The following is a 57,118-nucleotide window of genomic DNA, read 5'->3' on the forward strand; positions in this document are numbered from 1 at the left end:
GGCTTCGTAGCCCCTTCTGTGCCAGCGATCGTCCGAAAGGCCTCCGTGTAGACCCAGAGGCACCCGCCACCGCTATTCCGCAATGAATCTTATTTGGCGCCGCTCAACTGCAACATATGAATCACGGTGGCGCGAATTTCCTCGTCGCTGCAATCCACGCACCCGCCCCGGGGCGGCATCGCGTTCACACCATTGATGGCCTCGCGCACGATAGCGTCAAAGCCTTCCTCCTCCACTTCGTGAGACCAGTGCAAACGGTTTTCCTTGGCCACTATCGGCGCTCCGCCGGCCCCACTGGAATGACAAACCACACAGTATTGTTGATAGAGGGACGCACCGTCGCGAACCGCCTTTTCTCCGGAAGAAGAAGCACTGTCGGCATCCGTGCACGCCGCCAGCACCAACGGCAATGTCATGATAAAAAAAGATCGCATCAACATGATCAACTCTTGGCGGTATGTTCCCGGACTCACCCCAAACGAGGGAAAGGATTATGGCTTTTTTAAGTAACGCGTGGGTCGCGTACCGAAAAGTATAGCGTTGCTGTCCGGCACAAACATGACAATCGGATGGGCGCCGGGCGACGTTTGGGTCAAAAGGGGGGAAGAGTTCCGGATCAGCCGGATCGGCTATCGGATTTCAAGTCCAGGGACAGCCCGGCCACCACCAGCCGTACATTCTGGCAACGTTGCGCCAGCGCCTGGTTGAGCCAGCCGAGTTCATCGCCGAAGCGACGGGTGAGCGGGTCCATGCCGATAATGCCAAGCCCCACTTCATTGCTGACGATCACCAGCGGGCCGGGATACTCGACCAGGGCCTCAAGGAAATCGTCGCGCTCCTTCTCGCAGCGTTGCTCTCCGGCGTGCAGCAGGTTGCTCAGCCAAAGGCTCATGCAATCGATCAGCAGACACGGCGACAACAGCGCCTGCTCGCGCAGTACCCGGCCAAGCGCCAGCGGCTCTTCCACCAGCCTCCAATGGTCCGGGCGGCGGTGGCGATGCCGCTCGATACGATCGAGCATCTCCCCGTCTCCGGCGGTGGCGGTGGCCACGTAGGTCACCGGGCGGCCGCTGTTCGCCGCCGCCCGCTCCGCTTCCGCGCTTTTGCCGGAACGGATACCACCGAGGATCAGGGTATGCGTCATCGGGATCAGCCAGCGGCGCGCAGCGCCGGAGAGGCGACCTTGCCGTTGAGCTCGGCCTTGGCGGCCTCGTATTCCCGCGCCAGACGGTCCACGTGGTCGGCCGCGGAGACCACCTTGTCCACCGCGCCAATACCCTGGCCGCAGCCCCAGATGTCTTTCCAGGCCTTGGCCTTGCTGTTACCGCCGGAACCGAAGTTCATCTTCGACGGATCGCTTTCCGGCAGGTCCTCCGGATCAAGGCCGGCGTTGCGGATGGACGGCGCCAGGTAGTTGCCGTGCACACCGGTGAACAGGTTGCTGTAGACGATATCGTTGGCGGAGCTGTCGACGATCATCTGCTTGTAGCCTTCCGCCGCGTTGGCTTCCTCGCTGGCGATGAACATGGAGCCGATGTAGGCCAGGTCCGCGCCCATGGCCTGGGCGGCGAGAACCGAGCGGCCATTGGCGATGGAACCGGACAGCCCGATCGGACCATCGAACCACTGGCGTAATTCCTGAACCAGGGCGAACGGCGACAACTTGCCAGCGTGACCACCGGCACCGGCGGCCACCGCGATGAGGCCGTCCGCGCCCTTCTCGATGGCCTTGCGACCGAAGCGGTCATTGATAACGTCATGCAGGGTGATGCCGCCCCAGCTGTGCACGTGCTGGTTGAGGTCCTCGCGGGCGCCCAGGGAGGTGATCACCAGCGGCACCTTGTACTTCTCGCACAGCTCCAGATCCTGCTCCAGACGGTCATTGGTCTTGTGCACGATCTGGTTGACCGCGAAGGGCGCGGCGGGCTGATCCGGATGATCGCGATCCCAGGCCGCCAGCTCCTCGGTGATCCGGTGCAACCATTCGTCCAGTTGCGACAGCGGACGGGCGTTCAGGGAGGGGAAGGAACCGATCACACCGGATTTGCACTGGGCAATGACCAGATCCGGATTGGAGATGATGAACAGCGGCGAACACAGCACCGGCAAACGCAGCCGGCTGGCGATGGAATCAGGAAGTGCCATGGGAAATCCTCTTCATTCCGGCGCCCTGTCGGCGGCCGGTCTCATATTGACATTGAAAATTTGTTTACACTGTAAATTCAATGGTCTGCTCGGAGGCGCATCGCTCCGCGATGGCGATAAGATTTACACCGTATATCTTTAAAGATCAAGTCTGATCTTCATGCGCCGGGGGCCCCGGCTCCAGTGAGGGCGGCGATGCCAGCATGCCCGCGTACAGCGTGCGCATGCACTTTTCGCGCAGGGTATCGGCGTCGATTTCCCGGTCCAGACGGCCGGCCATCTCCAGCACCACGATGCCGTGCATGGTGGCCCAGAACATATACCCGATCAGATCCGCGTCCCCTTGCAGCAGGCCGGCATCAATCATTAATTGCACATAGCCGATCATGGTTTCATGGGCACGGGCATTGGCTTTGACCAGTTCCGGATAGCGCTCCTCGTCCTGCATGGAGAAGTCGAACATCATCTGGTACGCGGCGGGATAGCGTTTGGCGAAACGGACATAGGCATCGCCCACGGCGCGGGCCTTGGCACGGACATCCGGGGCCCGGTTCACCGCCCGTGACAACGACGAGGCGAACTTGTTATAGGCGGCGGCGCGCACGGCGGCGAGGATTTCATCCTTGTCCCGGAAGTAGCGATACGGCGTCATCGCGCTGACGCCCAGTTCGGCGGCGATCTGCCGCATGGTCACGTTCTCCGGCCCATGCTCGATGAACAAACGGGTGGCGACATCGCACACCCGTTTACGGAACACCGCCACTTCCTGATTGGTCTTCGGTTTCTTCGGCACCCGGTTCTCCCCAACCACGCCATTGGCGCGGACCTCGGTTATGGGCTTATATTGGTTTATTGATACAGTGTAAATCATAACAAAGACAGACATCGGGAGAGATCATGAGTACAACAACACCGCCCGCTGGCGGCAATGCGGGACCGCTGACCGGTGTCCGTGTTCTGGATTTCGGCCGTTTCATTGCCGGCCCTTTTTGCGCGGCGCTGTTGGCGGAGTTCGGCGCCGATGTGATCCGGGTGGAACGTCCGGAAGGCGCGGAAGACCGCTTCCTGATGCCGGTGACCGACGACGGCACCGGTGCCTTGTATCTGCAAATGAACCGCAATAAACGCTCGCTGGCCCTGGACGTGACCAGCGATGAGGGCCGCGCCATCGTGCGCCGGCTGCTGGCCAACACCGATGTGGTAGTGGCCAATCTGCCCCCCACCACCCTGCGCAAGATGGGCCTGGACTACGCCACGCTCAGCGCCATCAAGCCGGATATTATTCTGGTCAACCTCAGTGCCTACGGCCAGCAAGGTCCGTGGAGCACCCGCCCCGGCTTCGACAGCATCGGCCAGGTGATGTGCGGTGGGGTGTATCTGAGTGGCGAGGATGGCAAACCCCGCCGCACCCAGGTGAACTGGGTGGACCACGCCACCGCCACCCACGCGGCTTTCGGCACCCTGCTGGCGCTCATGGAACGCAATCTCAGCGGACGCGGCCAGGAAGTTACCGGGGCCCTGCTGAATACCGCGCTGTCCGCCCATGCCCAGCCCCTGGTGGAACAGCATCTGGTTGCCAGCAACCGCCAGCCGGCGGGTAACCGGGGTATCTTCACCAACCCCGGCGATCTGTTCGAGACCCGTGACGGCTGGCTGGTGTTGCAGGCGGTGGGCAATCCCCTGTTCCGCCGGCTGGCGACATTGATCGATGAGCCGCAATGGCTGGAAGATCCCCGCTTCCAGGACGATGAGGGGCGCGGCGCCCACGGCGAGGAACTGTGTGAGCGCATCGCGGCCTGGTGCGCGGAACGCACCCTCGACGAGGCGCTGGACGCGCTGGCGGAGGCGCGCATCCCCTCGGCGCCGGTGCTCTCCCCGGCGCAGTCCCTGGCTCACCCTCAGGTTCAGGCCAGCGGCATGCTGCAGCCCATGACCATTCCCGGACTGGACAAGGAAGCGTTACTGGCCACGGCTCCGGTGAATCTGTCCCGCACCCCGGGCAGCCTGCGCCGGCCGCCACCGCGGCTCGGCGAACATAACGAGGAAATCCTCGCCGAACTGGAGCGGGCGGAACAGGCCGGCTAGGGTCAACCCCGCCCGACAAACGGCATGTTGGTGGCCATGATGGTCATGAACTGCACATTGGCGTCCAGCGGCAGTCGCGCCATGTGCACCACCGCATCGGCCACATGGGCCACGTCCATCATCGGTTCCACCAGGATATCGCCGTTGGCCTGGGGGATGCCGCGCCGCATCGGCTCGGTCATTTCGGTGGCGGCGTTGCCGATGTCAATCTGACCGCAGGCGATGTTGTAAGCACGGCCATCCAGCGAGGTGGATTTGGTCAGCCCAGTCATGGCGTGCTTGGTGGCGGTGTAGGGGGCCGAACGCGGTCGCGGCGAGGTGGCGGAGATCGAGCCGTTATTAATGATACGCCCGCCCTGCGGGTCCTGCTCCTTCATGATGCGGAACGCTTCCTGAGTGCACAGGAAAGCCCCGGTCAGATTGGTGTCCACCACCGCCCGCCAGTGCTTCACCGACAGCTCTTCCAGCGGCACCGGCGGAGCGCCGATACCGGCGTTGTTGAACAACAGATCGAGCCGTCCGTAGCGTTCCTCCACCTCGGCGAACAGGGCCTTCACCGAATCCGGGTCGGTGATATCGGTGGCGATGGCCAGCGCCTGATCCGGCCCCAGCCCGGCGTCCGCCAGCACCTGTTGCAGACGCTCGCCATTACGGCCGGCGGCACCCACGCGATAACCTGCGCTCACCAGCGCCAGCATCACCGCGCGTCCGATGCCGGTACCGGCTCCGGTCACAATGGCTACGGGAGATGAACCCATCACTGCTCTCCTTTCTGTTCGGGTTATACTGTCGGCCCCGTTTTTCAAAGCCGATCCGCCATGAAATACGCCATTCTGCCCGTTACCCCCTATGAACAGAACTGTTCTTTCCTGATTTGCGAGGACACCGGCAAGGTCGCCATCGTCGACCCCGGCGGCGATTTGCCCCGCATCCACCAGGCTCTGGAGCAGCTTGGCGGCGAGGTGGAAAAGATCCTGGTGACCCACGCTCATCTGGACCATGTAGGCGGTGTCGCGGACCTGGCGGAGGAACTGGGCGTACCGATCGAAGGGCCGCATCGTGACGACCAGTTCTGGATCGACATGCTGCCGCAACAGTCTCAGATGATGGGTTTTCCGCCCGCTCGCCCCTTCGCTCCCGCCCGCTGGCTGGAACACGGCGATACCGTCACTGTCGGCGCGACGGAACTCAAGGTATTGCACTGTCCCGGCCATACTCCCGGGCACGTAGTGTTCTTCCAGCCAGAAGCCGGACTGGCGGTGGTCGGCGATGTGCTGTTCAACGGCTCCATCGGCCGCACCGACTTCCCCCGGGGCGACTACCAGACCCTGATCGACGCCATCCAGACCAAGCTGTTCACCCTGGGCGACGACGTGGCGTTCATCCCCGGGCACGGACCAATGTCCACCATCGGCCACGAGCGCCAGCACAATCCTTTCGTTGCCGATCATCGCGGCTAATGCTTCATTTGCAGCGGAGGCCGGGGTAAGGTGCTGTTCGGTTCCCGCCCGGCCGCTCAGGAGACCCTCAATGCCGGATAATCATACCCAGCTGTGTAAACTGGCCTATGTTTTGCTTCTTCTCGGCATTCTTACCGGCGGCCTTACCGCGCTGGTGGCGGTGGTGATCGCGCACCTGTATGCGCCGCAGACCGACGATCCGGTCCGCGCCCATTTCCGCTTCCAGTACCGGACATTCTGGATCGGCCTGTTGTATTACTTCATCTCCGGGCTGACCACGCTGGCGCTGATCGGCTGGGTATTGTTGACCATCACGGTGGTGTGGTGGGTAATACGAGGTCTGCGCGGCCTGGACAAGCTGAACCGCGGCCAGCCACCGGCCAATCTGGAAACCTGGGGCTTTTGACCCGCCCCGCTGTTGCCGTCGTGGCACACACTGCCATGAATATTGTCATAAAACCTTCACCGGCCATCGGCACACTGTCGGGCCTGTTTTATCGGGAGTTCACCATGCCTTCTCCGCGTTCCCTTCTGATCCTGATCTTCGCCACCCTGGCACTCACCGCTTGTGCCCGCAATCCGGTGGTGCAGCTTTATGATGGCCCGAAAAAGCCGGACACCCAGGTATTGACGGTGCGGGTCCCGACCCAGATGGAAGTCGTCACCATCAATGGCCAGGAAGTAAAAGGTGCCAACACCTTCTTCAACACTTCCCACAAGGATCTGAAGCTGGCCCCCGGCACCTATGAAATTGTGGCCTATTACAAGGAACTGTGGGACCTGAACTCGGAAAGCCACGAAGTGATGAAATCCGATCCGGTGGTGTTTCCGGTCAGCGGCAAGGCCGGCCAGTACTACGCCATGAACTATGACCAACCGGAAAACGCCCGCGAGGCCCGGGAACTGGCGGACAACTTCTCCGGCTGGGTGGAAAACACCGCCACCGGTGAAAAGACCCCGACCCAACCCAGCGGCCTGGTGCTCAAGCGCAGCATTCTGGCGCCGCTCACCGGCACCGAGGTGGAATCCTCCACCAGCGAGGCGGTAGCACCAAAACCCGCCGCCGTGATTGCTCCCAAGGAAGCGGCCTCCGCGCCGGCTCCCGCGCCGTCTTCCTCCGCGGCACCAGCGGCGGCACCGGCCGGCAGCTACGTGGAGACCTTGAAAGCCCAATGGAATCAGGCCACGCCGGAAGAGCGTCGCGAGTTCCTGCAGTGGATTTCCAAGTAAGCTTTAACCGCCGGCAGCCCGCACTCACGCGGCGCTGGCGCTGATTCGCGGCCAGGGCCGCTCCCACAGTGTTCTTCGAAGTTGCTGTGGAAGTGGCCCGGGCGGCGTATTAGCAACGTCTTCCCCTATCCCGCTTCGCCCTGCAAGGTCGCCACTATTCTGCGCGCGCCGCCATGATCGCGGTGCTCACACAGATAAATCCCCTGCCAGGTACCCAGGGCCAGGGTCCCATCATGGAGCGGCAATGACAGGGACGGGCCGATCAGCACGCTCTTGATGTGCGCGGGCATGTCGTCTGGCCCTTCCAGAGTGTGCTCATAGTGGGGCGCGTTCTGCGGCACCATCACATTGAAATGGCGCTCCAGATCACCGCGCACATCCGGGTCCGCGTTTTCGTTGACGGCCAGGGACGCGGAAGTGTGCTGGATGAACAAATGCAGCAACCCCACCCGATAACGCCCCAACTCCGGCAGCACCTCGACCACTTCACGGGTGATCAGGTGAAAGCCCCGGGCCCGAGGCTTCAGGGTGATCGTCTGCTGGTGCCACATGGCTCATCCCCCCTGGTTGACGACATTGACCGGCTGTCCGCTCCGCCAAGCCTGGATGTTCTTCACTACCTGGTCGACCATTCGCTGACGGCATTCGGTGCTGACCCAGGCGCTGTGCGGGGTGACGATCAGGTTCGGTACATCGCCTCTGAGCAGAGGGTGATCCGCCGGTGGCGGCTCCTGGCTGAGCACATCCAGAGCGGCGCCGCCCAGATGCCCGGCCCGCAATGACCGCTCCAGTGCCGCCTCGTCCACCAACGGCCCGCGGGCGGTATTGATCAGGAAAGCGCCGGGGCGCATGGCGGCCAGGAAATCATCATTAATCAGTCCCTGGGTGTCTTCGGTGAGCGGACAATGCAGACTGATAACATCGGCGCGACGGAGAAACTCCGGCAGCGGCACCCGGTCCGGCGCCGGGCTCGCGCCGGGGCGCAGTGACGCGGCCACCAGCACTTCCATTCCCATTGCCCGGGCGATGGCCGCCACCTGCTGTCCCAGAGCGCCGTAGCCGATAATGCCGAGGGTACGGCCAGCCAGGTCCACCACCGGGTAGTCCATGCGACAGAACATGGTGGATTCGCTCCAGCGGCCCTGTTGGACATCCCGGTCGTATCGATGCCATTGCGTGGCGAGGCCCAGCATCAGTGCCACCGCATGCTGTGCCACGGTGGCAGTGGAGTAGCCCACCACATTGCTGACCACGATGCCTTTTTCCCGCGCGGCGTCCAGATCCACGTTATTGGTGCCGGTGGCGGAGATACCGATAAACTTGAGGTCCGGACAAGCGTCCATGGTGGCCCGGTCGATGACCACCTTATTGGTCACCGCCACGGCGGCGCCGGCGAGACGTTCGGCCACCTGCTCCGGGGCAGTGCGGTCATGGAAGGTCCAGCCGGACAGCGCGGCCCGCAGCGCCGACAAATCCAGCTCGGAGGGCTTGATGGTTTCGATGTCGAGAAATACGCCTTGCATGGGAGATCCTTCGTTGTGAAACCGGACAGGCCCACTATGCTAACGGAATTGCTCAGGGAAATGGGCTTCGAGCCTTCCCTGGAACACCCGGAGCGGCCCCGGGTGGCGGCCAGCGCCTGCCTGCTGGGCCAGCCGGTGCGCTACGACGGCGGCCACAAGTACCATGCTGGCGTGGCCAGCACCCTGGCGGCCCGGGTTACCCTGGTGCCGCTATGCCCGGAAACCGCCATCGGCCTGCCAGTGCCTCGCCCCCCGATCCAGGTGGTGCTTGTGGGCGAGGCGCAGCGCGTGCGCGGCCTGGCCGCGCCGAACGAAGATTTCAGTGATGCCCTGGCGGATTACGCCGACAGCCTGGCGCCAACACTGGACGGCGTGGTGCTGAAGTCGCGTTCACCCAGTTGCGGCTTTGGCACCACACCGCTGCATGACGAGAGCGGCCGGGAACTCGGCTTCACCAGCGGCGCTTTCGCCGCCCGGCTCCATGCCCGTCTGCCGTTCTTGCCACTGTGCAACGACAGCGATCTGGATGAGGATGGCGTGCTCACTGATTTCCTGCTGCAAGTCCACTGCCATCGCCACTGGCGGCTGGGCGGCTCCCTTGCCGATCTGCGACAGCGGGCACAACACCTTGCTCCGGGCCCGCGGCAGTTGCTATTGAGGTATTTGCAGCGTTTTGAACGCCATCACCGTCCCTTTACCAAATCCACATCACTACAGCAGTGATTACCGCAAACAACACGCACAGCCCAATGAAAGGCCACCAGGGAAACCGTTGCTTCGGTTCTTCTTCCAACTGCTCGTAAAGGTACTCACGCAGCAATCGGGTATTGCGCGTATTCGCTTTGAACACCGCGTCGAAGGCATCGCCCACCACCGGCAGCAGGCCACCGATAAAGTCCACCAGGATGTTGCGCACCATGCGCCGTTTGACCTTGCCGCTGGCCCCCACTTTCTGCGCTTGCAGCAGCACGTAGCCGGACAGAAGCAAACCCACCACATCGCCGATACCAGGAATCAGGCCGATAATGGCTTCCAGGCCAATACGAAAACGGGTGAAGGGAATACCGATACTGGAGTCGGTCCAGGTGCTGAATCGGTCGAGCCGCTCCAGCACCGCCTGATAGCGCTGACGTTCCTGTTCATCCATGCACTGATCTCCTTTCCAGTCTGCGGAATCGGTTATTCCAGATAGGTGTAGCCAGCCAGGCCGTCGCGAATGTCGTTCAGAAATGCCTGCCGGCGTGATTCGTCCAGATGGGCGTCCCGGCACCGGTTTTCCAGAGTTTCCAGCAACCGTTGCGGATCGAAATTAACGTAGCGCAGCACGGTACTGACGGTGTCCCCCTGAATCGCGTGGGCCAGTTCAATATCGCCATTCTCCGTGACAGTGACGTCCACCGAATCGGTGTCACCGAAGAGGTTGTGCATGTCACCAAGAATCTCCTGATAAGCGCCAACCATGAAGATACCAAGATGGCCATTCAGGGTCTCCGGCAGCGGCAGGCTGCTTTCCACGCCCTCACCATCCACATACTGATCAATACGGCCATCCGAGTCGCAGGTGATGTCCTGCAAGACACCCCGGCGGGTGGCCGGCTGATCGAGCCCGGACAAAGGCAGCACCGGAAACACCTGATCGATACCCCAAACGTCCGGTACCGACTGAAACACGGAGAAGTTCACGAACAACTTGTCCGCCAGACGTTCATTGAGCTGATCCAGCAACTCCCGCTGCTGCCGGCGGCGCGGATCCAGGCGCTGGCGCAAGCGCAGCAGTGCATTCACGTACAACTGCTCGGCGCGGGCACGTTCGACGATGCCGAGGTCCCCGTTAAGGTAACGCAGCTGCAGATCCTGCCAAGCGCCCATCAGTTCCGGATACAGCTCCAGCAGGTTGCCCTCGCCGCGTTCCAGTTGCCCGTTCAACCGCCACAACTCATGCAATTCCACACTGTCGTCGGCACCGGGCGGGGCCACCTCCGCCAGAGTCTGGCGCTCCTCGTCGGTAATATTGAGCAACAGCACCGCGTGATGGGCGGTGAGCGCGCGGCCGGACTCTGAAATCACATCGGGGTGAGGCAAGTTATGGGTGGCGCACTGTTCGGCCAGGGTATGGACGATGTGCCAGGCGTAATCGGCCACGCCATAGTTCATCGAGCAGTAGGAGCGCGAGTGCGTGCCTTCGTAGTCCACGCCGAGGCCGCCACCCACGTCCACGGTATCCACCGGCGCGCCCAGGCCACGCAGTTCCACGTAGTAGCGGGCCGCCTCACGCATGCCGGCCTTGATGTCCTGGATGTTGGCCACCTGGGAGCCCAGGTGAAAATGGAGCATGCGCACACAGGACAACTTGCCGGCGTCCCGGCAGTGCGCCACCGCCTCGATCAGTTGCGGCGCGCTCAGGCCGAATTTGGATTTCTCGCCCCCGGTGTTCTGCCAGTTGCCCTTGCCGATGTTCATCAGTCGCACGCGCAGGCCAATGATCGGCTCCACCCCGATCCGGTCCGCCTCTTCCAGCAACAGCGGCAGTTCCGAGAGCTTTTCCACCACGATATGCACCTTGAATCCCAGGGTCTGGCCCATCAGCGCCAGGCGCAGGTATTCACGATCCTTGTAGCCGTTGCAGACCACTGTATCGCCGGGATTGGACAGCGCCAGCACCGCCAGCAGCTCGGGCTTGGAGCCGGCTTCCAGGCCGACCCGGTCACCGTCTTCACGGGCGCGGATGATCTCATGCACCACCCGGCGCTGCTGGTTCACCTTGATCGGATATACCGGCGTGTACTCTCCCCGGTATCGCAGATCTTCGATGGCGGCTGCGAAGGCGCCGGACAAACGCCGCACCCGGTCCTTGAGAATGCCGGAAAACCGGGCCAGCACCGGAGGCCGCAACCCGGCCTGCCGACAGGCTTCCAGCACCGTTTCCAACGGCGCTTCGGCGCCTTCGCCGCCCTGCGGCCGCACGCACAGGCGCCCCCGGTCATCGATACGGAAATAGCCATCCCCCCAGCGATCCACATTGTAGATGGCGTCAAAGGGGCGTTCCGGGGTGGTGCTCATAGGCTGGTGATCCTTGCTGAAGAGGATGAGGGCAGCCCCAATTATGGGCCATCATGGAGGGGTGGCAAATCCTTGCTTCGGTGTGATTTGGCGGGCAGCGGCTTCGCGCCCCCCGTGGGAAGCCGCCCTGGCAGCGATTGAATGATTTCCCGTAGGCGCGAGGGCCGAGGGCCAGTACAATCGGCGCCGTTCCCATTTACTGTTTTTCTCCACCATCCATCAGCGGGAAGAGTCCTATGAGTGCCCAAGACGACAATTGGTTCATCGAGCATTTCGACTCCGCCGGCGTGGCCTTCGGCCTGCGCCTCAAACAAAAGCTGGAAGCGGTGCAAACCCCCTACCAGCACATCGAAATGTGGGAAACCGATACCTTTGGCTATCTGATGACCATCGACGGCGCCACCATGCTGAGCAGCCGCGATAACTTCCTCTATCACGAAATGATGGCGCACCCGGCCCTGTTCGCGCACGCGGCACCGCGCCGGGTCTTGATCATCGGCGGCGGCGATTGCGGCACCTTGCGCGAGGTACTGCGCCACGGCGGTGTGGAAAAAGCGGTGCAGATCGACATCGACGAACAGGTCACTCGCTTCTCCGAGAAGTACTTCCCGGAATTGTGCGAGTCCAACGACGATCCCCGCGCCGAGCTGCGCTTCGAGGACGGCGTCAAATTCATGCAGGAATGCGAACCCGGCCAGTTCGATGTCATCGTCGTCGATTCCACCGATCCGGTGGGCCCGGCGGAAGGGCTGTTCAAGGCGGAGTTCTTCCGTCACTGCCACCGTGTGCTCGCCGATGGCGGGGTCTTGGTACAGCAGTCGGAGTCACCGCTGCTGCACAGCGACACCATCATCCGCGACCTGCACGTGAACATGCGCGAGGCCGGCTTTGATCACACCCAGACCCTGCCGTTCCCGCAGCCGGTCTATCCCAGCGGCTGGTGGAGCTGCACTCTGGCCGGCAAGGGCTGTGACGTCGGTGCCTTCCGCGAGGCGGACGCCGCCGGCAAGGACTTCGACACCCGCTATTACAGCAACGCCATCCATCGTGGCGCCCTGACCCTGCCACCATTCATGAGCGCCGCCATCGGCGACCCGCTGAAGCAGTGAATAGTGAAAAGTGAAAAGTGAAAAGTGAAAAGTGAAAAGCATCAAAATCGGGCCGCCTGCTGATCCGCAAGCGGTATTTGCGGATCAGCAGGCGCTGTTTTGCTGTTAGCTATTCACTGTTCACTCTTACTTAGCCTTTCCTCGATCCAATCCAGACGGTCCTGGCCGAAGAACATTTCCTCGCCGACAAACATTGTCGGGGCGCCGAAGATGCCGCGGGACACGGCTTCTTCCGTGGTCTTTTTCAGCGCGTCCTTAACCTCCGGCTGCTGGGCCCGGGCCGCCCATTCCGCCGGATCAAGACCGGCTTCCTGGAGGGTCGCGCCAAGCACTTCCAGCTCATCCAGTTTGCGTTCCCGCAGCCACATCCCTTCGAACAGCGCGCGCAGCATGGTGTCCCATTGCGGCGTGTTCAAGGCGGCGGTGAGCAGACGCATGCAGTTCAGCGTATTCACCGGGAAATGCGGGTTCTGCTTGAGGGGCACACCATAACGCCGGGCATAGCGCTGCATATCCTTTCGGGTATACAGGCCCTTGAGCGGAACCGCCGCCGGAGAGGCGTTACCGGTGGCCTTGAATACCCCACCAAGCAACATCGGGCGGTACACCAGTTCGGCGCCATGACGTTCGGCGATTCCGGGTAATTGGGTCCAGGCCAGATAGGTGGTGGGGCTGCCCACGTCGAAGAAGAATTCCACGGTTTTGCTCATCTCAAAAGGTCTCCATCCAGGGTCTCAGATCCAGCTCATGGGTCCAGGTATCACGGGGCTGTTGATGCAGCGTCCAGTAAGCATCGGCAATGTGCTCGGGGTTGAGGATACCGTCCTGCTCCTTGAGCGCGTAACGCTGGGGAAAGTTGTCACGGATAAAGGCGGTATCGATGGCGCCATCGATGATGCTGTGCGCCACATGGATGCCCTCCGGTCCCAGCTCCCGCGCCATGCTTTGGGCCAGTGCGCGCAGCGCGAACTTGGCGCCGGCAAAAGCGGAGAAGCCTCGACCACCGCGCAGCGAAGCGGTGGCACCGGTAAAGATGATGGTCCCGCGCCCTCGGGGCACCATCACCCGCGCCGCCTCACGCCCGGCCAGGAAACCGGCGAACGCCGCCATCTCCCAGACCTTGCGATAGACCCGGGCGGTGGTGTCACGGATCGGGAAGTTGACGTTGGCGCCAATGTTGAACACCAATACCTCCAGAGGTCCCACCTCCTGTTCGATGGTATCCACCAGAGCCACCGCCTGTTCCTCATCTCGGGCATCGGAGCCAAAGGCGCGGGCCTCTCCGCCCTCCGCTTCGATCTCAGCCACCAGATCCGCCAGGGCTTCCTTCTTGCGGCGGCTGACACAGGCCACATAACCCTCGCGGGCGAAGCGCCGGGCGATGGCGCCGCCGGTGGCATCACCGGCCCCCACCACCAATATCGCGGGTTTGCTCATGGTTCTCTCCCAATTGCGCCACGGTCGGCCCACTGCACCGCGATCAACATATGCACCACGATCAACATAACGGCGCCGACTATCGACATTTAAGGTTCCAAAAAGGAACTCAATAGTCCATTCTTTTTCAGAACCTGTCAAACCCCTATACTGCGGCGTCATTAGGGAGAAACTTATGCGCTGGCAAGATCTGGATCAGGAGCCCTGCTCCATGGCCCGCACCCTGGCGGTGATCGGCGACCGCTGGACGCTGTTGATATTGCGGGATTGTTTTCTCGGTGTGCGCCGGTTCGAGCGCTTCCAGGAACGGCTGGGCGTCACCCGGCATGTGCTCAGCGACCGGCTGCGCAAGCTGGTGGCAGCCGGTGTACTGGAGAAGCGGGCTTACCAGGAACGGCCCCCGCGGGAAGAATATCGCCTCACTGCCATGGGGCTGGAACTGCACCCGGCGATCATTCACCTGGTGCAATGGGGCGACCGCTGGCTGTCCGATGACCATGGCGCCCCGCTGCAGCATATTCACCGCGGCCGCGGACACCGTTTCCAGGCTCAGCTCACCTGCGCCGATTGCGGCGAAGTGGTGGGACCGCGGGATGTCACCGTGGCGGCCAACCCGGCCCTGGCGCAACGGCTGGAACTGCCCGACGAAGGCCGGTCACCGGACACCGCCTGGCAGCAGGGTGGATGACCGGGGGACCGGGCGGAGGTCATAAAAAAGGGAGCCCGAGGCTCCCTTTTCCTGAGTGGCCACAACCCGAAATCAGCCACCCACCTGTACCGCTACGGCCCAAGCCACGACTCCCAGAATGACGATGAGCAGCACCCGTCGTCGCACCAGGGGCCAGTTGACGTGCCACATGGTCGAATCCCCCTTCATTTTTGGTCTCCCCGCGACAGCGGGGAGCTAAAAAGGTACAAGTGGGATATAGGTCACACAATACGAACAAAGGAGGAACAGTAAGCACCGCATTAAGAATGAGTGGACAACTGTTCCATAACCGCCATGACCTTCTGCCGCAACCAGCTATGGCCGGGATCGGCGCTTTGATCCCGGTGCCAGTACAGATGTAACTCCAGCCCGGGAATGTCCACCGGCAGGAACTCGGTGTGTGCCCCTTTCGGCGCCAGGCGGCGGGCCAGCAGTTCCGGCAAGGTCAGCAGCAGATCGGATCCCATCACCGTGGACAACGCGGCCTGGTGATGCTGGCAGCGTAGCCGGATGTGTCGCCGGTAGCCCAGCCGGGACAACCCGAAATCCTCCATCCCCGGGCCCTCGCGGCGGGACGACACCAGCACGTGCTGGGCGGCCAGATAGGCGGGCAGGTCGAGATTCCCGGCCAACGGATGACCTTCGCGCATCAGCACCACCAAAGGCCCCTGCATGACCTGCCGGTGCTGCACCGACTCCGGCAATGGCAGCAGGATATCGGTGGCCAGATCAAGGCGGCCGCTGGCCAGCTCCGTGGCCAATTGCCGGCGCGGCACCGTCATCGACTGCAGGCGTATGCCCGGGGCCTCGTCCACCAACGCGGAGATCAGCGGCGGTAACAGGCACCCTTCCAGACCATCCCGCAGCCCGAGCACGAAAGTACGCTCCGCCTCGCCAAGATCGAAGCCCCCTTCATGACTGAGGCAGCGCTGCAAGCCTCCCAGCGCGTGACGCACCGGCGTCACCATGGCCCGGGCCCGGCTGGTGGGCACCATGCGCGCCCCCTGCCGCACGAACAACGGATCCTCCAGACGCTCCCGCAAACGCGCCAGGGCGTGACTCACCGCCGGCTGGGTGAGGTTGAGTACCCGCGCCGCCCGGGTCAGGGACCCTTCCGTGTAGATGGCATCGAAGACCACGAACAGGTTCAGATCGAAGCGCGAAACATGCATGAGTCTTATCCGGAATTATTTCAAATATTCATTCGATTTATTGAAAACCGATACCTAGCATGAGGTCAATGGTTGCTGCGTTCGCTGGCACCGGCGCCAGCGGACTCCGGGAGAGTACGCAATGCCTGTGATTTATCTGATCCGCCACGGCCAGGCGAGCTTTGGCGCGGAGAACTATGACGCCCTGTCCGACACCGGCTGGGAACAGAGCCGGATCCTCGGCCGCCATCTGAGTGAGCAGGACCTGGGTGCCCCCCAGGCGGTATGCGGTTCGTTGCGCCGGCATCGGGAAACCGCCGAAGCGACACTGGAACAAATGGCTCTGCCGAAGGAATGGCAGACCGATCATGGTTTCGACGAGTACGACCATAAGAGCCTGCTCCATATGCACTGGCCGGAGTCCGCCGATCATCAGGCACTGTCCGCCTGGCTGGCCGAGCAGCCCAATCCCCGACGCGCCTTCCAGGCCCGCTTCGAGGAGGCCCTGCAACGCTGGCAGCGCAACGAAGACGACTACCAGGAAACCTGGCCGGCATTCCGTGAGCGGGTTCTGGCGTCGCTTTACAGCCTGGCCAATGGCCTGGAGCGCGGCGATTCCGCTTTGGTGTTCACCTCCGGCGGCGCCATCAGCGTGGCCATACAGCACCTGCTTGAACTGGCCGACGACGCCTTGATCACCTTCAATCGCGGCCTGGTCAACACCAGCGTCACTCGTCTATTGGTCAACGCCGGCCGCCTGCGCCTGGCCACGCTCAACGAACACCTGCATCTGCGCGGCGAGCTGCTTACTTATCGCTGATCCTGACGAAAGGCCCGTCGGGACTGGCGGGCCGCCCCGGTTAGCGGCACCATCCTCATTCGCTGCTCCGCAATCGCAGTGTCACTTGCAGGCGATTCGCTGCTGAAGCAGCTTCCCACAGAGGGCTACAGCGATTTCGCAAGCCACCACCGGCACATCAGGCGTATAAGGACTCCCAATGCCGCACCGTAAAACCATTCTGATTACCGGCGCCAGCTCCGGACTGGGCATGGGCATGGCACGGCGTTTCGCCGCCATGGGCCGCGACCTGGCTCTCTGCGCCCGGCGCCTGGATAAACTGGAAACCCTGAAAAACGAGCTGGAACAGGCACACCCGACCATCACCGTGGCGATCCGGCCACTGGACGTGAACGACTACGAGCAGGTCTTTGACGTATTCCGCGCCTTCAAGGCGGAGCTGGGTCAGTTGGACCGGATCATTGTCAACGCCGGCATCGGCAAGGGACAACCGCTGGGCACCGGTCACTTCCACGCCAATCGTCAGACCGCCGAGACCAACTTCGTCGCCGCCCTGGCTCAGTGCGAGGCGGCCATGGAAATCTTCCGCGAACAGAACAGCGGCCATCTGGTGGTGGTGTCTTCCATGAGTGCCTTGCGCGGCCTGCGTAAAAACATCAACACCTACTCCGCCACCAAGGCCGGCGTGGCCGCGTTGGCCGAGGGCCTGCGCATGGAGATGCTCGGCAAGCCGATCAAGGTGAGCACGATCTATCCCGGCTACATCCGCACCGACATCAATGCCCAGGTGAAAAACGCGCCGTTTATCGTCGATCTGGAAACCGGCTGCCGGCAACTAGTGGACGCGATCGAAAAAGAACCGGCCAAAGCCTACGTACCACGCTGGCCCTGGGCACCGCTGGGTTTTGCCATGAAGGTGCTGCCGTTGTCTCTGGTCAAACGGATGACATAAGACAACAGGATGGTGGTCATAAAAAAAGGGCGCCCATGGGCGCCCTTTTTCATCCGGAAGGTGATCGATCAGCTTTTGACGAACTCCGGGTAAGCTTCCATACCGCAGTCCACCAGATCCATGCCTTCGTACTCTTCTTCCTCGGTGACACGAACCCCCATCACCGCCTTGAGGATGCCCCAGACGATCAGGCTGGCCACGAACACCCAGATGAAGATGGTCAGGGCGCCAATGATCTGGCCAGAGAAGCTCACATCACCGTTGGTGACCGGCACCAGCAGCAGGCCCAGCAGACCCACCACGCCGTGCACCGAGATGGCGCCCACCGGGTCATCGATTTTCAGCTTGTCCAGGGTGACGATGCTGAACACCACCAGCACACCACCGAGCGCACCAAACAGGGTCGCCAACAGCGGTGTCGGCGTGGACGGCTCGGCGGTGATCGCCACCAGACCGGCCAGGGCACCGTTGAGCAACATGGTCAGGTCGGACTTGCCGAACAGGATACGGGCCACGATCAGGGCGGCGATGGCGCCACCGGCGGCGGCGGCGTTGGTGTTCATGAACACCACGGCCACGGAGTGCGCGTTGGCGGCGTCACCCAGTTTCAGCACGGAACCGCCGTTGAAGCCGAACCAGCCCATCCACAGGATGAAGGTCCCCAGGGTCGCCAGCGGCAGGTTGGCACCGGGAATGGCGTTGATCTGCCCGTTGGCGCCGTACTTGCCTTTACGCGGGCCGAGCAGCAGCACCCCGGCCAGAGCGGCGGCGGCGCCGGCCATGTGCACGATGCCGGAACCAGCGAAGTCGGAGAAGCCCAGGTCGCCCAGGTTGTACATACCGAAGACGTCGGCACTACCCCAGGTCCAGGACCCTTCCAGCGGGTAGATCACGCCGGTCATGACCACGGCGAACAGCAGGAACGCCCACAACTTCATTCGTTCGGCCACGGCACCGGAGACAATGGACATGGCGGTGGCCACGAACACCACCTGGAAGAAGAAGTCGGACGCGCCGGAGTAAACGGAATCACCGTCGAAGCCGTTCTCCGCGGAAGCGGACAACACGCCACCCAGATCGAAGTCGGTGATCCCTTTCAGGAAAATACCGCCGTCGTACATGATGGCGTAGCCGCAGACCATGTACATGGTGCAGGCAATGGCGAACAGCGCCACGTTCTTGGTCAGAATTTCAGTGGTGTTCTTGGCGCGTACCAGGCCCGCCTCAAGCATGGCGAAGCCCGCGGCCATCCACATCACCAGTGCGCCACAGATCACGAAATAAAAAGTGTCGATGGCGTACTGCAATTCAAAGATTTGGTTTTCCACGTTGCAACCCTCCGAGAAATAAAAACGTGTCCAAAAGCCTTGGCATGGGTCGATTCAGCACACGTTCTAAAACTTCTTAAATGGCATCCTCACCGGTTTCGCCGGTACGAATGCGAATGGCCTGCTCGAGATTGGTGACGAAGATCTTGCCGTCACCGATCTTGCCGGTGTTGGCGGCCTTGGTGACTGCTTCGATCACCTGGTCCAGGCTGCCATCGGCAATGGCCACTTCGATCTTCACCTTGGGAAGGAAGTCGACGACGTATTCCGCACCACGATAGAGCTCGGTGTGCCCCTTTTGGCGACCGAAACCCTTGACCTCGGTAACGGTGATGCCCTGAACGCCGATCTCGGACAGTGCTTCACGCACATCATCCAATTTGAACGGCTTGATAATGGCTGTAACCAGTTTCATTGCTATCTCCTCAACGCTCTTAACGCGTCCGGTAACGTCCGTTTCGTTTCAGGCCCCTCTTTGGTTCCCGATCCATCCACTTGCGCGAACGCTCTGACCCATCTTGTGCACGACCCATGCCAGTTTTAAAAAGTCACGCTTTCTCAAAGGGTTACATCGCCGACGCGGGCCACGCTCCAACTCCGCTGCGGTATAATAGTGCACCGACTTGGAGCGCGTTCCATTTTGGGGCACGGCAGTCAGTGCCGCACAACCCCGACCTGGAGTGATACCATCACGCCGACTGAACGCATAGTGGAGCCTACGGCCATGCAAAGCCAACCCTTTATCGACCGACTAATGGCCGACATTCAGCGGCGCCTGCCCGGAGATCCGGGGCAGCTGCGCGACGATGTGGAGCACAGTATAAGGGCAGTGCTGGGCGAAGCGCTGGCGCGGCTGGACCTGATCAGCCGGGAGGAATTCGATGTGCAGCAGCGGGTGCTGGAACGCACCCGCGAGAAGCTGGAAGCGCTGGAAAAGCAGGTGGCGGCGCTGGAGCGCGCCGCGCAATCAGATCAGCAATAGCGGTTACCCCAGCGTCGCCGGGGTAACGATGTTGAAGGAAGACTGGAACTGATCGAGCATGCCGAACAGAGCCGCCACCTTGGCCTGATCCCCGGCCACCGCCAGCCGACCGTCCTGCATGCACTGCGGCAATGTCAGTTTACCCAGACCGACCTGATCCAGGTCGGCCTTGCCCATGGTGACGCTGGCGTCAGCGTTATCATGACGGTGCCCTTCCAGATAGGTGAGCACGCCATTGCGCACGGTCAAGGCGAAGTCCTGGTCCAGATCCGGGAAGTGCCAATTCAGCGTCATCGGTTGTGACGCGGCCTTTTCGCTGTCCAGCCGGATCGCCAGCAAGGAAAAGAAAAACGCCGGAGTCAGCGCCCGCACCAGATCCGGCGCCTGCCCGCCCGGCACCCGCTTGACGCCCTTGCGCAGCTCCTGGGCACCGGTGAGGTAGGCGTTGCGCCAGGTGGTGTTCTCGCACTGATAACCCAGTTGCTCCAGGGTATCGGCCTGCAATTCCCGGGCGGCGGCGTTGTCCGGATCGGCGAACACCACCTGGTTGACGATCTCCGCCACCCAGCGATATTCACCGCGCTCGAACTCCGCTCTGGCTTTTTCCAATACCGCTTCGGCACCGCCCATCCATTCGATGGTACGGCGGGCGCTTGCCACCGGCGGCAGCGGATTCAGGTGCGCCGGATTGGCGTCGTAGAACCCCATGTAGCGCTGGTAAACAGCGCGCACGTTATGACTCACCGAGCCGTAATAATCACGGGCATGCCAGCGTTGCGCCAACGGTTGCGGCAGGCTCTTGATGTGCTCGGCGATGTCCATCGGCGTCAGGCCGTGGTTGAGCAGGCGCAGGGTTTCGTCGTTGAGGAAAGCGTACATATCCCGCTGATCCGCCAGGTACTCACGGATGTTGTCCGCGCCCCAGGTGGGCCAATGGTGCTGGGCGAACAGCACATCACTGCGCTCCCCGTAGCGGGCCAGGGTCTGGCCAAGATAGTAGGACCAGATGCGCGGATCACGGACCAGCGCGCCACGGATGGTGAGAATGTTGTGCATGCACTGGCAGGCGTTCTCGGCCACGCACAGTGCCCGCCATTGCGGAAAATACAGGTTCATTTCGGCCGGGGCTTCGGTGCCCGGGGTCAGTTGGAATTCGATTTCCACACCGTCAATGGTGTGGGTTTCGAACGCCTCGCTGATTTCATCGGTGGGCGCGATCAGGGTCACGGTACCCCGGGACGTGCCCTTGCCCAGACCCGCGTCCACCTGACCGCGCGGCCCCTTCGGCAGCAAGCCGCCATACATGTACTGTGCCCGGCGGCGCATGGCCGGGCCGGCGTAGACGTTTTCGCTGACGGTCTCTTCCATGAACCCTTCCGGGGCGTACACCCGCACCTTGCCGGAACGCACCTCTTCTTCGCTGATCACCCCTTTCACGCCACCGAAGTGATCCACGTGGCTATGGGTGTAAATCACCGCCACCACCGGGCGGTGCGGGCGGTGCTGGTAATACAGTTCCAGTCCCGCCTTGGCGACCTCGGCGCTGACCAGCGGATCCATGATGATCAAGCCGCTGTCGCCTTCGATGATGTTCATGTTGGAAAGATCGAAACCACGCACCTGGTAGATGCGTTCGCACACCTGGAACAGACCGGTGTGGTTATTCAGACGCGCCAGCCGCCACAGGCTGGGGTTTACCGTATCCGGCGCTTCCTCGCTTTCCTGGAAATCATAGGCGCGGAAATCCCATACCACCCGGCCATCCTCGCGACGCACCTCGTCGCCATCGAAAGTGGCGATAAAACCACGCCGGGCATTCTCGAAATCGGTTCTGTCCTCGAACGGCAGGCGATCCCGCCAACCATGATTGCAGGCGATGGTAGCGGGCTGGGCGGGCTTGGATTGATCACACATGGGATTCTCCGGGCTGGGCAGGGGTGCGCCCTGTTGTACGCCGGCGCCCGCAATGTTACAAATGCATAACATTCATTAAATCAATGCATTTATCGCATTTATGAATCTGCGCCGGCTGGAACAACTGGTGGCCCTGGCCGAGGAGCGCTCCTTCGTCAAAGCCGCGGAACGCACCCACCTGAGCCAACCCGCCCTGACCCGTGGCATCCAGAACCTGGAACACGAGCTGGGTATCCGCCTGTTCGACCGCACCTCCCAGGGCGTGGTCCCCACCGCTGCCGGCCAGCAGTTGATCAACCGTGCCCGGCGGGTGCTGTTCGAAGCCCGCGGTCTGCGCCGGGACGCCGACCTGATCCGCAATCACGAGATGGGCGAGGTCCGCTTCGGCGCCGGCTCCTACCCTTCCGCCATCCTGCTGCCGGACGTGCTCGGCACCCTGATGAGCGAATACCCGCATTTGCAGATCAAAGTGGAAGTGAACGACTGGGCCACCCTGCTGCGTAAAGTGGAAACGGAAGAGCTGGATTTCGCCGTGGTGGAACGCCGCACCGTGCCCCACGACTCCGCCCTGGAAAGCCAGCCCCTGTCGAAGGAGGCCGCCGGCTGGTATGTGCGCCGGGGGCATCCCCTGGCGGATGGAAGAGCGGTGGCCACCCGGGATCTCGGCGACTATCCGCTGGTGTCCGTGCCCTTGCCGGAAACCGCCCGCAACCGTCTGAAACGGCGGCTGGGCCAGTCCCCCGGAGAAGCCCTGGCCCTCAGCCTCGAATGCAACGACCTGGTGACCCTGCGCGAGGTGGTGACCCGTACCGATGCCGTGCTCAGCGCCACGCCCTCGGTCTGCCGCACCCAGGTGGCGGCGGGCCGGCTGGTACGGCTGAACATTCAGGACAGCCATCAGGAAGTGGAACTGGCGGTGGCGCGCCTGGCCAACCGCACCCTGTCACCGGCGGCGCACAAGGCGTTGTCACTGATCCAGGCCTGGGCGGACCAGCACTGACCCGCTCCGGGTGAACTGCCGCGTTCCGGACGACCACTGGCACAGAAAGGGGCTACGAAGCCGCCGTGGGAGCTTGCCTGCAGGCGAATGTTGGGGCCCGGAAGCCCATTCGCTTGCAGGCAAGCTCCCACAGCGGCGCTGTAGCGGCCACCGAATTTGTGTCTCCAAGGCCAGAAGGACACCATGCTTGCCGATCACCTCGAAGCGGAGCCGCGTTACGCCTTTGCGAGACCCTGCTTCACGGCGTTCCCGCAAAGGCGTAACGCGGCTCCGCTGTCCATGATGGAGGGGAAGGAGTTCCCGCCAAACCGCGAGGAAGCTTTTTTCATGGCCGCCGTCCGTGGCGGTCACCCTCCGGGCCGTCACCGACATGAGGTTAAAAATCGTTCCCGGCGATTTTTTGCGGCTTGCCGTCCATGGCCGCCGCCCTTCGGGCCGTCGCTGGCGCGACGTCAAAAATCGTTCCCGACGATTTTTTCCTACATGCGCCGGCGGCAATATCGCACTCACCGTCACCGCCCTGGCTGACAGTCATCCCGGCCCCATTGCCCTACCCTGAACCGCATGAACATTACCAGCCTGCTCAGCCGCGCCAGCCGAGGCATCGATGCCGTTCCGGTAACGGTGGAAACCCATCTGGCACCGGGATTGCCCGGTTTCACCATCGTTGGCCTGCCGGACACCGCGGTCCGCGAGAGCCGCGACCGGGTCCGCTCGGCGCTGGTCACCAGCGGCTTCGAGTTTCCGCAACGGCGCATCACCGTCAATCTGGCACCGGCGGACCTGCCCAAGGACGGCGGCCGTTTCGACTTGCCCATCGCCCTGGGCATCCTGCTGGCCAGCGGCCAGTTGGGACGGGTGGACATCAATGGCCACGAATTCATTGGCGAGCTGGCGCTGTCCGGCCGTCTCAATCCGGTGCCGGCGCTGTTGCCCGCCGCGCTGGCCTGCGCCGACGCCGGCCATACCCTGGTGGTGCCGGCGGAGAATGCCGACGAGGCGGCACTGGCTGGCGCCCGCACCCTGGCGGTGACCAGCCTCAATGATCTCTGTGCCCATCTGCGCGGCGCGGCGCCCTTGCCTTGCCACCCCGCCCCGGACATCGACCGGCAACCGGCCCCGCATCATCCCTGCCTGGCCGATGTGCGGGGTCAGATCAGCGGCAAACGCGTGCTGGAAATCGCCGCCGCCGGCGGCCATTCCCTGTTGTTGTGCGGCCCTCCGGGGGCCGGTAAAAGTCTGCTGGCGTCACGGCTGCCGGGCCTGCTGCCACCACTGGACCAGGCCCAGGCTCTGGAAGTGGCGGCCGTTTACTCGCTGCGCGCCAGCCGGCCGGCGGCGCACTTTCTGCAACGCCCCTACCGCAGCCCCCATCACACCACCTCCGCCGTCGCCCTGGTGGGCGGCGGCGGCCGCCCACGGCCGGGAGAAATTTCCCTGGCCCATCATGGCGTGCTGTTCCTTGATGAGTTGCCGGAATTCGAACGGCGCGTGCTGGAAGTCTTGCGGGAACCTCTGGAAACCGGCGAGGTGCACATCGCCCGCACCGCCCAGCAATTGACGTTCCCGGCCCGCTTTCAGCTAGTGGCGGCGATGAACCCCTGCCCTTGCGGCTATCTTGGCGATCCCGAACGCGGCTGCGGCTACCGCTGTGAAAAGGCCCGCCGCTATCAGGCGCGCCTGTCCGGACCGCTGCTGGATCGTATTGATCTGCACCTGGATCTGCCGCCGCTGCCAGCGGCGGAACTGCTGGAAGGGAAGCCCGGGGAGAGCAGTGAACGGGTACGCCAGCGCGTGATCGCCGCCCGCCAGCGGCAACAGCAACGCCAGGGCCGGCTCAACCGGGATCTGCCCACCGACACGCTGGAAGCGATACTGGCGCCGCACCGCGCCTGGTTGATCGAGACCATGGAGCGGCTTGGCCTGTCCGCCCGCGCTCTGCATCGTAGTCTGCGGGTGGCGCGCACCATTGCCGATCTGGCGGGCACGGACCGGGTGGACCGCGCCCATCTGAGCGAGGCGCTCAGCTATCGGCGGAACCAGGAAGGCTGACGCCGGCGGCGCGGCGCAACGGCCGCCGCCAGGTTTCCGCCAGGATCACGCCGGCCAGTGTCAGCCCGCCGCCGATCAGGTGCGCCCAGGTCAGCTGTTCGCGCAACAACACTGAAGCGATCACCGCGGTGAGCAGAGGCATCAGGTTGAAGAACAGGCTCATGCGGCTGGGATCGAGCCGGGCGATCCCCTGCATCCACAACAAGGGCGCCACCATCGAGGCCAGAACCCCGGCATAGATCACCAGCGGCACCGCCTCGACACTGGCGCCCCGTTGGGGTGAGAGCAACAGCAGCGGGAACAGAGCCACCAGCGCCACCAGCACCTGCAGGTACAACAGCAGCATGGCGGGCAGAGGCGGCTGCCAGCGTTTCAGCAACACGCCATAGACCGCGTAGGCGAAGGTCGCCAGCACCATCAGGGCGTCGCCCTGATTAATGCCCCGGGCAACCAGAGCGGCGAGGTCGCCGGAAGAGACCACCAGCACCACGCCACCCAGGGAGATCACCGCGCCCACCAGTGCCCCCAGGGTCAGGGGCAGACCCAGCAATGCCGAGGATAAACCCAATGCCATCAGTGGCATCAGCGACAGGATGATGCCCATGTTGGTGGCGCTGGTCATGGTGGCGGCGTAGTAGGCCAGGGTCTGGTACACCGCCATGCCCAGCAAACCGAGCACGATGATACGGGGAATCAGCGGCTTCACCTGGTGACGGAAACGCCACAGGCGCGGCGCCATCAGCGGCGTCAGCAACGCCCCCGCCAATACCCAGCGGTAAAAGCCGATTTCCGCCGGAAACAGCACGCCCACCGCCAACTTGTTGACCACGTTATTGCCGGACCAGATCAGTACCGCCGCCAACGGGAGCAAATACGCCATACCACGGGCCTCCCTTTCTCGAGGCGCCATTATGACGCTGTCTGAAATAAGCCTTATACTCTCATCCAGACAACCCACAGGGGATTTCGGACATGACAGCGCCCCATTATCTGCCACTGCCGGATTTCACCACACTGCCGTCGCCGGTGTACTTCCGTTACGACGAGTTCCCAGCCGGCAGTGAGTCGCTGGAGCACCGCCATGACTGGGGCCAGCTCAACTACACCACCCAGGGCATCATGCATTTGTGGGTGGAGGGAAAGCGGTTTCTGTCACCGCCGCAGTATGCGGTATGGATTCCGCCGGGGGCGGCCCATGGCGGCTATAATCCGAATGCCGTGATCTACCGCTCGGTGTATATCGACGTGTCCCTATGCGGGGACCTGCCGATGCAGGCCTGCACGGTGGCGATCACCGATATCCTCAAAGCCATCCTGGTGGATTTTGCCCGGCGCGGCGTGCACGAACCGGAGCACGAGAGCGACCAGAGGCTGGCGCGGGTGATGCTGGACCAGCTCAGCCTCAGTGCTCAGGGTGTCCCCTACTTCCTGCCCTACACTGATCACCCGGTGCTCAGTAGTGTCCTGGAGGCACTGCGGAACAACCCCGCGGACAATCGCACCCAGGTACAATGGGCGCGACAGGCCAACATGACCGAACGCACCCTGGCCCGCCTGTGCCACAGGGAATTGGGCATGCCGCTGGGGGAGTGGCGCCAGCGGCTGCGTTACCTGCTGGCGCTGGAGGCCCTGGAGGAGGAACACAGCGTCCATGCCATCGCCTATGATCTGGGCTACAGCAACCCGTCCGCGTTCATCGCCATGTTCCGGCGTCTGGCCGGCACCACCCCGGAGCAATACCGGCGGCAAGCAGGGTGCGGATAACAGGACACCGCGGTCGACCCACCGCGGCTTGCCTCAAAGCGTATTACACAGGTGCCCGCCGTCCACCGGAATCGCCGCGCCGCTCATGTAGGAAGAGGCGTCGGAGGCCAGCAGCAGCAACGGACCGGCCAGCTCGTCGATCTGGCCCAGGCGATGGTAGGGGATGCGCTTGATCAGCTTGCCGCCATGGGGCCCCTGGAAAAACTCCCGGTTGATGTCGGTTTCAATGTAACCCGGGCAGATGGCGTTGCAGCGAATGTTGTAGCGGGCGTAATCCAGAGCAATGGACTTGGTCAGTTGCACCACGCCGGCCTTGGACACGGTGTACGGTGACAGCAAGGCGCCCACCCGCAAGCCGAGGATGGAAGCGATATTGATGATGTTGCCTGGGCGCTCGTCCCGGCGCCATTGCTGAATGGCGAACTTGCTCACCGCCCAGACACCGTTGAGGTTAGTGTTCACCACCGCGTTCCAGTCTTCCTCGGACAGGGTGTCGGTGGCACCTTCCCGGGTGATCCCGGCGTTGTTCACCACCACATCCAGGGCTGGCATGTTCTTGAAAGCCCGCTCCACGTTGGCGTGATCGGACACGTCCATTTCCACCACCCGGGCGTCACGCCCCAGAGCGCGGACTTTTTCCGCGGTGGCTTCGAGTTTGTCCACCCGCCGTGCCGCCAGCACCAGATCGGCACCGTGCTCGGCCAGCACTTCGGCGAAACGGGCGCCAAAGCCGCTGGAAGCGCCGGTGATAAGAATGCGTTTGTTGGTGATATCGAACATGGCTGTCTCCCAAACCTGTCTATAAAAAACCAAGCAAAAACGGACCGCGGGACCCCGGTCGCGGAGGACGGAGTAAGGCCCGAAAGAGGGCATTGATTGTGCCGGTTTCCAGCGTCCGGAGTGAAGTCTGTCGCGGCCTGTTACATCTTGGCCGGTGATCGGGGTGATGGCGCAAACAGACTCTTACAGATTGCCCAGATAGTCGCTGGGCGGACGGCCGGTCCAGCGGCGGAAAGCCCGGGTGAAGTTGCTGGGTTCGGCGTAGCCCAGCTTCTGTGCTACTTGCTGCACGGTGAGATTGGCCTGGAGATAACGTACCGCGCGGGCCATGCGCACTTCTTCCAGCAGATAGCGGTAGCTGACGCCCAGCGCGGCGAGATAGCGACGCAGGGTCCGTGAGGTCAGGTGGAAACCGGTGGCCAGTTGCTCGAGGCTCGGCAAGGCGCCTTCCGCCTGCATCAGACGGGCGCGCACCCGCGAGGCCCAGTCCTGATCCGCTTCCAGCCGTTGCAGTTCCTCCTCGCACCGCTGGGCGGCCATCTGCCGGGAGGACGCATCCGCCATCGGCAGAGCCTCCCTCAACAGGGCCGCCGGAAAGCTGAGCACGGCGGTATCGGCGCCGAAGCGAACGGTCATGCCGAGCAATTCCTGATACCGCTCTGCGTAGTCCGGCGAAGCATACGGCAGGGTCAGAACCGCGCCCTGAAAACGATCACCAAGCAAATAACGCAGTCCGGCCACCAGCGCGGCGGTGACCACTTCCAGATAGGGGCGGCGAATGTCACCCAGGTCGTAGCTTTCCATCAAGGCGAAACGCACCCACGGCTCTTCCACATCGAGACGCGGCAGACACAGGCGGGTACGGGTACGGAAATAGCGCTCCAACAACTGCAGCGCATCCCCCAGATCACGACTGCTGATGGCGGCGTAACCCAACAAGCCATGAGCGGTCACGGTAAGTTGCTGACCCAGGCTCAGAGCGATGGCGGGATCGCCGGACAGCTCCCGGGCGCTGGCCATGACGCGGCGGAACTGATCGAATCTCAACGCCGGCTCGGCACTGTACACCTGGGGCTCCGACAAGCCGGCGTGCGCCAATAAACGGGACGGGTCGAGCCCGGCTTCACGGGCCAGTTCCACCAGATTGCGCACATAGTTGACCGGGATCGGCGAACGATCACTGGCCAGTGCGGGGTCGTTATGTGGCGTCCTGTTCATAACCTCAAGCATACACCTGTGCTCAACCGTGTCCGAAAATGACAAGTGGCAGCCCAGACCGTCCCACCGACGGCAATCGTGATCCGGACCCTTCTGGCACTATGCACTGTTCTTGCGGAGAACCCAAACCGGCCTCGGCGGGGACACATCAAGCCTCGGCACACGGGATCCCGCTGGTACCGGCGCGGGTGGCGGATAGGGCACGATTGCAGCGGTGGTCCGCGATGGCGGGCGGCACCGTGGTCAATCCGGCGGGCCCAGTCGCCTCTGCTCCGCTTCGGTGAGCGGGCGCCATTCTCCCGGCGCCAGCGCCGGGTCCAATACCACGTCGCCGACCGCCTCCCGATGCAGCGCCACCACCCGGTTGCCCACCGCCGCCAGCATCCGTTTGACCTGGTGATAACGCCCTTCACTGATGGTCAGGCGCAGACACAGAGCGTCCACCACTTCCACTTGCGCCTCGCGGGTGGGGCGGGGGGCGTCGCGTAACACCACGCCCGCGGACAGGGTATCAACCTGGGTCTGAGTCACCGGCTCGGCGGTGGTGACCCGATAACGCTTGGCGCAATGGTGTTGCGGCGAGGTGATGCGGTGGGACCAGTGGCCATCACTGGTGAGCAACACCAGTCCGGTGGTGTCCAGATCCAGCCGGCCGGCGGCATGCAACCCGGCGCGCTGGGCACCGGACAGCAGATCCAGAACGGTGCGATGACCCGGATCGTCGGTGGAACACACCACGCCCACCGGCTTGTGCAGCATCAAATAACGGTGCCCTTCCAGTCTCAGCGGCCGCCCTTCCCAGAGCACCCGCATGTCCGTTTCCAGGCGCCGCTCCGGCTTGGCGGGCACCATGTCGCCGGCACCGTCGAACACCTGGATGGCGCCGGAGCGGATCAGGGTTTTGACTTGTTTGCGGGTGAGCCCGGTGGCGTGGGCAACGAAGTAATCGAGACGCATGGCGGGCAGTATAGCGCCTTCGTCACCAGGCGTCGGCGGACACTGTTTCATGCCGCCGTGGCTGCTATGATACGCGCCTTCGTTTACCCCTGGAGCCCTCATGACCTCGTTGAACCCTCGCCAACGGGAAGCGGTCCATTACGCCGACGGCCCACTACTGGTGCTGGCCGGGGCGGGGTCTGGCAAGACCAGTGTGATCACCCGCAAGATCGCCTGGCTGATCCAGGAGCGGGGCGTGCCGGCCCGGCGCATCGCCGCCGTGACCTTCACCAACAAGGCGGCGCGGGAAATGAAGGAGCGAGTGCAAAGCCTGGTCCAGGGCGGCCAGAGCCGGGGCCTGATTGTCTCCACTTTCCACAACCTGGGTCTGCGCATTCTCAAGAGCGAACTCAAGGCCTGCGGCCTGCGTTCCGGGTTCTCCATTCTCGACCAGACCGATAGCCGTGAAATCCTCAAGGAAATCCTGCTTCAAGGGGAATCCGAGCGGGACCTGAACGCGGTGGAGGCGGTGCACAAATGCCTGTCGGACTGGAAGAACGAACTGGTGTCCCCCGAGGAGGCGGTGAGCCAGGCCCAGACCGAGGAAGAAGTGCGCGCGGCCATGGCCTACAGCGGCTACAACCGCATGCTGCGCGCCTGCAACGCGGTGGATTTCGATGACCTGATCATGATGCCGGTGCTGTTGTTCCGCGAACAACCACGAATCCTGGAGAAGTGGCGTCATCGGCTGCAATACCTGTTGGTGGACGAATACCAGGACACCAACGGCGCCCAGTACGAACTGGTGCGCATGCTGACCCTGCCGGAAGGCCGCTTCACCGTGGTTGGCGATGACGACCAGTCGATCTACGCCTGGCGCGGCGCCCGCCCGGAAAACCTGGATCAGCTGCAGCAGGACTGGCCGGCCCTGAAAGTGGTGAAACTGGAACAGAATTACCGCTCCACCGGCCGCATCCTCAAGGCCGCCAACACGGTGATCGCCAACAATCCCCATGTGTTCGAGAAGAGCCTGTGGTCGGACTACGGTTATGGCGAACCGGTGCGGGTGGCGGCGCTGCGCGACGAGGACGGGGAAACCGACTGGATCGCCGGCGATCTGTTTCACCGCCGCCTGCAACGGGGGCTGCACTGGAAGGACTTCGCCATTCTCTACCGCGGCAACTTCCAGTCCCGCATCCTGGAAATGAAGCTGCAATCGCTGTCGATTCCCTACAAGGTCTCCGGCGGCACCAGTTTCTTCTCGCGCAGCGAGATCAAGGACCTGATGTGCTATTTGCGTTTGCTGGTGAATCCGGACGACGACAACGCCTTTCTGCGCATCATCAACACGCCGCGCCGGGAAGTGGGCCCCGCCACCCTGGAAAAGCTGGCGGCCTGGGCGGGCCGGCGCGATCAGGGCCTGTATCACGTCTGCGGCGACCTCGGTCTGAGCGAGGCCATGCCGCCAAAGGCGGCGGAGAAACTGCGGGAGTTCAAACAGTGGCTGGATGGCAAACGTGAACACTGCTTCCGCCACAACAGCCTGCAGGCGGTGAAGGAACTGATCACCGAAATGGACTACGAAGGCTGGGTGATGCAAAACGCCTCCAGCCCGCGCATCGGCGAGAAGCGCATCGAAAACGTCTGGCAATTGGTGCGCAACATTCAGCGCATGCTGGAAAAGCAGGAAGAAGACGACGACGGCTCCAGCGACCTGGAAGCGGTGATCGGCAAACTGGTGCTGATGGACATGCTGGAGCAGCAGGACGAGGAAGACGACTCCGACCGGGTCCAGCTGATGACCCTGCACGCCTCAAAAGGGCTGGAATTTCCCCACGTTTACATGATGGGCGTGGAGGAAGAGCTGCTTCCGCACCGTACCAGCATCGAGGAAGACAATATCGTCGAGGAGCGCCGCCTGATGTATGTAGGCATCACCCGGGCGCGGGAAACGCTCACCCTGACCCAGGCGCGCACCCGCAAACAATACGGTGAGAAGGTGGATACCACACCGAGCCGTTTCATCGACGAACTGCCGCCGGACGATCTGGAATATATCGGTGAAGGCGCCCCCCGCAACGAGGAACGGGACAGCGAAATGGCCGAAGCCAGCCTGGCCAATCTCAAGGCGTTGCTGGAGTAAGCGGGTTCCGGACAACGTCCCGGTCCACGAAGCCATTGTGGGAGCTTGCTGGCAAGCTCCCACAATGGCTTCGTAGCAACCTCTGAATGCAGGGCGTGTATGCGGGCTTCCATGCCCGCGACAATTACTGGCTGTTCTCGACGATGTATTCCACCGCGTTGCGGATTTCTTCTTCGGAACAATCCATGCACATGCCCTTGGGTGGCATGGCGTTGAAGCCTTCGAAAGCGTGCTTGACCAGGGTGTCCATGCCCTTTTCGATATGGCTGGCCCACTGACCGGCATCACCGAACTTGGGTGCGCCGGCGGCACCGGTGGCGTGACAGGCGGCACAGCCGGTATCGTATACGGCCTGGCCGGAACGCGGTTCACCGCTCCCCTCCGCGGCGGCTACCGCGCTGCCGCACTCTTCGCCTTCCACGCACACGGACCCCACCGGTTTGATCCGCTCGGCGGTGGCGCGGTCACCCAGAACCGAGCGCTCGCCCAGAGGATACGGGGAAATGTCCTTGGTGCTGGCGGCCATTACGGCGCCGGCGAACAGGGTGGCCAGTACAATCAGGCCAGCAGTCAGCATTTTTTTCACGGTTCCACCTCGGTTATTGGTATGTCCCGAAACACAGCTTTGAATAACGCCCGGCTGCCCCTCGGGGCCGGGACTCATTCAGAGACGTGCCGGCTCTGTTTGTTATTGCGGGCGCGATTATACCCTCAGAAATCGCGGGGATAAAATCAGTACCTTGGGAGTAGCTCAGGATAGCTGGACTCGCGGCAATAACAGGGTAAAACGGCTACCTTCTCCAGGCGCGCTGACCACCTTGATATCGCCACCATGGCGCTCCGTCACCACCTTGACGAAGCGCAGCCCCAGGCCGGCCCCGCGAGTACGGGCCCCGCCGCTGGTGCTGGCACGGCTGAAACGGTCGAACAGCTTATCCTGGAACGCCTCCGGAATGCCCACGCCGCGATCCCGCACCTCACAGGTCACCTGGCCACCCTGGGTAAACAGGCGCACATCCACCGAATTGCCTTCGTAGCTGTATTTGACCGCGTTGGTGAGCAGATTCACTATCAGCCGTTCCAGTAACTCGTTATTGCCCTTTACCCAGACCTCCTCGGTCTCGTCGTAGGCGAACCGCAGGGTGATATCCCGGGCCTGGGCCTGGATCTGCACCTGATCGATGGCGGATTCCACCACATCGAGCATGTCCAGTTCCATCATTTCCACCGAATCCACCCCCTCGACCCTGGCCAGTTGCAGGAATTGCTCGGCGATGTTCAGGTTACGTTCGGCGTAGTGCTCCACGTTATCCAGGAAGTCCGACAACCGCTCGCCATCCGGGCCATGCCGCATCTTGCCCACCAGCGCCAGCACCGACACCATCGGCGAACGCAGATCATGGGACAGGAAATCCAGCATCTCGGTACGGGTGCGCATGGCCTGCTTGACGTCGGAAATGTCCTTGAGGCTGATGATCAGCATGCGCCCCGGCTGGTCGCCGGCGTGTACCAGAATCATGTCCAGATAAAGATCCATGCCACGGCGGTTGCGGCATTCTTTCTGCACCCGGCCGTCCGCCAACGCTTCCTGAAGCAGCGTGCGCCAACCGCGATCGCCGCTGAACTCCAGTTCACGGCCAATATCCGCCAGCCCCAGGGTGTCCTGGGCCACGCCCTCAATACTGAGCAGATAGGACGCCTGCGGATTCATGAACACCGCACCACCACAGGCGTCGGTGATCAGAACCCCTTCACTCATCTGCGCCAGACCGACCTGGAAGAAGCGGGTCAACGCCTGCTGGCGGTGCTCCTCCCGGCGCAATCGCTCAATATGCTTCTCCAGCACCTCGTAGCGGGGCCCGATACCAGCCTGATGGGTTTCGGTACGCGCCAGCATGGCGCGAATCCAGTAATCATAGGTGTCCGCATCCACAGCCTGGCGCCAAACCACGGTCAGTTCATAACGCTTGCCGTCATGACGGAACGGATAACGACGGGACAACTGCCCCCGCCAGGCGGTGGCTTCCAGTTGCTCGCCGCCGGACACCGGAGCACCGGCCTGGGCCTGCAACCGCCAGGACCGCACTGGCAGCACCTGATCCAGCATGCGCAGCATCCGCGACAGCGGCGCCGGCTCGGTGAGGCGGCGGTTCAGATCACTGTATTCCGCCAGGCGCTCCAGAGCGTTGCGCATATACGCCATGGAGTACTCCAGGCGCCGCCAGGTCCATAGCGGGTAAGCCACCACGGCGGCGATGGCCGCGGCCGCCGGCGGGAACCAGATCTGCCAGACCGCCAAAAGCGCGTAACAGATTCCCAGCGTGAACAGCAGAGAGCCCAGAATCAGCGGAATACTCCAGCGCGGCAGGAAGAACGGCAGCAGCAGCGGTGCCAGCAAGGCCAGCACCACACCAAGGGCTATGGCCCAGGGCCGACTCATGCCTGAAATCATGCGCTCATGGCGCAGACCATCGAAGATATTGGCGTTGATTTCGACCCCCGCCATCAGGTCCCCCTGACCGGCCATTGGCGTCGGCAGCATATCGCCCAGACCCGCGGCCGTGGCGCCGATGAACACGAACTGGTCCTTGATCAATTGGTCCGGAACCCGTCCCTCCAGCACATCCACCGCGGAGACGTGCGGATAGGTTCCCGCGCCGCCGGCGAACGGGATGAAACGGGGGTATTTGCGAACGTTGGCCAAGCCGACGAAATCGTCGTTTTCGCCAGCGGGGAAGCGGTCCTCGGGGATCAGCCCCTCGCCTTCCAGCATCGCCTGGGTAATGTGCGGCCACCAGGGTTGTCCGATCCCGGAGCGCAGATAGACCGAACGGGCCACCCCGTCGCCATCCAGTTCCAGATCCACATGGCCGAGCCCCCGGGCGGCGCGGGCGAAGGGCCCCGCCGGCAACACCTCGATCAGTTGCCCGCCTGCGCGCAGTTGCTCCACGTGCACCGGCAGATAGACATTGCCATTTTCGGACAACGCCCTGACCAGCGCCTGGTCCGCCGCCGGACGAGACCGATCCGGTTCCGACAGGATCAGATCCATCAGCACCCCACGGGCACCCTGTTTGGAGAGTTGATCAATCAGACGGGCATGGATGCTGCGATCCCAGGGCCAACGCCCCACTTCCCGCAGGCTGTACTCATCAATGCCGACAATAAGGATGTCGCCGGAGGGTTCCATCGGCAGCCGCGGCAGCAGGGTGTCGTAGACGTAACGGTTGAGGAAAGACAAACCGCCACTGATGGACAGCAGGGTGCACAGGCTCGCCACCACCAACAGCACGGACATGTGCTCAACCAGATAACGGCGCTGGTGGCTATCGAACCCTCTACTCATGAACCCCGAACCTCTTCCCTTGGATACCGCCGGGCGCCTTTGTTATGGCATCAAACCGGAGTTCTCACTATCCCGATCTATGCCCTTCATTTCCAATGTTTTTTTACGCCACGAAGGTGGCAAAAAGAAGAAGCGCATGACGAACGAAGGTGGCCGCCATGGACGGTGGCCACCGGGGCATGGAGGGTCAAAGCGCGAGCAGCAAGCCAGCGCCGCCAATGAACAGAAGGGCATCCCAGGGCCAGGCGCCTTTGGATACCGTGGCGTCCAGCAAACGCTCCTGCCCACGCAGTCCTCGCGCATCAATCGCCCTTACCAGTAGCTGATACTCGCCGGCCTGGGGTTTGGCTCGCCATTGCGGTTCGCTGATCTGCTCACTCTGTCGCAGAACGCCATCGGCATCGAACAATTCCACTGAATAGGCTTCGGCGCCTTCCACCGGCGGCCATTCCGCGCGCAGGCTGCGACCGCCAGCCTTCAATGTCACCTCCGGAGCCGGCAGCAATTTGACCGGTTGGGCCGGCGCCTGGCCATCCCGCGCCAGAGTGCCATAGCCGGCGGGCACAGGCGTGGCACTGCGGGCGGCGGCGACTTCCACTTCGCCTTTCACCACCTCGCTGAGAGTGACGGCGTCATCGGTGACGCGAACGTGATACTCGGTACCGCGAACCGCGGTCATCACACCGGGAGTGTAGACACGAAACACCCGGGCATCGGTATCGCGGGGCGTAACGGTGTTGCGGATGGCGCCCCGCTCCAGTTGCAGCTCCGTGGGCTCGTTGCCGACATCGACGAAACGCCGGTAATGATTCACCTTGAGCACGGTGTCGGGCTTCACCGCCACCTCGGAATTGTCGGCGAAACGCACCACCACGCTGCCGGCCTCGCCAGTCTCGATGGTGTCGCCGAAGGCGATCTCCGCGCCGTTTTCCACCGGCTCGGGGTCGTTATTGCCAACCAGCAGCCAGACCTGGCCATTAACCCGTTCGGCACGGGCGGGCATCGGTTGTTCCTTGAGCCAGGCAAGCGGGATCAGAATGACCTTGCCCGGAGACATGCGATAGGGATCATCCACCGCGCTGTTCGCCGCCAGTTGGCGCCAGCAAAACACCGGGTCCTGAGCGAAGCGTTCACACAGATTCCACAGAGTGTCGCCAGGACGAACGGTGTATTGCCAGTGATCGGCATTGGCATCGGCTTGCGCCGTGGCGGCCATCAGGCACAGCACCACGGCGGTCAACCAGCGGGAAAGCATAGGCGTTTATTCTTCCATTGGTTCCAGCCGGTAACCGTGCTGATACACCGTCTTGATGCGATAGCCACGTTCGGGACGGATTTGCAGGCTGCGGCGGATGCGGCTGATATGGACGTCCACCGTACGGGACTCAATCGGCGTCATGATGCCCCACACCTTTTCCAACAGGTGCGCCCGGGACATCAATTTGCCCACGTTCTGGAACAGGTAACACGCCAGTTCGTAGTCCTTGTCGGTGAGTTTGACGGCTTCGTCGTCGAGAAAGATCTGTCGCCGGGCCCGGTCGATGGTCCAGGGTCCAACGTTGAGGGTTCCTTGATCGTCCATGTCGGCAACACCCGCTCGCCGCCCCAGGGCGGTGAGTCGGGCCAGCAGCTCCGCTTGTTTAACTGGCTTAACCATATAGTCGTCGGCTCCCTGGGTCAGCGCGCCCACGATGGAAGACTCGTCATCGCGTTGAGTGGCGAACAGGACAGGCGTGCGATTGCCACTGGCACGCACTTCCTCGAGAACGGCGTAACCACTCATATCAGGCACTTCCCAATCGAGTACCAGGAGGTCGAAGGTGTCCCGTCGCAGCAAGCTCATGAACTCGCGGCCGCTGGACAGGTGCATACACGTGTGGCCTGCTTCGCGCAGCCAGTGTGTCACCAGCTCGGCCTGGGCCTGGTCGTCTTCTAGGTAGGCGATACGCACCGTTTTTTCTCCATCCTAATGTCGCAAGAGGTTACCGAATCCACTCCGGTATCGCGGGAAAAGATTGTAAAATGCCGACCCGCCGAGCCTCGCTGAAACCCAGGAAAAACGTGCTGTTCACGCCTCTCCCCCCGGGCATAGCCGATGTCCGCATCACCCCCTGACGCGGAACCCTGAAGGGACGGGATCGCGGCCCCGTCCACAAGCCGGATGATTATACGCGCCTTGTCGTTCATTCCCAATCGTGGACTCACCGACGCTGAACCGCTATCATGCGCGTCCGCGCCCCCAGGGTGCCATCGAAAGTGCCATGAAAATCGTTTTCCGCCCGTAGCTCAGCTGGATAGAGCGCTGCCCTCCGGAGGCAGAGGTCAGAGGTTCGAATCCTCTCGGGCGGGCCATATAAAACACAAAAGCCCGCCTTGCGCGGGCTTTTGTGTTTTATCGGGTCTGCTCGAAGGCTCTGATTCGAACCCCCGTTCGACACTCGACAGCCTCACCGTCGAGTGGACGCCCAACAGGCGCCCGAAGGGGACGCTCCAGCGGAGCGTATCAATCCTCTCGGGCCAGCCTATCCAGTACGCGTGATCCCTTCGGTTTATCGGGTCTGCTCGAGGGCCATTCGCTGCCAAGACAGCTTCCCACAGACCGAACTACGAAGCCGCTGTAGGAGCTAGCCTTGCTGGCGAAAGAGCACAAGGCCAAACAGATTCGCCAGCAGGGCTAGCTCCTACAGCGACCTTGTAGCAACCTCCAAACGGAGCGTATCACTCCTCCCCCAGCAACCGCAGCGGGTGCTTGCCATCCACCATGCCCATGAACGGCGGCATGATGGAATAGCCGATCAGCGACCGAAGCTCCGGCGACAACTCACGCACCACCTCCCTGGACAGCTCCAGCAGGAAGTTCTCCTGTTGCCGCAAATAGGCCTCGCAATACTGGCAGGTCACCGCCAGACGGGGTTTGTCGGATCGGTTCTCTCCACCGCCGTGCCAGGTGGTCCCCAGGAAAAACAGCACCGAGCCAGCCGGCATGACCGCGGGTATCGCTTCTTCCCACCGCCCCCTGCGGTCCTGTCCCCAGGCATGGCTGCCCGGGATCACCACGGTGGCGCCATTATCCTCGGTGAAGTCGTCGATCGCCCAGATCGTCGCCGCGCCCAACGGCGGCCGTGGCCGCGGCACTTTGTAGAAACTGTCATCCGCATGCAGAAGCTGCGGCGCCTCCCCGGGCAGAATGTTGATGATCTGGGCCTGACTGATGAGGTAGTTGGGCAGGAACAGCTTGTCCATCAAACCCAGGATACGCGGGTGATCCGCCAGATGATCCAGAACCCGGGTCTTGGAGAAAACGTCATAGACCCGTTGTGTAAGGGCCCCTTCGAAGGTATTCCTGCCGGTCTTGTCCAATAACGGGGTTATCCGCGAACGGATATCGCTTAATGTGTCCCGGTCCAGCACGCCCTCGATGATGACATAGCCATCACGCATCAGGGTGTCGAAGTCCCGATCGATCTCCGGCGAGCTGCGCTCGGCGGATGGCCGCAAGGCCTTGTGGCGAGCGGCCAGATCGCTGTCCAGCACGCTCAGATTGGCGATCTTGCGTGGCATGAGCACCTCCCTTTTGTCATTGTGATGGGTCTTTCGGCATTGATTTGAATTCAATTCAATGCCGATTCAGGGCAGCCGTCAACCGGAAATTGAATTGGATTCAATACCACCTCATCCCTACAACCCTGATTGATCTTTACCCCTGAATCCCATTGAATGCCCTGGTCAGGCGCCAGTAACCGCCGCCGGCAGCAGAATTGGGAGAAGGGACAGGTGGCAGAGAAAAAGACCTCACCGGATCGGCTGATCGCCGCGGCAACCCGGGCCTTGCAAAAAGGGGACGGGGATTTCGAAATGAGCACCATTGCCCGCACCGCCGGCGTCTCGGTGGGGCTGGCCTATCATTATTTCGGCTCCAAGGCCGGATTGATCGCCGCCGTCGTCGAACACTTCTACGAAGCCCTCGACAACGAGGTCATGATGGCCCGCTTGCCGGTTTCCGACTGGCTCGACCGGGAACGGTTGCGCATCCAGTACAGCGTGGCGTTCCATTATCGTCATCCGCTGGCCGCCATTATCCTGCAACGTCTGCGCCGCGAACCGTCGGTGATGGCGATCGAGCAACAACGGCTCGAACGGCAAATCGAAGCCGGTGTCGGCAACATGCTTCAGGGACAAAAACAAGGGAGCGTCTCAGCGGACCTGGATCCCGCCGCCGCCGCCACCTTTACTCTGGCGGGCTCGCGGGCGCTGATTGCCCGGGCGCTGGCCTTACCGCCCGGCCAGCGCCCCACGGAGCAGGCCCTGAGCGAACAGATTTGGAATCTGATCCGCCAGGCAACCCGCAGCGAGGGCTCATAGCCGCGATTTACAGCGCCGCCCAGGCCCGCTTGAGGTGATAGTTTTCATCGCCAAACAGCAGCCCGAGCGCGGTCAACCGCTTGAAATAGTGGCCAACATCCAGCTCGTCGGTCATGCCGATCCCACCGTGCAGCTGCACCGCCTGCTGCCCCACGTAACGACCGGACTGGCATAACTGCGCTTTCAGTAGCGCACTGTCCCGGGCGTGCGACGGGGCCTGCTCCCAGCGGCCCGCGACGGCATCCAGAAGATGCTCCAGATTCTTCATGGCGATGTACATATCGACCATACGGTGTTGCAGCACCTGGAAAGAGGCGATCGGCACGCCGAACTGCCGGCGCGTCCGGGTATAGTCCAGGGTACGGCGCAACAGCGCCTGCATCCCCCCCACCGCTTCGGCCGCCATCATCATGATCCCCTGCTCCAGCACCTGACGCAGCACTTCAGCGCCACGCCCATTCCGGGTCAAACGCCGGGTTTCATCGACGTCCACGGCCGCCAGGGTCAGACGGGCGCCGCGATGCCCATCCATGGTGGGAAAGCCGGTCACCTGAAGCTCATCGGCATGGACCAGAAACAGCTCCACCGCCGGCCCGGCGTCGTCTTCGAAGGCTTGCGCCGACACCACGAAATGGGAGGCCAGATCACCGCCGATCACCGCCACCTTTTCGCCTTCCAGACGCCAGCCACCATCGATACGGCGGGCACTGGTAGCCAGATGCTCAGAATTGCCACGGCTGATACTTTCCTCCCAGGCCAGCACCGGCATGGCTTTGCCGGCGACCAGTTCGGGCAGCAGGCTATCGGCGACATCGTGATTATCCGCCTGAGCAATGGCCTGACCTCCCAGCCCCACCACGCTCAGATAAGGCTCCACCACCAGCGCGCCGCCGAAGCGCCGCATCAGGCCGAGCGTATCGGTGATATCCCCGCCGAGACCGCCATGGCGCTCGGCGAAGGGCAGGCCGAGCCAGCCCAGTTCGGCGAACTGTTGCCAGTGCTCCCGGTTGTATCCCGGTTCCTGTTCCACCCAGGTGCGGCGCTGGTGAAAGTCGTAATGGGCACTGAGAAATTTATCAACGCTGTCTTCCAGCATGACGCGGGTTTCGTCGTTAAGAAAAGCCATGGTGCGCCCCTCAGCCCAACAACATCTTGGCAATGATGTTGCGTTGAATTTCGTTACTGCCGCCAAAGATAGTGGCGGCCCGGTTGTTGAGATATTTGGGCATCACGGTGAGTGCCTGTTCCGGCCCTTCAGGCGCCGCCCCGGCGCCGACAGTCAGTGCCGCCAATTGCAAAGTCAGTGTTGGGCTTCCTTCCACTTCCACCGCCAGTTCGGTAATGCGCTGCAGCGTTTCCATGGCGGTGATCTTGATCATCGAGCTCATTGGCCCCGACTCAGGCGAGCCTTTTTCCATCGCGGCGAAGCGGCTCTCGGTGGCATCAAGAGCAGCGACTTCCAGATAAAGGCGGGTAAAACGCTGCTGAAATACCGGGTCGTCACACAGAATACCGCCAAAGCCGTCGCCGAGTTCGGCGGCCCGCTCCCGGATCCGATTCAATTCCATGCCAAAGGTGGCGGCAAAAGACGCGCTGCCACCTCGTTCGTGCTCAAGCAGATATTTGGCCACCGTCCAGCCCTGGTTCTCCTCTCCCAGACAGCAATCCAGCGGCACCTCGACGTTATCGAAGAACACGTCGCACTGTTCGGGAAAACCGTCCAGACCAATGATCGGCCGAATGTCCAGGCCCGGACGATCGAGACGGTCAATCAGGAAGAAACTGATGCCCTGCTGTGGCTTCCCTTCATTGCTGGTGCGCACCAACAGAAACATGCGATTGGCATGGTGGGCGTAGGTGGTCCAGGTCTTGCTGCCGTTGATGACATAGTGGTCGCCACGGTGCTCTGCACGACAAGCAAGCGAGGCCAGATCGGAGCCGGCATTGGGCTCGGAATAACCCTGGGCCCAGAAGTCCTCACCGGAGGCGATGCCCGGCAGAAAACGGCTTTTCTGTTCATCGGTGCCGAACTTCATGATCGCCGGGCCGACCATGCCCAGACCTTGAGGCAACAGCCGCGGCACACCGGCGATCCGGCATTCCTCCTCGAAGATACGCTTCTGTTCGCGGCTCCATCCGGGCCCGCCGTACTGCTCTGGCCAGGACGCCGCTGACCAGCCGCGCGCGTGCAGTTTGCGATGCCAGCGCATGCACTGTTCGAACGGCGGAAAGAAACTGGTCATCTTGCGTCCGGCTTCCCGAATCGATTCATCCGCCTCCTGTTCTATGAAGGCACGAACCTCCCGACGAAAGGCCTGAAGATCCACTGACTTGGTTTCCATGGTTTGCTCCGGCAAGGGGCGCCACCCGCGGGCGCGCCCCGGCTTGATCAAAGGCCGTAGGTGCTGACGTCCACCTTGGAGAACGTTTCCCGCCAATACAGATCAGCCAGTGCCTCGGCGTTATCCACGCCGTCCACCAGTTTGACCCACTTGGCCAGCAGCGGCCGGAACTCATCGACCATTTCCTGAGCGTTGTCGATGTTGTGGCGTTCCACGTAGTTCTTGACGATGGTATCGACGTCCTTGCGCACGAAGGCACGGGTGGCGGCCACCAGCGCCTCGCTCGGCTGGTGCACGGTGATACCGTTGTCACTCGCGTCCCGCACTTCCTTCGCCGCGCCAAGCTGGTAGTCCCAGCTGCCCTTGGCGGAAATAACCGTGGACGCTTTCAGAACCTGGGCACGCTCCTCTTCGCTGAGTGATTTCCAAACCGACTTATTGACGTTGTTTACGCCCACCGCCGCGTACATCCCACCAGGCACACCCACGGTGACATCTTTCACCACCTCGCGCAGGTTGAAGATATCCAGTTCCACGGTGGAACTCATGGTGCAATCGATCACCCCTTGACTGAGTCCTTCGTAAGCGTCGCTGATGGACAGCGTCACGGGGGTGGCGTTCATGGTCTCCGCCCAACGCGCCCACAAGGCACCGGCACTGCGCAGGCGCGCGCCCTTCAGCTGTTCCTCGGTGGCGATCGGCTTGGTGCACAGCAGGGCATAAGGCGGTGTCGACATGCTGCCATTGAAGACCTGATTCTGGTCCGCCATTTCCTTCTGACAGCCGTCACAATGATGGAACACATACTCGGACATGGCCCCCACGTAAGCAGGCCCCACGTGGCTGTCGGGAACGCCCTGCAGCTCATCCACCATGGTCAGTTCGGTAACCAGATTGGTATAGGGAAATTCGGAGGGAAAATAGGAAATCAGCAGGAATCCCGAATCCGCCATGCCATCGCGCACCCCTGCGGAAGTTTCCTTGAAACTGAGCAGGGACATGGGAAACACGCGCGCCTTGAGGTCACCGCCGGACAGTTCCTCGAGCCGCTTGGCGTAGGCTTCACCGGCGTTGGCGCCAATCGATTTAGGGGGATAGCCCATGGCATAGGTCAGGGTTCGGGCTTCGGCGACGCCGAAGGTAATGGCTCCCGCGCACAGAGTCAGCGCGGCGATGACCGCGCGTCGTGGCTGTATCGTCATTATTATTCTCCTAGCATTTTCAAATCCGAAGCAGGCCAGCTCCGGTCATGGCGGCCCGGTTAACAGACCAGACCGATGCGGCTTGTAGCCTGTTTAAACAGGTTCTCACAAGCCGTATTCGCTCACGTCCACTTTGGAATAGGTCTCCCGCCAGTAGATCTCCGCCAGTTCCTCCGGGCTGCTGACGTCTTTTACCAGCTTGACCCATTTCGACAGGATCGGCTGGAACGCCTTGATGCTCTGTTCAGCGTTATCTACTCCTGAACGGGACTGATAATTGCGGGCGATGGTTTTCATGTCCTCGACGATGAAGCTGTGGGATGCCTGTTGCAGATCCTCGGCCGGTTCATGCACTTTGATCTCTTGCTTCGGCGCGGCCTCGAGTTCCCGAGTGGCTCCTACCTGGTAGTCCCAGCTGATGATCGCTCCGAAAGTGGCCGAAGCGCGAAGTACCTGCTCGCGTTGCGCTTCACTCAAATCCTGCCAGACTTTCTGATTGAAGTTGTTGACGCCAGTGCCTCCAAAAACGCCACCGGGGACTCCGGCGGTAACATCACTTACCACTTCGGAAAGACGAAAGATATCCAGGTCCACACTGGAGCTGATGGAACAATCCAGAACACCCTGATTGAGCGCTTCATAGGCGTCGCTGACGGAGATGGTCACCGGTGTTCCACCCACCGCTTGTGCCCAACGCGCCCATTGAGGGCCGGCACTGCGTAACCGCTTGCCCTTGATATCGGCAAGACTGGTCACTTCCTTGTTGCATAACATCATGTAGGGCGCGCTGGCGGAGGCGCCAGTGAACACCTGGTTTTGCGCGGCGAATTCCTCGACACATTCCGGGCAGTGGTGGAACAGATACTCGGACATGGCACCCACATAGGCCAGACCGGCATGGCTCGGCGCCACATCGTCCAGCTCCAGCAACATGGTCAGTTCCGCGATCAGATTGGTGTTGGGAAATTCCGAGGGAAAATAGGAAAACAACACGAATCCAGAGTCCGCCATACCATCGCGGATACCGGGTGAGGCTTCACTGAAACTCAGCAAGGACATCGGAAAGACCTTGACGCCGAGATCACCGCCAGAAAGCTCTTTAAGTGCGTCGGCATAGGCCAGCGCCGAGTCGGAGCCGATGGAGTTGGGTGGATAGCCGGTGGCGTAACTGATAGTGCGGGCGAACGCCGACGTGCCAGCAAGCACACCAACCATGAAGAGCGTGGCAATAACAATACGTTGCAGTAAAGCGCATGGTGCCATGATGTAGTTCTCCGTATGGCGGCGGGCCTGAAGTCGCCCTCCCCCGGTTGCTTGTATCCTGCCGTCCACGGCGGGTTCCCTTTGGGCCGCCGTCAAGGCGCCGTCAGCCGATACGACGCCCCTGGCCACCCCAGTGAGCCTCCTTGAGTTTGTACTTCAGGATCTTGCCGGCGCCGGACAGCGGCATCTGATCCACCAATTCGAAACTGCGAGGGCACTTATAGTTGGCGATCAGTGTCTTGCAGTGAGCCACGATATCCGCTTCGGCGACCTCCGCTCCCGCGGCCAGAACGATGACCGCGTGAACCCGCTCGCCCCACCTCTCATCCGGCACACCGATCACCGCGCATTGGGCAATGGCGGGCATGCGCAGCAGGGCGTCTTCCACCTCCACCGAATAAACGTTCTCACCGCCGGTCACCACCATGTCCTTGATTCGGTCCACCAGGAAGATGTAGCCGGCGTCATCCATGTAACCGGCGTCGCCGGTGTGCATCCACCCTCGACGCAATGCTTCCTCGGTTTGCTCCGGTTTATTCCAGTAACCCTGCATCACCATCGGGCCACGGGCGACGATCTCACCCACCTGGCCGCGCGACACCTCGTTATCCTCGCTGTCGACCACGCGAACCTCCGCCATATGCGCTGGCAGGCCGGCCGCCATTAGCTTATCGGCGTAGGCATCATCGCTATGGCAATAATCCGGGAGGATGCAGACCACGGGTGAAAGTTCAGTCATGCCATAGAGCTGCAGAAAGGAGGCCTCCGGCCAGGCGGTCATGGCCTTCTTCAACAAAGTGCTGTCGATGGGCGACGCACCGTACATCATGCAGCGCAAGGACGAGAGATCGAATTCCGGGAATCGCGGATGAGCAAGCACGGCGCGCATCATGGTCGGCACCAGGAAGGTTTCCACCACCCGTTCCCGCTGAATGGCACTCATGACCGCCACCTCTTCGAACCGGGGCACGATCACGTGAGTACCCAGCCGCAGTGTCAGCTGCAGAATCAGACCCACTCCGGCCACATGAAAAAAGGGCGCCGAATGCAGCCCCACCACACCGTCACCACGGCAAGCGGGCATCACCGCCCCGATGGAGCAGGTGTACAGATTGGCGTGACTGAGCATTACCCCTTTCGGCGCCCCGGTGGTGCCGCCGGTATAAAGAATGCAAGCCAATTGGTCGCCGCTACGTCCGGCATCGTCCATCGGCTCCGCTCCGGCCATCAGTTCGGCAAGATTCAACATGCCATCGGGGCAGGCCTTCTCGCCGATGTACACGACAGTCTCAAGTGATTTTGACAGAGCACGCACTTCCTTGATCAATGGCACGAACTCATCATCAACGAACAGAACCCGGGTATCGCAATCATCCAGCGAATAGGCGATTTCGACAGGGCTCCAGCGAATATTGACGGTGTTGAAAACACCGCCTGCCCAAAGCACGCCGAACACGAATGTCACGTAACGGTCCGAGTTCAGAGCCAGGATGCCGGCCCGTTCCCCTTCTTCCAGACCCAGCCCTTTCAATACCGACGCCAGCGTCGCTACCTGGCGCACCAGATCCCGATACGTTGAGCGGCGATCGGCGAATACCAGGGCCTCCCGCTCGGGGCATTCGCGCAGAGCCTTGTGTAACGGCTGTGTCAGATACATGGCGTCTCCACTTCAGCTTGCGTACTGTTCACGAAGCGTGCGTTTGAGTAATTTCCCCGCGGTGTTCTTCGGCAAAGCCTCGACAAAGTGCACCGCCTTGGGCACCTTGAACGGCGCCAGATGCTGACGCGCATGATCAATCAGGGCGGCGGCATCGGCGGCTTTGCCTTCCTTCAGCACGACCACGGCGACAATCGATTCGATCCATTTTTCGTGGGGCACACCGATCACCGCCACCTCCGCCACCGATTCGTGACCGTACAAGGCTTCTTCAACGTCGCGGCTGGCCACCAATACGCCGCCGGTATTCACCACGTCCTTGATACGATCGACGATATACAGATAGCCCTGCTCGTCCTGGTAGGCGAGATCGCCGGAATGGAACCAACCGCCCTTGAAGGCTTCCGCGGTTTCCCCGGGCTTGTCCCAGTAGGCCACCATCAAATGGGGCGAACGATGCACGATCTCGCCTTGTTCGCCTGGCTGGCAGTCCTCCAGGGTGCCGGGCTTGACCACCCGGGTCTCCACCGAGGTCAGGGGGCGGCCGCAGGAACTGGGCCGATCGGCATGCTCATCGGGTCCCAGCACCGTCGCCATGGGGGCGATTTCGCTTTGTCCGTAACAGTTGAACAGGCGCCCTTGAGGCAACCGTTCGGCCAACTCATGGACGATCGGCTCCGGCATAATGGAGGCGCCGTAGTACAGGTTTTCCAGCGTGCTCAGGTCCCGGCGGTCGAAATCCGCGTGGCGCAACAGACCGATCCACACCGTTGGCGGCGAGAAGAAAGAAGTAATCTTCTGCTCTTCGATCAGTGCCAGAACCTGGTCCGCCACCGGCGCGTCAATGAGGTAGTTGAACGCTCCGCACAACAGACCGGGCATCAAAAACACGTGCATCTGTGCCGAGTGATACAGAGGCAGCGCCGCCAGACTTCGGTCCTTTCCACTGATATCCAGATGTAACAGGCAGGATTGGTACTCCGCCATAAGAGACCGGTGTGTATGCATGGCCCCTTTGGGATCGGAGGTGGTGCCGGAGGTATAAAGAATCTGCGCTACATCGTCATCGTTGAGCGCTATGTCCGGCGCCTCCGCGCTGCCGTCGCCCTGAGCCAGTGCCAGAATATCCGTCTCTCCACCGGCTTCGCCAAGGCGCAGGGAGCCGTGCAATTCAACGCCGAGCTCTCCGCGCACCGCCTCCACATTGGCCGTCAGGCTTTGATCGCAAAACAGGGCACGAGCGCCGGACTGATTACAGATGTAGGTCAATTCACGCTGGACCAGCCCGTAGCTCACCGGCACATGAATCAGGCCGGCGCGGGCGCAAGCCAGCCAGAGCAGGACATAGGCGTCGGAGTTCTTGCCGTAGGCGGCGACCCGATCCCCTTTTTGCAATCCCAACGCCAGCAAGCCATTGGCCACCCGGTTGGCGGCGAGATCCAGTTCCTGATAGGACCAAAGGCGATCCTCGAACTGCAAGGCAGGCGCCGTGGGCTGGCGGCTGGCGGAGCGGCGCAGGGCATCGCCGATGGTATTGCGAATGGCCACCTGAACCGAGTCGGCAAGGTCGTATTGTTTTGTCATCGGGTTCTTCCCTGTTGTTATCCGTTTTCAATGAACAGCGGCGCGCCCATGCAGGCACGCCGCGCGCAGGCTTACCCCATCATACGAGGCAGAAACAAAATAAAGTCCGGCACGGTCATCAGGAAGATCAGTACGAACAAGTCCATGACCAGGAACCAGAAGATGCCTTTGAAAATCGAGGTAGTGGAGGCCAGATTACCCACCACCCCTTTTATCACGAACACGTTCATGCCAATCGGTGGTGTGATCATGCCGATCTCCAACAGTTTGGTGAGCACCACGCCAAACCACAGCAGACTCAGATCGGCGGCGCCGATGATCGGCAACACGATGGGCAAGGTCAGCAGCATGGCGCCAATCGGCTCGAGAAACATGCCCAGCAACAGGTAGATCAACACGATCATCACCAACACCATGAAGGTGCTGGCACCGCCACCAATAACCAGGGACGACAGATAATCACCGGCGCCGGACAACGCCAGGAAGCGCGTCAGCAGGCTCGCGCCAACAGCGATCACCATCAAGGCGCCAGTGGTAAGCAGGGTTTCCAGAATAGCGTTACGGAATCGTTCCCATGTCAAAGCCTTGCGCATCCAGGCAACGATGCAGGCCAGGAACGCACCGACGGCGCCCGCCTCCGTGGGCGTGAAAATACCGCCGAACAGACCGCCGAAAATACCGATCATAATCAGGATCACCGGCCAGGTTTCCTTGAGCGCCGAGATCTTTTCCCGTCTGGAAACCTCCTCCTTGACGTCCGGGGCCAGAGACGGGTTCAGCTTCACTCTTATCATCACGACCAGGATGTAGCCCACCGTGGTCAGGATGCCGGCACTGATGCCGCCCAGAAACAACCCGGTAATCGGTACCTGGGCAATAATGCCGTACAGGATCATGATGATGGACGGCGGAATCAGCGCACCGATGGTGCCGGCCACCGCCACCGTGCCGGTGGCCAGCTCCGGGTGATACTTATGGCGAATCATCTCCGGCACCGCGATGCGCCCCATGGCCGCGGAGCATGCCACGGAAGAACCGGATACCGCAGCAAAGCCGGCGGAACCGAAGATCGATGCCACGGCCAGACCGCCAGGAATCGACGCCAGCCATAGCCTAGCCGCACGGAACAGCCCCTGGGTCAACTGAGCATGAAAGCAGATGAACCCCAGCAGCAGGAACATGGGAACGGAGCTGAGCACCCAGTTGGCGGCGAATTGATAGGGAATCAGACCCAGAGAGCCCCAAGCCACACCCCAGCCCATCAAATACCAGAGGCCACCGAAGGATACGCCGATCAGCGCCATGCCGATGGGCACCCGCAATCCGATCAGCACCAGCAGCATTGCCAGACCGGTCAAACCAATTTGTACGTCACTCATCGCCGGTCTCCTAGTTCGCGTCCGAATGGTGGCTCGAGGCAATCGGCATCTCATCCGGCTGCGCGCGCTCGTCATCCAAACCGGATTTCAAACCGAATAAATAAACAATGAACTTATAAAAAAGAACCAGGGTCATCAGACCGATGCCCACCGGCAGGACAAAATAGGTTTGCCAGACGGCGATACTGGCGTCCCCCTGCACCACCGAGGCGTTAATCGCGTGTTTGGACAGGGCTTCGCCCCAGGTACGCACCGCCAGGAAAGAGAACACCACGCCGGAAAAAGCCAGCGCCCACCCTTCCAGATGTTTCTGAACGATCTGGGGCAACCGTTCAGTCACCACTTCCACGGTAATGTGAGCGTTCTTCTGCTCGGCATAGGCCAGGGGCACGAAGGCCGCGACGATCATGTAGTAGTGCGAAACGATGGTGATGGTTCCCGGTATCGGGGTACCGAAGACATAGCGACCGATAACGTCGAAGGTGACGTGGAGCATCATCAACGCGATGGCGAGGCCACCGATGACGGTCATGAGATTGGTGATCTTGGATAGCCAACGACCCAATGCATACATAAATAAAGCTCCTTATCGGAAAAGCAGGTCGATTTTTGCTGTTGTTGTTATCCAGGCCATATTGCGACTCCCGTGCGTTACCGCGCCGTTATCAACGGACACGGCGTTATTGTTTTAAGTCTTTTCCATGACGAACCAGAGGGCTCTGAAACAGGGACCTATTTAAGTAAAGCCAATTGATTCATTGCCATTTCAGATTTGGAGGGAATAAACGGCAACGCTTCATCCATCGGCGCTTCGAGTGTAAGAGGCGGTTTGTCCGGGTATCATCGTCGGTTCCGACGAAGTCTCCCTTCCCGGAACAGAGAGTCGGAAGGAGAGCCAGAGGAAGAGCGGGAACAAGCACCAGGGGGAACCAAAGGGAAGAAATTAAAAAGGAACTCCGCGCCCGGTCTCCGGAGAGACGCCGATGGGACGGTTGGCCTGCAATACAGACGCGGAATTCAAGGTAAACGTTAAGACCGTACCGCTTCACGCCGGGGGCGGTAACCGGCGAATTGCTCACGCAATTTGGTCTTCAGCAGCTTGCCGGTGGCGGTATGCGGCAGTTCGTCCACGAACACGATGTCGTCCGGCAGCCACCACTTCACCACCCGCTCCGCCAGATGCGCCATGATCTCGTCTTCATCAACCTGCGCGCCCGCGCGCTTCACCACCACCATCAGCGGGCGTTCCTGCCATTTTTCGTGGGGAATGGCGATTACCGCGGCCTCCGCCACGCCGGGATGGGAAAAGGCGGCATTTTCCAGATCCATGGAGGAAATCCACTCCCCTCCGGACTTGATCACGTCCTTGGCCCGATCCACCAACTGCAAATAGCCGTCCGGGTCCAGGGTGGCGATGTCACCGGTGGGGAAATACCCCTCGTCATCGAGCACGCCACCACCTTCGGCCCGGAAGTAGCCGCTGGCAATCCAGGGGCCACGAATATAGAGATGGCCAGAGTGCACGCCATCCCAGGGCTGCGGCTCGCCTTCATCGTTGACGATCTTGATGTGCACGCCCCAGATGCCGCGCCCCTGCTTCACCTTGAGCTCATCCAGGCCGTCGCGATCCAGGTCATCGTGTTTCGGCAGAGGCCGGTTGACCACACCCAACGGACTGGTCTCGGTCATACCCCAGCCCTGAATCACCTGAGCTCCCAGCTGAGTCTCCAGCCGTCGCACCATGGCCCGCGGCGGCGCGCTGCCACCGATACCGATGGTGTCGATACACAGTTCCTTATCCAGATCCAGTTCCGGATGGGCATCCAGGTACTGGAAGAACATCAGCCACACCGTGGGCACCGCCTGGGAAAACGTTACCCGCTCGTCACGCATCAGCGGATAGAGATGCTCACCGTCCAGATGTTCGCCGGGCAGAACCATTTTCGCGCCGACCATGGCCGCCACGTAGGGCATGCCCCAGGCATTGGCATGGAACATCGGTACCACCAGTAATAAGGTGGAACGGACACTGACATTGAACGCGTCCGGCGCCATCGCCATCAGCGAGTGCAATACGGTGGAACGATGGGAGTACAGCACCCCTTTCGGGTTGCCGGTGGTACCGGAGGTGTAGCACAGACTGGAAGCGGTACGCTCGTCGAATTCCGGCCAGTCATATTCGACGCTAGCGCCTTCCACCAGGTCCTCGTAGCAAAGCAGACCGGGAATATCGACCTCGGGCATGTGGGCGCGATCGGTCAGCGCCACGAAATGCTCGATACTTTTCAGTTTTGGTACCAGCTTCTCCACCAGCGACGCGAAGCTGATGTCAAAAAACAGTACCTTGTCCTCGGCGTGATTGAGGATGTACTCCACTTGTTCGGGGAACAAACGGGGGTTCACCGTATGCAGCACCGCACCGGACCCGGAAACCCCGAAATAAAGCTCCATGTGACGCCAGGTATTCCATGCCAGGGTGCCAACCCGATCACCAAATTCGACGCCCAGTTCGTTCAGGACGTTGGCGACTTGTTTGGCGCGATGGGCGATCCGCCGGTAATTGGTACGATGAATAGGCCCTTCAATGCTGCGCGAGACAATTTCCTGTTCAGGGTGGAAAGTGGCCGCGTGCTCGATGAGCGAAGAGATCAACAGCGGCTTGTCTTGCATCAGACCCTGCATGGACACCTCCTTTTGTTATTCGTTATGCCGTCCGTTCACCGAACGGACCCCGCAAGCCGATATCCACGACCCGCGAGGTGATCAGGACGCCCGGGATCAGAGGCGTTCGACAATGGTCACGTTGGCCAGACCGCCACCTTCACACATGGTCTGCAGACCATAGCGTTTGTTGCGCTTTTTCAGAGCATGCAACAGCGTGGTCATCAGCTTGGTGCCGGAGCCGCCCAGCGGGTGCCCCAGGGAAATGGCGCCGCCGTTCACGTTCAGACGATCGGCGTCGGCGCCCAGCGTTTTCAGCCAGGCCAGCGGTACCGGCGCGAAAGCTTCGTTGACTTCAAAAAGGTCAATGTCATCGATACTCATGCCCGCTTTCTTCAGTGCCCGCTCGGTGGCCGGAATCGGCGCTTCCAGCATGATCACCGGATCGTGGCCGATCACGGTCAAATGGTGGATGCGAGCCATGGGCTCCAGCCCCAGGGCTTTCAGACCGCGTTCGTTGACCACCATGACGCCGGACGCGCCATCACAGATCTGGCTGGCGGTGGCGGCGGTGATACGTCCCCCTTCCTTCAGCAATTTGACGTTCTGAATGCCTTCCAGGGTGGCGTCGAAACGAATGCCTTCATCCACATCGTGGGTTTCGCCGTCACCGGCACCATCGATACCGCGAACCGGCAGCGGCACGATTTCGTCCTTGAAGTCACCCGCTTCGGTAGCACGTTTGGCGCGTTCATGACTGAGCAGGGCAAAACGATCCAGCTCGTCCTTGGTCAGGTCGTACTTCTCCGCCATCATCTCGGCGCCCATGAACTGGCTGAAATCCGGTATATCCGGGTAGCGTTCCTTCATCGCCGGGCTGAAGTAGTGCCCCAACCCCTGCTGACGCGCCAGGGAGGACGGCGACCCCATGGGTACCCGGCTCATGGATTCCACGCCGGCGGCGATAACGATGTCCTGGGTGCCGGACATCACCGCCTGGGCGGCAAAATGCAATGCCTGCTGGGATGACCCGCACTGACGATCCACCGAGGTGGCCGGCACCGATTCCGGCAGGCGCGAGGCCAGTACCGCGTTGCGGGCCACGTTATTGGACTGCTCACCGGCCTGGCCGACGCAGCCCATGATCACATCCTCGATCAGAGCCGGGTCCGCATCGGCGCGATCCAGCAGGGCATTGAGTACCTGGCCGGCCAGGTCGGCGGGGTGCCAGCCGGAGAGACGGCCGCCCCGGCGGCCACCCGCGGTGCGGGCCGCGGCAACGATATAGGCTTCACTCATGTTTCGATCCTTCCTGCGGCGTGCCGCCCGACACGGACGGCACCGATTGATTGAATTCTCAAAGCGTGACAGGGCGGGAGCACCGTCCGAAGCGACGATTTTCCCGCCACTGCCGGATCACCGCGGTGCCATGCGGATGGCACCGTCCAGGCGCACACTCTCACCGTTGAAGTAGCCATTGACGATCATGGTTTCCGCCAGCTGGGCGAATTCATCGGGGCTGCCCAACCGCTTCGGAAACGGCACCGAGGCCGACAGGGACTGTTTCACGTTTTCCGGCAAACGGGCCAGCAATGGGGTCTCAAAGATACCCGGCATGATGGTGTTGACACGGATGCCCTCGCTCATCAGGTCACGGGCCATGGGCAGTGTCATGCCCACCAGGGCGGCCTTCGAGGCGGAGTAGGCGGTCTGCCCGATCTGGCCATCCTGAGCGGCCACCGAGGCGGTGTTGATCATCACCCCACGCTCGCCGTGCTCGAGCGGATCCAGGGACAACATGCCCTTGGCCGCCTTGGCGGAGCAACGGAAGGAGCCAACCAGGTTGATCTGGACAATGCGATTGAACTGATCGATCGGATAATGATTGGTGGTGCCGTCCTTCTTGTCCCGGCCGGCGGTCTTGGCGGAGCCTCCGATGCCCGCGCAGTTCACCAGGATGCGCTCCTGGCCGATGGCGGCACGGGCCTTTTCGAAGCCTTGATCCACGGACGCATCATCGGTGACGTCCACTTTGCAGAACACGCCGCCCAGTTCAGCCGCCAGGGCTTCACCCTGCTCTTCATTGACATCGAACAGCGCCACTCGCACCCCGTGGGCGGCCAGCCGCCGGGCGGTGGCCGCTCCCAGACCGGAAGCCCCACCGGTAATCACTGCGCTCACGGAAGAATCCAGTTTCATAGGAAATCCTTCAATTAACTTATAAAGGGATGGCAGCAGCGCTGGGCGGCTCCGAGAACACTGCATCGCAATGAGCACTGAAATTCCAGGAAGTATCCAGGTTCTGACGGTGTACGTTCGTTCTCTTTTAATGCCACGGCGAAACCGCGCCGCTGCCTGCCTGCTTAGGCTCTAAAAGGCTAGGAGAGTGCGCGGATACTGGATATCGTCTAAATGGACGAAACAATGCAAGCCCTTTGATATTTATGGAATAAACAGAAATGAGGCCCTGGTTTTCTCGTCTGATCCCTGGCGAAAACTGCCGGTTGCGGTTGGCAAAACCTCGCCCCCTGACCGGGTTCATTGACAACCCCCTGCCACCTCCCTACAAGTAACCACACTGGCTTGAACATAAGCTCCCACGGCTGTAGTTTTCAGGATACCCTTTGGTAGGTGCGGAAATTTGCGCCTGTATTTTGCCCTGGCAGCACACTTGGCAGCACATAAGGCCATAACAACAAGAACCGATGGTTGCATCGGCTCGGTTCACCCCTGAGGTAGGCTTCCATGAAGACGTCGAGCTATCTGCTTTCCACGAGGGCGCTGCTCAACAGCAAGTTGAGCCCGCCCACGTCGCATTCTTCACAGGTTACCCGCACCCGTATCCGTGACTCCGTGGTGGGGGCCAGCGCCGCCAAGCTGGTGTTATTCCAGGCGCCGGCGGGCTTTGGCAAATCCACCCTGATGGCGCAATGCCTGGAACGGTTTGAGTCCGAGGGCGTGGCCACCGCCTGGTTGACCCTGGACGACGCCGACAACGACATTCAACGCTTTCTCTCCTGCGTCGAGGCGGCCATCTCCTCGATGATGGAACTGCCCCAGGAACCGGAACGCGGCCTGCATTCCAGCAAGTCGCCCGGCGACACCGCGCTGGAACTGGTCACCAGCCTGGCCGCCGAACACGCCGCCTTTGCCCTGTTCCTGGATGATTTTGAACGGATCCACGAACCCACCGTGCTGGGACTGGTGCGTGAAATCATCGATCACCTGCCGCACAACTGCCGCCTGGTGATCGGCTCCCGCAGCGTGCCGGAGCTGGGCCTGGGCCGGCTGCGTGCGCGTGGGAGGCTGTTGGAAATCGACTCCGAACTGATGCGTTTTTCCAAGGAAGAAACCCATCAGTTTCTCAATGACTGCCGCCAGCTGTCGCTGTCGCTGGACGATCTCGGCCATATCCACGACAAAACCGAAGGCTGGGTGGCGGCGCTCTGGCTCGCTTCCCTGGCATTGGAGCACCACCCGGCGCCGGCGGAGTTCATTGCCAGCTTCTCTGGCGAGAATCGCGCGGTGGCCCATTATCTGGCCGAGGATGTGCTCTCCCAGCAACCGCCGCGGGTGAGGAATTTCCTGCTGCGCACCAGCATCCTGCGCTACATGAGCGTACCGCTGTGCAACGCCCTGTTGCCGGACACCGATAGCGAATCGCTGATCAACCTGCTCAACGAGGCCAATATCTTCCTGGTGCCGATCGAGGGCCAGGAGCGGCTGTACCGCTATCACAGCCTGTTCGCTGATTTCCTGCGCGCCCAGTTGGAGCAGCACCTGCCCCAGGAAGTCCCCTATCTGCACCGCGCCGCCTCGCACTGGTTCGAGGATCAGCACCGCCCGGTACCGGCCATTGACCACGCCCTGGAGGGCAAGGATTACCGCCGCGCTCTGGAGTTACTGTCGGTGCACGGTGAGGAGCTGCTGGCCCAGGGGCGCATGCGTCTGTTGGCGCGCTGGTTCGAGACCATCCCGGCGGAGCGTCTGGATGGCTATCCGCTGCTACAGGCGATTCATGTCTGGGCGCTGTGTTTCACAGCCAGCCCGCGCAAGGCCATGGATCTGCTGCAGCGCACCGGCCTGGAAAACTCCCGCGATCCGCAAATCCGTCCCCATGTGCTGGCGCTGCGCCCGTCGATTCTGGCGATCATGGACGACTTCGAGGAAGCCTACCGGATCGGCCGCGAAGCCCTGAAGCAATTGCCCAACGGCGACCCTTTCGCCGACACCGCGCTGGTCAATACCGTGGCCAATGCCTATTCGGTGATGGGCGAATACCAGGAAGCCCGGCAGCTGCTGGACGGCGCCCGCGATGTCCAGGGTGTCTACGAAAGCGCCTTCAATGCCATGTATTCCGAGTCGGTGGAAGGCATCATCGACTTGCAGGAAGGCCGCCAGCGCCAGGCCGCCGCCCGCTTCCGTCTCGCGGTGGGCATGACCCGGGCGCGCGGCGCCTTCTCCTTCAGCGGCACCACCGGTAATGCCTGGGCCGGCGTACTGCATGCCAGTGCCGTCTACGAATCCAATGACCTGCCGCAAGCGGCGCGACTGCTCAATGTCTATGTGCCGCTGGTGCGCGACATCGGCCTGCCGGATCACATGATCCTTGGCGACGTCATGCTCTCCCGCATCGCCTTCCACGAGAGCGATCTGGATAAGGCCTTCCAGATTCTGGCCTCACTGGAGTTGACCGGACACCGGCGCCAACAGCCTAGGGTGGTCGCCACGGCTCGCCTGGAACGGGCCCACCTGATGCTGCTGCAGGGTGACGAAGAGGCCTCCCTGGCCGAACTGGAACGGGCCGATGACCCACAAGTATGGGACCGGGTGAAGGGACTGCGGCTGCTGGCCAACGACCTGGAAACCGCGCAAATCGGCCGGTTACGCTGGGAGAGTCTGGTCGGCGACGCCGGCAGCGCGGTGGAGAGGCTACGCGAAGCGATCGCGGAAGCGGTGCACGATTCCCGCTACCGTCGCGCCTGTAAGCTACGCCTGTTCCTGGCCGTGGCGCTGCAGCGCAAGGGGCAGTTGCGCGGCGCCCTGGAAGAAATGGAGAAGGTGCTCAAGGAAGCCTGCCGTGAAGGTTACTTCCGCCTGATCCTGGACGAAGGCCCGCGAGTGGGCGCGCTGGTGGTGCATCTGCAGTCCGATACGCTCGAGCGGAAACAGGATCGCCGCGAGCCACTGTTCGCCGAGTATCTGCAGCAATTGCTGCAAGGATTCGGCCCCACCGTGTTCAATGCTTATCCGCCAGTGGAAGATGCCCAGGCGCTGCTACTGCCCGAACCGCTGACGCGCAAGGAAATCCGCGTGCTCAAGCTGCTCGCGGAAGGGCACTCCAACAGCGCCATGGCGGAAAAGCTGTTTGTCTCCGACAGCACCATCCGTACCCATTTACGCAACATCAATGCCAAGCTCAACGCCAGCAACCGCACCGAAGCGGTGGCCATTGCCCGCAAGGCCGGGGTGGTTTAGATCTGGAGACATAAATCAGAGATGGCTACACAGCCGCTGTAGGAGCTTGCCTGCAAGCGAATCCTTG

The 57,118-nt window shown here is 61.9% G+C and carries 52 protein-coding genes and 1 tRNA gene; 17 read left to right on the forward strand and 36 right to left on the reverse strand.

Features of this window, described 5'->3' with window-relative positions:
* Positions 1-89 precede the first annotated feature (89 nt).
* The 4 genes from MA04_RS00005 to MA04_RS00020 form a co-directional block, all read right to left on the reverse strand.
* Positions 90-440: a c-type cytochrome gene (locus MA04_RS00005; protein ID WP_014996466.1), complete on the reverse strand. Its 351-nt coding sequence runs from the start codon at positions 438-440 to the stop codon at positions 90-92.
* Positions 441-616: 176 nt separating this feature from the next.
* Complete coding sequence (gene cobU, locus MA04_RS00010; protein WP_262459024.1) at positions 617-1,144, reverse strand: bifunctional adenosylcobinamide kinase/adenosylcobinamide-phosphate guanylyltransferase; 528 nt, start codon at positions 1,142-1,144, stop codon at positions 617-619.
* A gap of 5 nt (positions 1,145-1,149) precedes the next feature.
* On the reverse strand, positions 1,150-2,145 hold the full coding sequence (locus tag MA04_RS00015; protein ID WP_163127979.1) for an NAD(P)H-dependent flavin oxidoreductase: 996 nt from the start codon (positions 2,143-2,145) through the stop codon (positions 1,150-1,152).
* A gap of 145 nt (positions 2,146-2,290) precedes the next feature.
* Positions 2,291-2,938 (reverse strand): TetR/AcrR family transcriptional regulator, encoded by a 648-nt coding sequence (locus MA04_RS00020; protein WP_163127981.1) that lies wholly within the window; start codon positions 2,936-2,938, stop codon positions 2,291-2,293.
* Positions 2,939-3,042: 104 nt separating this feature from the next.
* On the opposite strand from MA04_RS00020, the gene MA04_RS00025 reads away from it, so the two are divergent.
* Entirely contained in the window at positions 3,043-4,230 is a 1,188-nt protein-coding gene (locus MA04_RS00025) for a CaiB/BaiF CoA transferase family protein (RefSeq protein WP_163127983.1), read from the forward strand.
* A 2-nt stretch (positions 4,231-4,232) separates the two neighbouring features.
* On the opposite strand, the gene MA04_RS00030 is transcribed toward MA04_RS00025, so the two are convergent.
* Positions 4,233-4,988 carry an SDR family oxidoreductase gene (locus tag MA04_RS00030; RefSeq protein ID WP_163127985.1) on the reverse strand — a complete coding sequence of 252 codons (756 nt, stop codon included), beginning with the start codon at positions 4,986-4,988 and terminating at the stop codon, positions 4,233-4,235.
* Between the two features lie 60 nt (positions 4,989-5,048).
* Here MA04_RS00030 and MA04_RS00035 point away from each other — a divergent pair, with 60 nt between their 5' ends.
* The 3 genes from MA04_RS00035 to MA04_RS00045 all read left to right on the forward strand — a co-directional run bounded on the left by MA04_RS00035 (position 5,049) and on the right by MA04_RS00045 (position 6,920).
* Positions 5,049-5,690: an MBL fold metallo-hydrolase gene (locus tag MA04_RS00035; protein ID WP_163127987.1), complete on the forward strand. Its 642-nt coding sequence runs from the start codon at positions 5,049-5,051 to the stop codon at positions 5,688-5,690.
* A gap of 70 nt (positions 5,691-5,760) precedes the next feature.
* Positions 5,761-6,096: a DUF4870 family protein gene (locus MA04_RS00040; RefSeq protein WP_014996473.1), complete on the forward strand. Its 336-nt coding sequence runs from the start codon at positions 5,761-5,763 to the stop codon at positions 6,094-6,096.
* A 35-nt stretch (positions 6,097-6,131) separates the two neighbouring features.
* The gene (locus MA04_RS00045) at positions 6,132-6,920 is read left to right on the forward strand and encodes a DUF2057 domain-containing protein (RefSeq protein ID WP_262459025.1); all 789 of its coding nucleotides are present in this window, start codon (positions 6,132-6,134) and stop codon (positions 6,918-6,920) included.
* A gap of 125 nt (positions 6,921-7,045) precedes the next feature.
* Here MA04_RS00045 and MA04_RS00050 read toward each other — a convergent pair whose 3' ends face one another.
* A complete protein-coding gene (locus MA04_RS00050) occupies positions 7,046-7,471 on the reverse strand; it encodes a secondary thiamine-phosphate synthase enzyme YjbQ (RefSeq protein WP_163127989.1) in 426 nt (141 codons plus the stop codon).
* Between the two features lie 3 nt (positions 7,472-7,474).
* Positions 7,475-8,443 carry a 2-hydroxyacid dehydrogenase gene (locus MA04_RS00055; protein WP_262459026.1) on the reverse strand — a complete coding sequence of 323 codons (969 nt, stop codon included), beginning with the start codon at positions 8,441-8,443 and terminating at the stop codon, positions 7,475-7,477.
* 36 nt (positions 8,444-8,479) lie between these two features.
* Here MA04_RS00055 and MA04_RS00060 point away from each other — a divergent pair, with 36 nt between their 5' ends.
* Positions 8,480-9,166: a DUF523 domain-containing protein gene (locus MA04_RS00060; RefSeq protein ID WP_163127993.1), complete on the forward strand. Its 687-nt coding sequence runs from the start codon at positions 8,480-8,482 to the stop codon at positions 9,164-9,166.
* Here the strand turns inward: MA04_RS00060 and MA04_RS00065 are convergent.
* Entirely contained in the window at positions 9,138-9,590 is a 453-nt protein-coding gene (locus tag MA04_RS00065) for a DUF4112 domain-containing protein (RefSeq protein ID WP_163127995.1), read from the reverse strand. The two genes, MA04_RS00060 and MA04_RS00065, sit on opposite strands and share 29 nt — an antisense overlap.
* 32 nt (positions 9,591-9,622) lie before the next feature.
* Positions 9,623-11,503: a biosynthetic arginine decarboxylase gene (speA, locus tag MA04_RS00070; protein WP_163127997.1), complete on the reverse strand. Its 1,881-nt coding sequence runs from the start codon at positions 11,501-11,503 to the stop codon at positions 9,623-9,625.
* Between the two features lie 236 nt (positions 11,504-11,739).
* Between speA and speE the strand changes: the two genes are divergently transcribed.
* Complete coding sequence (speE, locus tag MA04_RS00075; protein WP_262459027.1) at positions 11,740-12,612, forward strand: polyamine aminopropyltransferase; 873 nt, start codon at positions 11,740-11,742, stop codon at positions 12,610-12,612.
* A 113-nt stretch (positions 12,613-12,725) separates the two neighbouring features.
* Here speE and MA04_RS00080 read toward each other — a convergent pair whose 3' ends face one another.
* Both MA04_RS00080 and MA04_RS00085 read right to left on the reverse strand, forming a co-directional pair.
* Positions 12,726-13,322 (reverse strand): 2-hydroxychromene-2-carboxylate isomerase, encoded by a 597-nt coding sequence (locus MA04_RS00080; RefSeq protein ID WP_262459028.1) that lies wholly within the window; start codon positions 13,320-13,322, stop codon positions 12,726-12,728.
* Position 13,323: 1 nt separating this feature from the next.
* Entirely contained in the window at positions 13,324-14,049 is a 726-nt protein-coding gene (locus tag MA04_RS00085) for an SDR family oxidoreductase (protein ID WP_163127354.1), read from the reverse strand.
* 175 nt (positions 14,050-14,224) lie between these two features.
* Between MA04_RS00085 and MA04_RS00090 the strand changes: the two genes are divergently transcribed.
* Entirely contained in the window at positions 14,225-14,737 is a 513-nt protein-coding gene (locus tag MA04_RS00090) for a winged helix-turn-helix transcriptional regulator (protein WP_055100412.1), read from the forward strand.
* 281 nt (positions 14,738-15,018) lie between these two features.
* On the opposite strand, the gene MA04_RS00095 is transcribed toward MA04_RS00090, so the two are convergent.
* Complete coding sequence (locus MA04_RS00095) at positions 15,019-15,930, reverse strand: LysR family transcriptional regulator (RefSeq protein ID WP_233917337.1); 912 nt, start codon at positions 15,928-15,930, stop codon at positions 15,019-15,021.
* Positions 15,931-16,051: 121 nt separating this feature from the next.
* On the opposite strand from MA04_RS00095, the gene MA04_RS00100 reads away from it, so the two are divergent.
* Positions 16,052-16,729 carry a histidine phosphatase family protein gene (locus MA04_RS00100; RefSeq protein ID WP_163127353.1) on the forward strand — a complete coding sequence of 226 codons (678 nt, stop codon included), beginning with the start codon at positions 16,052-16,054 and terminating at the stop codon, positions 16,727-16,729.
* 178 nt (positions 16,730-16,907) lie between these two features.
* Positions 16,908-17,660, forward strand: a complete 753-nt coding sequence (locus MA04_RS00105; protein WP_262459029.1) for an SDR family oxidoreductase — start codon at positions 16,908-16,910, stop codon at positions 17,658-17,660.
* Between the two features lie 68 nt (positions 17,661-17,728).
* On the opposite strand, the gene MA04_RS00110 is transcribed toward MA04_RS00105, so the two are convergent.
* Both MA04_RS00110 and glnK read right to left on the reverse strand, forming a co-directional pair.
* On the reverse strand, positions 17,729-18,988 hold the full coding sequence (locus tag MA04_RS00110) for an ammonium transporter (RefSeq protein WP_262459030.1): 1,260 nt from the start codon (positions 18,986-18,988) through the stop codon (positions 17,729-17,731).
* 76 nt (positions 18,989-19,064) lie between these two features.
* Positions 19,065-19,403, reverse strand: a complete 339-nt coding sequence (glnK, locus tag MA04_RS00115) for a P-II family nitrogen regulator (protein WP_014996495.1) — start codon at positions 19,401-19,403, stop codon at positions 19,065-19,067.
* A 309-nt stretch (positions 19,404-19,712) separates the two neighbouring features.
* Here glnK and MA04_RS00120 point away from each other — a divergent pair, with 309 nt between their 5' ends.
* Positions 19,713-19,970 carry an accessory factor UbiK family protein gene (locus tag MA04_RS00120; protein ID WP_080531707.1) on the forward strand — a complete coding sequence of 86 codons (258 nt, stop codon included), beginning with the start codon at positions 19,713-19,715 and terminating at the stop codon, positions 19,968-19,970.
* Positions 19,971-19,973: 3 nt separating this feature from the next.
* Here MA04_RS00120 and MA04_RS00125 read toward each other — a convergent pair whose 3' ends face one another.
* Positions 19,974-21,884: an alkyl/aryl-sulfatase gene (locus MA04_RS00125; protein WP_262459031.1), complete on the reverse strand. Its 1,911-nt coding sequence runs from the start codon at positions 21,882-21,884 to the stop codon at positions 19,974-19,976.
* Positions 21,885-21,984: 100 nt separating this feature from the next.
* Here MA04_RS00125 and MA04_RS00130 point away from each other — a divergent pair, with 100 nt between their 5' ends.
* A complete protein-coding gene (locus MA04_RS00130) occupies positions 21,985-22,884 on the forward strand; it encodes a LysR family transcriptional regulator (RefSeq protein WP_163127349.1) in 900 nt (299 codons plus the stop codon).
* 376 nt (positions 22,885-23,260) lie between these two features.
* On the opposite strand, the gene MA04_RS00135 is transcribed toward MA04_RS00130, so the two are convergent.
* A complete protein-coding gene (locus tag MA04_RS00135) occupies positions 23,261-23,419 on the reverse strand; it encodes a hypothetical protein (RefSeq protein WP_262459032.1) in 159 nt (52 codons plus the stop codon).
* Positions 23,420-23,448: 29 nt separating this feature from the next.
* Here MA04_RS00135 and MA04_RS00140 point away from each other — a divergent pair, with 29 nt between their 5' ends.
* Positions 23,449-24,936 (forward strand): YifB family Mg chelatase-like AAA ATPase, encoded by a 1,488-nt coding sequence (locus MA04_RS00140; protein ID WP_262459033.1) that lies wholly within the window; start codon positions 23,449-23,451, stop codon positions 24,934-24,936.
* Here the strand turns inward: MA04_RS00140 and MA04_RS00145 are convergent.
* Entirely contained in the window at positions 24,908-25,816 is a 909-nt protein-coding gene (locus tag MA04_RS00145; RefSeq protein ID WP_262459034.1) for a DMT family transporter, read from the reverse strand. The two genes, MA04_RS00140 and MA04_RS00145, sit on opposite strands and share 29 nt — an antisense overlap.
* Positions 25,817-25,908: 92 nt before the next feature.
* Between MA04_RS00145 and MA04_RS00150 the strand changes: the two genes are divergently transcribed.
* The gene (locus MA04_RS00150; RefSeq protein ID WP_163126647.1) at positions 25,909-26,700 is read left to right on the forward strand and encodes an AraC family transcriptional regulator; all 792 of its coding nucleotides are present in this window, start codon (positions 25,909-25,911) and stop codon (positions 26,698-26,700) included.
* A 33-nt stretch (positions 26,701-26,733) separates the two neighbouring features.
* Here MA04_RS00150 and MA04_RS00155 read toward each other — a convergent pair whose 3' ends face one another.
* The 3 genes from MA04_RS00155 to MA04_RS00165 all read right to left on the reverse strand — a co-directional run bounded on the left by MA04_RS00155 (position 26,734) and on the right by MA04_RS00165 (position 29,706).
* Positions 26,734-27,480, reverse strand: a complete 747-nt coding sequence (locus tag MA04_RS00155) for an SDR family NAD(P)-dependent oxidoreductase (RefSeq protein ID WP_163126648.1) — start codon at positions 27,478-27,480, stop codon at positions 26,734-26,736.
* 183 nt (positions 27,481-27,663) lie between these two features.
* Entirely contained in the window at positions 27,664-28,710 is a 1,047-nt protein-coding gene (locus tag MA04_RS00160; protein WP_262459035.1) for an AraC family transcriptional regulator, read from the reverse strand.
* A 231-nt stretch (positions 28,711-28,941) separates the two neighbouring features.
* Entirely contained in the window at positions 28,942-29,706 is a 765-nt protein-coding gene (locus MA04_RS00165) for a pseudouridine synthase (RefSeq protein WP_262459036.1), read from the reverse strand.
* A 49-nt stretch (positions 29,707-29,755) separates the two neighbouring features.
* Between MA04_RS00165 and rep the strand changes: the two genes are divergently transcribed.
* Entirely contained in the window at positions 29,756-31,777 is a 2,022-nt protein-coding gene (rep, locus tag MA04_RS00170) for a DNA helicase Rep (protein ID WP_262459037.1), read from the forward strand.
* Between the two features lie 124 nt (positions 31,778-31,901).
* Here rep and MA04_RS00175 read toward each other — a convergent pair whose 3' ends face one another.
* The 4 genes from MA04_RS00175 to MA04_RS00190 form a co-directional block, all read right to left on the reverse strand.
* Positions 31,902-32,354, reverse strand: a complete 453-nt coding sequence (locus MA04_RS00175; RefSeq protein WP_022994766.1) for a c-type cytochrome — start codon at positions 32,352-32,354, stop codon at positions 31,902-31,904.
* A 174-nt stretch (positions 32,355-32,528) separates the two neighbouring features.
* Positions 32,529-35,123, reverse strand: coding sequence for a CHASE2 domain-containing protein (locus MA04_RS00180; RefSeq protein WP_262459038.1), 2,595 nt, complete (start codon positions 35,121-35,123; stop codon positions 32,529-32,531).
* A 187-nt stretch (positions 35,124-35,310) separates the two neighbouring features.
* The gene (locus tag MA04_RS00185) at positions 35,311-36,378 is read right to left on the reverse strand and encodes a FecR domain-containing protein (RefSeq protein WP_262459039.1); all 1,068 of its coding nucleotides are present in this window, start codon (positions 36,376-36,378) and stop codon (positions 35,311-35,313) included.
* 6 nt (positions 36,379-36,384) lie between these two features.
* Positions 36,385-37,074 (reverse strand): response regulator transcription factor, encoded by a 690-nt coding sequence (locus tag MA04_RS00190; RefSeq protein ID WP_014996509.1) that lies wholly within the window; start codon positions 37,072-37,074, stop codon positions 36,385-36,387.
* Between the two features lie 324 nt (positions 37,075-37,398).
* Between MA04_RS00190 and MA04_RS00195 the strand changes: the two genes are divergently transcribed.
* Positions 37,399-37,475, forward strand: a tRNA-Arg gene (locus MA04_RS00195).
* 366 nt (positions 37,476-37,841) lie between these two features.
* On the opposite strand, the gene MA04_RS00200 is transcribed toward MA04_RS00195, so the two are convergent.
* Positions 37,842-38,684, reverse strand: coding sequence for a phytanoyl-CoA dioxygenase family protein (locus tag MA04_RS00200; RefSeq protein WP_262459040.1), 843 nt, complete (start codon positions 38,682-38,684; stop codon positions 37,842-37,844).
* Between the two features lie 213 nt (positions 38,685-38,897).
* Between MA04_RS00200 and MA04_RS00205 the strand changes: the two genes are divergently transcribed.
* Positions 38,898-39,485: a TetR/AcrR family transcriptional regulator gene (locus MA04_RS00205; RefSeq protein WP_262459041.1), complete on the forward strand. Its 588-nt coding sequence runs from the start codon at positions 38,898-38,900 to the stop codon at positions 39,483-39,485.
* Between the two features lie 7 nt (positions 39,486-39,492).
* Here MA04_RS00205 and MA04_RS00210 read toward each other — a convergent pair whose 3' ends face one another.
* From MA04_RS00210 to MA04_RS00260, 11 genes are all read right to left on the reverse strand, one after another.
* On the reverse strand, positions 39,493-40,611 hold the full coding sequence (locus tag MA04_RS00210; RefSeq protein WP_262459042.1) for an acyl-CoA dehydrogenase family protein: 1,119 nt from the start codon (positions 40,609-40,611) through the stop codon (positions 39,493-39,495).
* Between the two features lie 10 nt (positions 40,612-40,621).
* The gene (locus MA04_RS00215; RefSeq protein WP_262459043.1) at positions 40,622-41,827 is read right to left on the reverse strand and encodes an acyl-CoA dehydrogenase family protein; all 1,206 of its coding nucleotides are present in this window, start codon (positions 41,825-41,827) and stop codon (positions 40,622-40,624) included.
* Positions 41,828-41,874: 47 nt separating this feature from the next.
* Positions 41,875-43,029, reverse strand: a complete 1,155-nt coding sequence (locus tag MA04_RS00220) for a C4-dicarboxylate TRAP transporter substrate-binding protein (protein ID WP_163126657.1) — start codon at positions 43,027-43,029, stop codon at positions 41,875-41,877.
* Positions 43,030-43,134: 105 nt separating this feature from the next.
* The gene (locus MA04_RS00225; protein ID WP_262459044.1) at positions 43,135-44,292 is read right to left on the reverse strand and encodes a C4-dicarboxylate TRAP transporter substrate-binding protein; all 1,158 of its coding nucleotides are present in this window, start codon (positions 44,290-44,292) and stop codon (positions 43,135-43,137) included.
* Between the two features lie 103 nt (positions 44,293-44,395).
* Positions 44,396-45,949: a long-chain-fatty-acid--CoA ligase gene (locus MA04_RS00230; RefSeq protein WP_262459045.1), complete on the reverse strand. Its 1,554-nt coding sequence runs from the start codon at positions 45,947-45,949 to the stop codon at positions 44,396-44,398.
* A gap of 12 nt (positions 45,950-45,961) precedes the next feature.
* Positions 45,962-47,533 carry a fatty acyl-CoA synthetase gene (locus tag MA04_RS00235; RefSeq protein ID WP_262459046.1) on the reverse strand — a complete coding sequence of 524 codons (1,572 nt, stop codon included), beginning with the start codon at positions 47,531-47,533 and terminating at the stop codon, positions 45,962-45,964.
* A gap of 71 nt (positions 47,534-47,604) precedes the next feature.
* Positions 47,605-48,912 (reverse strand): TRAP transporter large permease, encoded by a 1,308-nt coding sequence (locus MA04_RS00240; RefSeq protein ID WP_262459047.1) that lies wholly within the window; start codon positions 48,910-48,912, stop codon positions 47,605-47,607.
* 10 nt (positions 48,913-48,922) lie between these two features.
* Positions 48,923-49,486 carry a TRAP transporter small permease gene (locus MA04_RS00245; RefSeq protein WP_163126662.1) on the reverse strand — a complete coding sequence of 188 codons (564 nt, stop codon included), beginning with the start codon at positions 49,484-49,486 and terminating at the stop codon, positions 48,923-48,925.
* A 455-nt stretch (positions 49,487-49,941) separates the two neighbouring features.
* Positions 49,942-51,594: a long-chain-fatty-acid--CoA ligase gene (locus tag MA04_RS00250; protein WP_262459048.1), complete on the reverse strand. Its 1,653-nt coding sequence runs from the start codon at positions 51,592-51,594 to the stop codon at positions 49,942-49,944.
* A 96-nt stretch (positions 51,595-51,690) separates the two neighbouring features.
* Positions 51,691-52,872, reverse strand: a complete 1,182-nt coding sequence (locus tag MA04_RS00255) for an acetyl-CoA C-acetyltransferase (protein ID WP_163126664.1) — start codon at positions 52,870-52,872, stop codon at positions 51,691-51,693.
* A 117-nt stretch (positions 52,873-52,989) separates the two neighbouring features.
* The gene (locus tag MA04_RS00260) at positions 52,990-53,772 is read right to left on the reverse strand and encodes an SDR family NAD(P)-dependent oxidoreductase (RefSeq protein ID WP_014996522.1); all 783 of its coding nucleotides are present in this window, start codon (positions 53,770-53,772) and stop codon (positions 52,990-52,992) included.
* 546 nt (positions 53,773-54,318) lie between these two features.
* On the opposite strand from MA04_RS00260, the gene MA04_RS00265 reads away from it, so the two are divergent.
* Positions 54,319-57,051: a LuxR C-terminal-related transcriptional regulator gene (locus tag MA04_RS00265; RefSeq protein WP_262459049.1), complete on the forward strand. Its 2,733-nt coding sequence runs from the start codon at positions 54,319-54,321 to the stop codon at positions 57,049-57,051.
* Positions 57,052-57,118 lie beyond the last annotated feature (67 nt).

Source organism: Alloalcanivorax balearicus MACL04, assembly GCF_025532145.1.
GTDB lineage: Bacteria > Pseudomonadota > Gammaproteobacteria > Pseudomonadales > Alcanivoracaceae > Alloalcanivorax > Alloalcanivorax balearicus.

Bases quoted from the DNA above. Each gene is read 5' to 3' on its own strand.
- MA04_RS00165 (WP_262459036.1), bottom strand. From the start codon at position 29,706: ATGAAACAGTGTCCGCCGACGCCTGGTGACGAAGGCGCTATACTGCCC.
- MA04_RS00250 (WP_262459048.1), bottom strand. From the start codon at position 51,594: ATGCAGGGTCTGATGCAAGACAAGCCGCTGTTGATCTCTTCGCTCATC.
- MA04_RS00215 (WP_262459043.1), bottom strand. From the start codon at position 41,827: ATGGAAACCAAGTCAGTGGATCTTCAGGCCTTTCGTCGGGAGGTTCGT.
- MA04_RS00225 (WP_262459044.1), bottom strand. From the start codon at position 44,292: ATGGCACCATGCGCTTTACTGCAACGTATTGTTATTGCCACGCTCTTC.
- MA04_RS00150 (WP_163126647.1), top strand. From the start codon at position 25,909: ATGACAGCGCCCCATTATCTGCCACTGCCGGATTTCACCACACTGCCG.
- MA04_RS00210 (WP_262459042.1), bottom strand. From the start codon at position 40,611: ATGGCTTTTCTTAACGACGAAACCCGCGTCATGCTGGAAGACAGCGTT.
- MA04_RS00140 (WP_262459033.1), top strand. From the start codon at position 23,449: ATGAACATTACCAGCCTGCTCAGCCGCGCCAGCCGAGGCATCGATGCC.
- MA04_RS00235 (WP_262459046.1), bottom strand. From the start codon at position 47,533: ATGACAAAACAATACGACCTTGCCGACTCGGTTCAGGTGGCCATTCGC.
- MA04_RS00125 (WP_262459031.1), bottom strand. From the start codon at position 21,884: ATGTGTGATCAATCCAAGCCCGCCCAGCCCGCTACCATCGCCTGCAAT.
- MA04_RS00090 (WP_055100412.1), top strand. From the start codon at position 14,225: ATGCGCTGGCAAGATCTGGATCAGGAGCCCTGCTCCATGGCCCGCACC.
- MA04_RS00080 (WP_262459028.1), bottom strand. From the start codon at position 13,322: ATGAGCAAAACCGTGGAATTCTTCTTCGACGTGGGCAGCCCCACCACC.
- MA04_RS00060 (WP_163127993.1), top strand. From the start codon at position 8,480: ATGCTAACGGAATTGCTCAGGGAAATGGGCTTCGAGCCTTCCCTGGAA.
- MA04_RS00040 (WP_014996473.1), top strand. From the start codon at position 5,761: ATGCCGGATAATCATACCCAGCTGTGTAAACTGGCCTATGTTTTGCTT.
- speA (WP_163127997.1), bottom strand. From the start codon at position 11,503: ATGAGCACCACCCCGGAACGCCCCTTTGACGCCATCTACAATGTGGAT.
- MA04_RS00240 (WP_262459047.1), bottom strand. From the start codon at position 48,912: ATGAGTGACGTACAAATTGGTTTGACCGGTCTGGCAATGCTGCTGGTG.
- MA04_RS00025 (WP_163127983.1), top strand. From the start codon at position 3,043: ATGAGTACAACAACACCGCCCGCTGGCGGCAATGCGGGACCGCTGACC.
- MA04_RS00265 (WP_262459049.1), top strand. From the start codon at position 54,319: ATGAAGACGTCGAGCTATCTGCTTTCCACGAGGGCGCTGCTCAACAGC.
- MA04_RS00155 (WP_163126648.1), bottom strand. From the start codon at position 27,480: ATGTTCGATATCACCAACAAACGCATTCTTATCACCGGCGCTTCCAGC.
- MA04_RS00035 (WP_163127987.1), top strand. From the start codon at position 5,049: ATGAAATACGCCATTCTGCCCGTTACCCCCTATGAACAGAACTGTTCT.
- MA04_RS00085 (WP_163127354.1), bottom strand. From the start codon at position 14,049: ATGAGCAAACCCGCGATATTGGTGGTGGGGGCCGGTGATGCCACCGGC.
- MA04_RS00030 (WP_163127985.1), bottom strand. From the start codon at position 4,988: ATGGGTTCATCTCCCGTAGCCATTGTGACCGGAGCCGGTACCGGCATC.
- MA04_RS00230 (WP_262459045.1), bottom strand. From the start codon at position 45,949: ATGTATCTGACACAGCCGTTACACAAGGCTCTGCGCGAATGCCCCGAG.
- glnK (WP_014996495.1), bottom strand. From the start codon at position 19,403: ATGAAACTGGTTACAGCCATTATCAAGCCGTTCAAATTGGATGATGTG.
- rep (WP_262459037.1), top strand. From the start codon at position 29,756: ATGACCTCGTTGAACCCTCGCCAACGGGAAGCGGTCCATTACGCCGAC.
- MA04_RS00175 (WP_022994766.1), bottom strand. From the start codon at position 32,354: ATGCTGACTGCTGGCCTGATTGTACTGGCCACCCTGTTCGCCGGCGCC.
- MA04_RS00130 (WP_163127349.1), top strand. From the start codon at position 21,985: ATGAATCTGCGCCGGCTGGAACAACTGGTGGCCCTGGCCGAGGAGCGC.
- MA04_RS00260 (WP_014996522.1), bottom strand. From the start codon at position 53,772: ATGAAACTGGATTCTTCCGTGAGCGCAGTGATTACCGGTGGGGCTTCC.
- MA04_RS00145 (WP_262459034.1), bottom strand. From the start codon at position 25,816: ATGGCGTATTTGCTCCCGTTGGCGGCGGTACTGATCTGGTCCGGCAAT.
- MA04_RS00100 (WP_163127353.1), top strand. From the start codon at position 16,052: ATGCCTGTGATTTATCTGATCCGCCACGGCCAGGCGAGCTTTGGCGCG.
- cobU (WP_262459024.1), bottom strand. From the start codon at position 1,144: ATGACGCATACCCTGATCCTCGGTGGTATCCGTTCCGGCAAAAGCGCG.
- MA04_RS00055 (WP_262459026.1), bottom strand. From the start codon at position 8,443: ATGCAAGGCGTATTTCTCGACATCGAAACCATCAAGCCCTCCGAGCTG.
- speE (WP_262459027.1), top strand. From the start codon at position 11,740: ATGAGTGCCCAAGACGACAATTGGTTCATCGAGCATTTCGACTCCGCC.
- MA04_RS00135 (WP_262459032.1), bottom strand. From the start codon at position 23,419: ATGACTGTCAGCCAGGGCGGTGACGGTGAGTGCGATATTGCCGCCGGC.
- MA04_RS00065 (WP_163127995.1), bottom strand. From the start codon at position 9,590: ATGGATGAACAGGAACGTCAGCGCTATCAGGCGGTGCTGGAGCGGCTC.
- MA04_RS00160 (WP_262459035.1), bottom strand. From the start codon at position 28,710: ATGCTTGAGGTTATGAACAGGACGCCACATAACGACCCCGCACTGGCC.
- MA04_RS00050 (WP_163127989.1), bottom strand. From the start codon at position 7,471: ATGTGGCACCAGCAGACGATCACCCTGAAGCCTCGGGCCCGGGGCTTT.
- MA04_RS00255 (WP_163126664.1), bottom strand. From the start codon at position 52,872: ATGAGTGAAGCCTATATCGTTGCCGCGGCCCGCACCGCGGGTGGCCGC.
- MA04_RS00045 (WP_262459025.1), top strand. From the start codon at position 6,132: ATGAATATTGTCATAAAACCTTCACCGGCCATCGGCACACTGTCGGGC.
- MA04_RS00005 (WP_014996466.1), bottom strand. From the start codon at position 440: ATGTTGATGCGATCTTTTTTTATCATGACATTGCCGTTGGTGCTGGCG.
- MA04_RS00185 (WP_262459039.1), bottom strand. From the start codon at position 36,378: ATGCTTTCCCGCTGGTTGACCGCCGTGGTGCTGTGCCTGATGGCCGCC.
- MA04_RS00105 (WP_262459029.1), top strand. From the start codon at position 16,908: ATGCCGCACCGTAAAACCATTCTGATTACCGGCGCCAGCTCCGGACTG.
- MA04_RS00220 (WP_163126657.1), bottom strand. From the start codon at position 43,029: ATGACGATACAGCCACGACGCGCGGTCATCGCCGCGCTGACTCTGTGC.
- MA04_RS00015 (WP_163127979.1), bottom strand. From the start codon at position 2,145: ATGGCACTTCCTGATTCCATCGCCAGCCGGCTGCGTTTGCCGGTGCTG.
- MA04_RS00200 (WP_262459040.1), bottom strand. From the start codon at position 38,684: ATGCCACGCAAGATCGCCAATCTGAGCGTGCTGGACAGCGATCTGGCC.
- MA04_RS00120 (WP_080531707.1), top strand. From the start codon at position 19,713: ATGCAAAGCCAACCCTTTATCGACCGACTAATGGCCGACATTCAGCGG.
- MA04_RS00245 (WP_163126662.1), bottom strand. From the start codon at position 49,486: ATGTATGCATTGGGTCGTTGGCTATCCAAGATCACCAATCTCATGACC.
- MA04_RS00095 (WP_233917337.1), bottom strand. From the start codon at position 15,930: ATGCATGTTTCGCGCTTCGATCTGAACCTGTTCGTGGTCTTCGATGCC.
- MA04_RS00180 (WP_262459038.1), bottom strand. From the start codon at position 35,123: ATGAGTAGAGGGTTCGATAGCCACCAGCGCCGTTATCTGGTTGAGCAC.